42 protein-coding genes (1 of these 42 cut by a window edge) are annotated in these 50,282 nt (G+C 63.8%); 30 read left to right on the forward strand and 12 right to left on the reverse strand.

The window, feature by feature from the left end; genetic code table 11:
• The 14 genes from AC1Q5B_RS20115 to AC1Q5B_RS20180 form a co-directional block, all read left to right on the forward strand.
• Positions 1 to 92 carry the final stretch of a lysophospholipid acyltransferase family protein gene (locus AC1Q5B_RS20115; protein WP_492633212.1) on the forward strand. Its footprint begins 853 nt before the window's first position, so the window shows 92 of its 945 coding nt (coding positions 854–945); its start codon lies off the left edge, out of view; it ends in the stop codon at positions 90 to 92.
• Entirely contained in the window at positions 85 to 1,626 is a 1,542-nt protein-coding gene (locus tag AC1Q5B_RS20120) for an HAL/PAL/TAL family ammonia-lyase (protein ID WP_492633213.1), read from the forward strand. The genes AC1Q5B_RS20115 and AC1Q5B_RS20120 overlap by 8 nt, the downstream gene beginning before the upstream one ends.
• Entirely contained in the window at positions 1,616 to 2,047 is a 432-nt protein-coding gene (locus AC1Q5B_RS20125; RefSeq protein WP_492633214.1) for an acyl-CoA thioesterase, read from the forward strand. The genes AC1Q5B_RS20120 and AC1Q5B_RS20125 overlap by 11 nt, the downstream gene beginning before the upstream one ends.
• Positions 2,044 to 2,673: an outer membrane lipoprotein carrier protein LolA gene (locus AC1Q5B_RS20130; protein WP_492633215.1), complete on the forward strand. Its 630-nt coding sequence runs from the start codon at positions 2,044 to 2,046 to the stop codon at positions 2,671 to 2,673. Before AC1Q5B_RS20125 ends, AC1Q5B_RS20130 begins: the two co-directional genes overlap by 4 nt.
• Complete coding sequence (locus AC1Q5B_RS20135) at positions 2,666 to 5,032, forward strand: MMPL family transporter (RefSeq protein WP_492633216.1); 2,367 nt, start codon at positions 2,666 to 2,668, stop codon at positions 5,030 to 5,032. Before AC1Q5B_RS20130 ends, AC1Q5B_RS20135 begins: the two co-directional genes overlap by 8 nt.
• Entirely contained in the window at positions 5,029 to 6,261 is a 1,233-nt protein-coding gene (locus AC1Q5B_RS20140) for an NAD(P)/FAD-dependent oxidoreductase (RefSeq protein ID WP_492633217.1), read from the forward strand. Before AC1Q5B_RS20135 ends, AC1Q5B_RS20140 begins: the two co-directional genes overlap by 4 nt.
• An 11-nt stretch (positions 6,262 to 6,272) precedes the next feature.
• Positions 6,273 to 6,794, forward strand: coding sequence for a DUF3261 domain-containing protein (locus AC1Q5B_RS20145; protein ID WP_492633218.1), 522 nt, complete (start codon positions 6,273 to 6,275; stop codon positions 6,792 to 6,794).
• On the forward strand, positions 6,791 to 7,981 hold the full coding sequence (locus AC1Q5B_RS20150; protein WP_492633219.1) for a beta-ketoacyl-ACP synthase: 1,191 nt from the start codon (positions 6,791 to 6,793) through the stop codon (positions 7,979 to 7,981). The genes AC1Q5B_RS20145 and AC1Q5B_RS20150 overlap by 4 nt, the downstream gene beginning before the upstream one ends.
• The gene (locus AC1Q5B_RS20155) at positions 7,981 to 8,436 is read left to right on the forward strand and encodes a hotdog family protein (RefSeq protein WP_492633220.1); all 456 of its coding nucleotides are present in this window, start codon (positions 7,981 to 7,983) and stop codon (positions 8,434 to 8,436) included. Before AC1Q5B_RS20150 ends, AC1Q5B_RS20155 begins: the two co-directional genes overlap by 1 nt.
• Entirely contained in the window at positions 8,433 to 9,167 is a 735-nt protein-coding gene (fabG, locus tag AC1Q5B_RS20160) for a 3-oxoacyl-ACP reductase FabG (RefSeq protein WP_492633221.1), read from the forward strand. The genes AC1Q5B_RS20155 and fabG overlap by 4 nt, the downstream gene beginning before the upstream one ends.
• On the forward strand, positions 9,164 to 10,399 hold the full coding sequence (locus AC1Q5B_RS20165) for a beta-ketoacyl-ACP synthase (RefSeq protein WP_492633222.1): 1,236 nt from the start codon (positions 9,164 to 9,166) through the stop codon (positions 10,397 to 10,399). Before fabG ends, AC1Q5B_RS20165 begins: the two co-directional genes overlap by 4 nt.
• A 53-nt stretch (positions 10,400 to 10,452) precedes the next feature.
• Complete coding sequence (locus AC1Q5B_RS20170; RefSeq protein WP_492633223.1) at positions 10,453 to 10,905, forward strand: hypothetical protein; 453 nt, start codon at positions 10,453 to 10,455, stop codon at positions 10,903 to 10,905.
• Between the two features lie 50 nt (positions 10,906 to 10,955).
• Complete coding sequence (locus AC1Q5B_RS20175; protein ID WP_492633224.1) at positions 10,956 to 11,441, forward strand: hypothetical protein; 486 nt, start codon at positions 10,956 to 10,958, stop codon at positions 11,439 to 11,441.
• Positions 11,442 to 11,530: 89 nt separating this feature from the next.
• The gene (locus AC1Q5B_RS20180) at positions 11,531 to 11,971 is read left to right on the forward strand and encodes an excinuclease ATPase subunit (RefSeq protein WP_492633225.1); all 441 of its coding nucleotides are present in this window, start codon (positions 11,531 to 11,533) and stop codon (positions 11,969 to 11,971) included.
• A 51-nt stretch (positions 11,972 to 12,022) separates the two neighbouring features.
• Here the strand turns inward: AC1Q5B_RS20180 and AC1Q5B_RS20185 are convergent, their stop codons facing one another.
• From AC1Q5B_RS20185 to AC1Q5B_RS20210, 6 genes are all read right to left on the reverse strand, one after another.
• Positions 12,023 to 14,404, reverse strand: coding sequence for a heavy metal translocating P-type ATPase (locus AC1Q5B_RS20185; protein ID WP_492633226.1), 2,382 nt, complete (start codon positions 14,402 to 14,404; stop codon positions 12,023 to 12,025).
• The gene (locus tag AC1Q5B_RS20190) at positions 14,401 to 14,796 is read right to left on the reverse strand and encodes a MerR family transcriptional regulator (protein ID WP_492633227.1); all 396 of its coding nucleotides are present in this window, start codon (positions 14,794 to 14,796) and stop codon (positions 14,401 to 14,403) included. The genes AC1Q5B_RS20185 and AC1Q5B_RS20190 overlap by 4 nt, the downstream gene beginning before the upstream one ends.
• Positions 14,797 to 14,886: 90 nt before the next feature.
• Entirely contained in the window at positions 14,887 to 15,426 is a 540-nt protein-coding gene (locus tag AC1Q5B_RS20195) for a DUF411 domain-containing protein (protein ID WP_492633228.1), read from the reverse strand.
• A gap of 14 nt (positions 15,427 to 15,440) precedes the next feature.
• A complete protein-coding gene (locus tag AC1Q5B_RS20200) occupies positions 15,441 to 16,424 on the reverse strand; it encodes a copper resistance protein B (protein WP_492633229.1) in 984 nt (327 codons plus the stop codon).
• Positions 16,352 to 18,154: a copper resistance system multicopper oxidase gene (locus AC1Q5B_RS20205; RefSeq protein WP_492633230.1), complete on the reverse strand. Its 1,803-nt coding sequence runs from the start codon at positions 18,152 to 18,154 to the stop codon at positions 16,352 to 16,354. Before AC1Q5B_RS20205 ends, AC1Q5B_RS20200 begins: the two co-directional genes overlap by 73 nt.
• Positions 18,155 to 18,273: 119 nt before the next feature.
• Complete coding sequence (locus AC1Q5B_RS20210; protein WP_492633231.1) at positions 18,274 to 18,684, reverse strand: CopL family metal-binding regulatory protein; 411 nt, start codon at positions 18,682 to 18,684, stop codon at positions 18,274 to 18,276.
• Positions 18,685 to 18,828: 144 nt separating this feature from the next.
• Between AC1Q5B_RS20210 and AC1Q5B_RS20215 the strand changes: the two genes are divergently transcribed.
• Both AC1Q5B_RS20215 and AC1Q5B_RS20220 read left to right on the forward strand, forming a co-directional pair.
• Positions 18,829 to 19,857, forward strand: coding sequence for a glucokinase (locus AC1Q5B_RS20215; protein ID WP_492633232.1), 1,029 nt, complete (start codon positions 18,829 to 18,831; stop codon positions 19,855 to 19,857).
• A gap of 322 nt (positions 19,858 to 20,179) precedes the next feature.
• Positions 20,180 to 21,082: a LysR family transcriptional regulator gene (locus AC1Q5B_RS20220; protein WP_492633233.1), complete on the forward strand. Its 903-nt coding sequence runs from the start codon at positions 20,180 to 20,182 to the stop codon at positions 21,080 to 21,082.
• Positions 21,083 to 21,443: 361 nt separating this feature from the next.
• Here AC1Q5B_RS20220 and AC1Q5B_RS20225 read toward each other — a convergent pair whose 3' ends face one another.
• Complete coding sequence (locus AC1Q5B_RS20225; RefSeq protein WP_492633234.1) at positions 21,444 to 23,414, reverse strand: M61 family metallopeptidase; 1,971 nt, start codon at positions 23,412 to 23,414, stop codon at positions 21,444 to 21,446.
• Positions 23,415 to 23,517: 103 nt separating this feature from the next.
• On the opposite strand from AC1Q5B_RS20225, the gene AC1Q5B_RS20230 reads away from it, so the two are divergent.
• Positions 23,518 to 24,162 (forward strand): helix-turn-helix transcriptional regulator, encoded by a 645-nt coding sequence (locus AC1Q5B_RS20230; protein ID WP_492633235.1) that lies wholly within the window; start codon positions 23,518 to 23,520, stop codon positions 24,160 to 24,162.
• A 183-nt stretch (positions 24,163 to 24,345) separates the two neighbouring features.
• Here the strand turns inward: AC1Q5B_RS20230 and AC1Q5B_RS20235 are convergent, their stop codons facing one another.
• From AC1Q5B_RS20235 to AC1Q5B_RS20245, 3 genes are all read right to left on the reverse strand, one after another.
• Positions 24,346 to 25,815: an alpha/beta hydrolase gene (locus AC1Q5B_RS20235; protein ID WP_492633236.1), complete on the reverse strand. Its 1,470-nt coding sequence runs from the start codon at positions 25,813 to 25,815 to the stop codon at positions 24,346 to 24,348.
• Positions 25,816 to 26,068: 253 nt separating this feature from the next.
• On the reverse strand, positions 26,069 to 26,188 hold the full coding sequence (locus tag AC1Q5B_RS20240) for a DUF5808 domain-containing protein (protein WP_492633259.1): 120 nt from the start codon (positions 26,186 to 26,188) through the stop codon (positions 26,069 to 26,071).
• Between the two features lie 1,191 nt (positions 26,189 to 27,379).
• A complete protein-coding gene (locus tag AC1Q5B_RS20245; protein WP_492633237.1) occupies positions 27,380 to 27,622 on the reverse strand; it encodes a hypothetical protein in 243 nt (80 codons plus the stop codon).
• A 611-nt stretch (positions 27,623 to 28,233) separates the two neighbouring features.
• Here AC1Q5B_RS20245 and AC1Q5B_RS20250 point away from each other — a divergent pair.
• Complete coding sequence (locus tag AC1Q5B_RS20250) at positions 28,234 to 28,686, forward strand: fasciclin domain-containing protein (protein ID WP_492633238.1); 453 nt, start codon at positions 28,234 to 28,236, stop codon at positions 28,684 to 28,686.
• 437 nt (positions 28,687 to 29,123) lie between these two features.
• On the opposite strand, the gene AC1Q5B_RS20255 is transcribed toward AC1Q5B_RS20250, so the two are convergent.
• Positions 29,124 to 29,261, reverse strand: coding sequence for a hypothetical protein (locus tag AC1Q5B_RS20255; RefSeq protein WP_492633239.1), 138 nt, complete (start codon positions 29,259 to 29,261; stop codon positions 29,124 to 29,126).
• Positions 29,262 to 29,502: 241 nt separating this feature from the next.
• Here AC1Q5B_RS20255 and AC1Q5B_RS20260 point away from each other — a divergent pair, with 241 nt between their 5' ends.
• The 9 genes from AC1Q5B_RS20260 (at position 29,503) to AC1Q5B_RS20300 (ending at position 46,019) form a co-directional block, all read left to right on the forward strand.
• Positions 29,503 to 29,721 carry a hypothetical protein gene (locus AC1Q5B_RS20260; RefSeq protein WP_492633240.1) on the forward strand — a complete coding sequence of 73 codons (219 nt, stop codon included), beginning with the start codon at positions 29,503 to 29,505 and terminating at the stop codon, positions 29,719 to 29,721.
• Between the two features lie 560 nt (positions 29,722 to 30,281).
• Complete coding sequence (locus tag AC1Q5B_RS20265; RefSeq protein WP_492633241.1) at positions 30,282 to 30,854, forward strand: RNA polymerase sigma factor; 573 nt, start codon at positions 30,282 to 30,284, stop codon at positions 30,852 to 30,854.
• Positions 30,851 to 31,927 carry a FecR family protein gene (locus tag AC1Q5B_RS20270; protein WP_492633242.1) on the forward strand — a complete coding sequence of 359 codons (1,077 nt, stop codon included), beginning with the start codon at positions 30,851 to 30,853 and terminating at the stop codon, positions 31,925 to 31,927. The genes AC1Q5B_RS20265 and AC1Q5B_RS20270 overlap by 4 nt, the downstream gene beginning before the upstream one ends.
• 114 nt (positions 31,928 to 32,041) lie before the next feature.
• Positions 32,042 to 32,419, forward strand: coding sequence for an STN domain-containing protein (locus tag AC1Q5B_RS20275; protein ID WP_492633243.1), 378 nt, complete (start codon positions 32,042 to 32,044; stop codon positions 32,417 to 32,419).
• Positions 32,420 to 32,496: 77 nt separating this feature from the next.
• On the forward strand, positions 32,497 to 35,079 hold the full coding sequence (locus AC1Q5B_RS20280; protein ID WP_492633244.1) for a TonB-dependent receptor domain-containing protein: 2,583 nt from the start codon (positions 32,497 to 32,499) through the stop codon (positions 35,077 to 35,079).
• Between the two features lie 102 nt (positions 35,080 to 35,181).
• Entirely contained in the window at positions 35,182 to 37,719 is a 2,538-nt protein-coding gene (locus AC1Q5B_RS20285) for a S9 family peptidase (RefSeq protein WP_492633245.1), read from the forward strand.
• A gap of 138 nt (positions 37,720 to 37,857) precedes the next feature.
• Positions 37,858 to 39,954 carry an Atxe2 family lasso peptide isopeptidase gene (locus tag AC1Q5B_RS20290; protein ID WP_492633246.1) on the forward strand — a complete coding sequence of 699 codons (2,097 nt, stop codon included), beginning with the start codon at positions 37,858 to 37,860 and terminating at the stop codon, positions 39,952 to 39,954.
• Positions 39,955 to 40,642: 688 nt separating this feature from the next.
• Positions 40,643 to 45,511 carry an RHS repeat domain-containing protein gene (locus AC1Q5B_RS20295; protein ID WP_492633247.1) on the forward strand — a complete coding sequence of 1,623 codons (4,869 nt, stop codon included), beginning with the start codon at positions 40,643 to 40,645 and terminating at the stop codon, positions 45,509 to 45,511.
• 22 nt (positions 45,512 to 45,533) lie between these two features.
• Positions 45,534 to 46,019 carry a hypothetical protein gene (locus AC1Q5B_RS20300; protein ID WP_492633248.1) on the forward strand — a complete coding sequence of 162 codons (486 nt, stop codon included), beginning with the start codon at positions 45,534 to 45,536 and terminating at the stop codon, positions 46,017 to 46,019.
• A 276-nt stretch (positions 46,020 to 46,295) separates the two neighbouring features.
• Here AC1Q5B_RS20300 and AC1Q5B_RS20305 read toward each other — a convergent pair whose 3' ends face one another.
• Positions 46,296 to 47,144 carry a LysR family transcriptional regulator gene (locus AC1Q5B_RS20305; RefSeq protein ID WP_492633249.1) on the reverse strand — a complete coding sequence of 283 codons (849 nt, stop codon included), beginning with the start codon at positions 47,142 to 47,144 and terminating at the stop codon, positions 46,296 to 46,298.
• A gap of 222 nt (positions 47,145 to 47,366) precedes the next feature.
• Here AC1Q5B_RS20305 and AC1Q5B_RS20310 point away from each other — a divergent pair, with 222 nt between their 5' ends.
• The 3 genes from AC1Q5B_RS20310 (at position 47,367) to AC1Q5B_RS20320 (ending at position 50,226) form a co-directional block, all read left to right on the forward strand.
• Positions 47,367 to 48,113, forward strand: a complete 747-nt coding sequence (locus tag AC1Q5B_RS20310; protein ID WP_492633250.1) for a glucose 1-dehydrogenase — start codon at positions 47,367 to 47,369, stop codon at positions 48,111 to 48,113.
• A gap of 26 nt (positions 48,114 to 48,139) precedes the next feature.
• Complete coding sequence (locus AC1Q5B_RS20315; RefSeq protein ID WP_492633251.1) at positions 48,140 to 49,657, forward strand: MFS transporter; 1,518 nt, start codon at positions 48,140 to 48,142, stop codon at positions 49,655 to 49,657.
• Between the two features lie 80 nt (positions 49,658 to 49,737).
• Positions 49,738 to 50,226 (forward strand): hypothetical protein, encoded by a 489-nt coding sequence (locus AC1Q5B_RS20320; RefSeq protein WP_492633252.1) that lies wholly within the window; start codon positions 49,738 to 49,740, stop codon positions 50,224 to 50,226.
• The last annotated feature ends 56 nt before the right edge of the window (positions 50,227 to 50,282 follow it).

The following is a 50,282-nucleotide window of genomic DNA, read 5'->3' on the forward strand; positions in this document are numbered from 1 at the left end:
GGATGGAGCGGCAGGTCCGCCTGTCTCCGTACGACTGGTTCAACTTCTACCCCTTCTGGGATCAGGTACCGCATGACGCCCGCAATGAATGAACCCGTGGCGCCCGTGTTCGGCGACACCCCCCTGCGCATCGAGGACGTGGTCGCGCTCGCGCAACGGCGCGTCCCCGCGGTGTTGTCGGACGATCCGGATTTCCGTGCGCGGATCGCGCGCGGTGCCGACTTCCTGAGCCGGCTGCTGGACGAAGAGGGCGTCATCTACGGTGTCACCACCGGCTACGGCGATTCCTGCACGGTGAACATTCCGCCGGCGCTGGTCGCGGAGCTGCCGCATCACCTGTACACCTACCACGGTTGCGGGCTGGGCCGTTTCCTCGACGAAACCGAGACGCGCGCGGTACTTGCGGCACGCCTGGCGTCGCTGGTGCGCGGCATGTCCGGGGTCAGCCTGCCCCTGTTGGAAGGCCTGGAGACGCTGTTGCGTCACGACGTGTTGCCGCTGATTCCCGCAGAAGGCTCGGTCGGCGCCAGTGGCGACCTGACACCGCTGTCCTACGTGGCCGCGGTGCTGTGTGGCGAGCGCGAGGTCATGCACGACGGTCGCCAGCGCCCCGCACGCGAGGCGCTCGCCGAGATCGGCATGACGCCGCTGACCCTGCGCCCGAAGGAGGGCCTGGCGATCATGAACGGCACCGCCGTGATGACCGCGCTGGCCTGCCTGGCCTTCCATCGCGCGGAGTACCTGTCGCGCCTGGCGACGCGCCTGACCGCGTTCAATGTCCTGGCCGCCGATGGCAACGCGCACCACTTCGACGCCGTGCTGTTCGCCGCCAAGCCGCATCCCGGCCAGTCGCGGGTCGCGCAGCGCCTGCGCGAGGACCTGCACAGCGACCGCCCGCCACGCAACGAGCAGCGCCTGCAGGACCGCTATTCGCTGCGCTGCGCACCGCATGTCATCGGCGTGCTGGAAGATGCACTGCCGTTTCTGCGCCAGCTGATCGAGACCGAGCTCAACAGCGCCAACGACAATCCGCTGATCGATCCCGAGCGCGAGCAGATCCTCCACGGCGGCCATTTCTACGGCGGGCATATCGCGTTCGCGATGGATTCGCTGAAGAACACGGTCGCCAACGTCGCCGACCTGCTGGACCGGCAGCTCGCCCTGATCGTCGACGCCCGCTACAACCATGGTCTGCCAGCCAACCTGTCCGGCGCCACCGGACCCCGCGCCGCGATCAACCACGGCCTGAAGGCGCTGCAGATCAGCGTGTCGGCATGGACGGCGGAGGCCTTGAAGCTGACGATGCCGGCCTCGGTGTTCTCCCGGTCCACCGAATGCCACAACCAGGACAAGGTCAGCATGGGCACGATCGCCGCGCGCGACTGCCTGCGCGTGATCGAACTGACCGAGCAGGTGGTCGCCGGCATGCTGATCGCCGCACGCCAGGCGCTGGCCCTGCGCGAGCGCGTCGGGCTGCAGTCCACGCTGCGCGACGGGCCGGCGGCGATGTACGCCGACCTGCAGCAGCGCATCGCGCTGGTCGAAGAAGACCGCGCGCTCGATGGCGAGTTGCGCCAGCTGCTGGTCGATATCCGTGGCGAACGCTGGGATGTCTATGTCGATTGACCAACGCGACGACCTGGCGATCGAGATCCGGCTCAGCCCGGCGTTCCACGACTGCGACGCCATGCAGGTCGTCTGGCACGGTCACTACTTCAAGTACCTGGAAATCGCCCGCTGCGCGCTGCTGCAGCGGTTCGACTACGACTATCCGCAGATGCAGGCGTCCGGCTACCTGTGGCCGATCGTCGACACGCGCGTGAAGTACATCCGCCCGCTGCTGTACGCGCAGCCGCTGGTGGTCGCGGCGCGCATCAGCGAGTGGGAGAGCCGCCTGAAGATGGACTACGAGATCCGCGATGCGGGCACCGGCGACGTGCTGACCCGCGCGCACACGATCCAGGTGGCGGTCGACGCCGCTTCAGGCGAGATGCGCTATCAGTGCCCGCCTGTCCTGTGGGAACGGCTGGGAGTCGGGGCGCCATGAAGAAGATCCACGCATTGCTGTCCGCGCTGTTGCTGGCCGTCGTGATGGGAAGTGTCGTGCCGCCGGTGGCAGCGGCCGATCCGTTGGCCCAGGTGCGCGCCCAGGTGGCGCAGGTACCGGTGTTGCGCGGCGAGTTCACCCAGGAGAAGCAGGTCGCCGGGTTCAAGAATCCTTTGCGCTCGAACGGCCGTTTCCTGCTCGCCCGCGACAAGGGCGTGCTGTGGTCCACGACCGCGCCGTTCCCGTCCGAGATCGTCGTCACCCAGGACCGCATCCTCAGCCGCCAACGCGACGGCAGCCGCCGGGTGGAAGTGGACGGCAAACAACAGCCCGGGCTGCGTAGCGTCAACGCGATGATGTTCGCGTTGATGAGCGGCGACATGAAGGCGCTGACGTCCACCTTCGACGTGAAGGGCGAGCCCGCGGCCAGCGGCTGGAAGATGACGCTGATGCCGCGCTCGCGGCAGCTGGCGCAGGCGTTCACCTCGGTGCGGCTGTCGGGCGATCGCTATGTGCGGGACGTCGAGTTGCGTGAAGCCAACGGCGACCTCACCCGCCTGCGCTTCAGCGGCATGAGCGAAGCGCCTGCGTCCCTGTCGCGCGACGAGGCGGCCCGTTTTGAGTGATCCCGCACTTCCCGCGGCACCCGGCCATCCGCTGCGTGGCTGGCGGTGGCTGGCGCTCGCGTGGTTGCTGGTGCTGGCGGGTGTGGCCTGGCACCAGGCGCGATTCTGGCAGTCGCCGCGCATCGACAGCGATGTACTGGCCTTGCTGCCGCAGGAAGCGGGCGACGCGACGGTAGCCGACGCCACCCGGCGCATCGCCGAGAACAGTTCGCGCGACGTCGTCGTCATGCTCGGCGCCGGCGATGCCGAGCAGGCACTGAAGGCGCGACACGCTTTCGAGACCGCGCTGTCGAGGCCGGCAGCGCGGGCGATGCTGGCGGCCACGGGATCGCCGGAGGACTGGTTCGCCCAGGCGCGCGACACGCTCGCGCCGTACCGCGACCGGCTGCTGACACCGACGCAGCGCGACACGCTCGCACAGACGTCGCCGGACGCATTGGCTGAGTCCGCACTGGCCGCGTTGTACGGACCGATGGGCGCTCCCCGACTCACCGAGTGGCGCAACGATCCGCTGGGACTCTGGCCGCAGTGGTGGCAGGCACAGGCCGCCGCTGCGGGCATGGCACTGGATGGCGACGGCCTGCTGCAGGCCGACGGTCTCCACTGGGCGGTGCTGCAATTCAGCCTGCGCAGTTCGGCCTTCCGGCTGGACGGCGAACGTCATCTGCAGGACCTGCTGGATGGCGCGGCTGCGGCCGCGACGGCGGTGGCGCCAGGCCTGCGCGTGCTGAACGCCGGCGTGCCCCTGCATGCGGAGTCCGCCGCCGTGCAGGCCAACCGCGAAGTCAACACGATCGGGTGGGGCTCGCTGGCGGCGGTACTGCTGCTGGTCTGGCTGGCGTTCCGCTCGCTGCGTCCCTTGATGCTGGTGGCGCTGTCGCTGCTGGTCGGCTGCGCGGTCGCCATGACGGTGACGGTGCTGGTGTTCGGCAAGGTCCATCTGCTGACACTGATCTTCGGCGCCAGCCTGGTCGGCGTGGCGGAGGACTACGGCATCCACTGGTTCGCATCGCGCCAGGGTGTCGCCAGCGAGCGTCGCTGGTCGCTGCTCCGTTCCCTGCTGCCCGGCCTGTGGCTGGCGCTGCTCACCAGCGCCATGGCCTATCTGGCACTCGGCCTGGCGCCGTTTCCCGGCCTGCGGCAGATGGCGTTGTTCTCCGTGGTCGGCCTGACGGCGGCCTTCCTGACGGTGATCTTCTTCTTCCCGTGGCTCGACGGCGGCCAGGTCCGCATGACCGGGTTCTCGCGCTGGCTGGGCGGCACGCTGGCGCGCTGGCCGCGGCTGTCGAGCCGCCGCGGCGGCATCATGCTGGCCGTGGCGATGCTCATCGTGGCGGTGCCGGGGCTGATGCGCGTGCAGGGCAACGACGACCTGCGCGGCCTGCAATCCTCGCCGCCGGAACTGATCGCGCAGCAGCGCGACGTCGGTCGCCTGCTGGGCATGCCCAGCCCGGCCCAGTTCTTCCTGGTACAGGGACGCGATGCCGAACAGGTGCTGCAGCGCGAAGAACAGCTCGTCGTGCGGCTGCGCCAGGCCGAGGCGCAGGGGCGGGTCGGTGGGCATCGCGCCCTGAGCGACTGGCTGCCGTCGCAGCGCCGGCAGGACGCAGATGCGGCATTGACCTCACGCGTCGAACAGGAGGTGCTCGCACGCCTGTCGGCTGCCACCGGCGAGGATCTGACGCGCGGTGAACTCGCGCCGTCCGCGATGGGCATCGACGCCTTCCTCGCGTCGCCGGCGTCGCTGCCCGTGCGCTACCTGTGGCTGGGGCGGGTGGGGCAGGGTATGGCGTCGGTGGTGATGGTCAACGACCTGTCGCGTCCGGATGCGCTGGCCACCTTCGCCGCGCAGGCGGAAGGCCTGGACGGCGTGCGCTGGGTCGACCGCACCGCCGACATTTCACGGCTGCTCACGCATTACCGCCACATGATGTCCTGGCTGCTGCTGGCCGGCGTGGCGGTGGTGTTCGTCGTGCTCGCGATCCGTTACCGCTCGCAGGCGTGGCGCGTGATCACACCGACCCTGCTGGCCGGCGTGCTGACGGTGGCGTTGCTGGGCTGGCTCGGACAGCCGTTGCAACTGTTCAACGTGCTGGCGCTCATGCTGCTGCTGGGCATGGGCATCGACTACGGCATCTTCCTGGTCGAACACCGCGGCGATGCCAGCGCATGGCTGGCGGTGTGCGTCGGCGCCGCCAGCACGTGGCTGTCGTTCGGTCTGCTGGGCCTGTCGGCGACGCCTGCACTGCGTGCGTTCGGCCTGACCCTGCTGTTCGGCATCGGGCTGGTGTGGCTGCTGTCGCCGCTGTTCCGCCCCGCGCCCGATCCTTCCCCCTCGCATGGAAACACCGCTGCATGAAGACGGAACGCACTGAAATCCTGGTCATCGGCGCAGGTCCCGCCGGTGCGGTGGCCGCGGCGATGCTGCGGCGGCAGGGCCGCAAGGTGCTGATCGTCGAGCGCGAACAGTTCCCGCGGTTCTCGATCGGCGAGAGCCTGCTGCCGCAGAGCATGGAGTACATCCAGGCCGCCGGCCTGCTGCAGGACGTGGTGGAAGCCGGTTTCCAGTACAAGAACGGCGCCGCGTTCGTGCGCGGCGAGCGCACCACCGAGTTCGATTTCCGCGACAAGTTCTCGCCAGGCTGGGGCACGACCTATCAGGTGCAGCGCGCCGACTTCGACCATGTGCTGGCGAAAGGTGCCGAGCGCATGGGCGCCGAAGTGCGCTACCGGCACGAAGTGCTGTCCGCAGAGCCCGGCGAGACACCGCGTGTGACCGTGCGTTCGCCGGAAGGCGAGGAGTACGCGATCGAGGCCGACTTCATGCTGGACGCGAGCGGCTTCGGCCGCCTGTTGCCGCGCCTGCTGAAGCTGGAGTCGCCGTCGAACTTCCCGGTCCGCGGCGCCATCTTCACCCACGTGCGCGACCACATCCCGGTCGACGCGGGCTTCGACCGCAACAAGATCCTGATCACCACGCATCCCGAGCACGTGGACGTCTGGTACTGGACGATCCCGTTCTCCAACGGCTGCTGCTCGCTGGGCGTGGTCGCGGAAATGGAGTTCCTCAACCGTTACCAGGGCACCGACCTGGAACGCCTGCAGGCCATCGTCGGCGAGGATCCCAACCTGACGCGCCTGCTGAAGAACGCGGAATGGGCGGTGCTGCCGGTCCGGCAGATCACCGGCTACTCGGCCAACGTGTCCTCGCTGTGGGGGCCGGGCTATGCGCTGCTCGGCAACGCGGGCGAGTTCCTCGATCCGGTGTTCTCGTCGGGCGTGACCATCGCCTTCAAGTCCGCGCAGTTGGCCGGCGAATGCCTGCGCCGCCACTACGCCGGCGAGACGGTGGACTGGGAAGCCGACTTCGCCGTCCCGCTGCGCGGCGGCGTGCAGACGTTCCGTCGCTTCGTGGAGTCGTGGTATGCCGGCGGCTTCCAGAAGATCATCTTCCATCCGGACCCGCAGCCGGACATCCGCCGCATGATCTGTTCGATCCTCGCCGGATACGCGTGGGACAAGAAGAATCCCTACGTCGCCGATACGCAGCGCCGCCTGCAGGTGCTGGAGCAGTTGTGCGCCGGCTGATCGCGCTACTGATGCTTGCCTTGCTGACGGCCTGCGCCACGCCGCCGACGAAGCCGCACGTCGTGCTTCCGGCACTGCGTTTGGCGCCCGCCACCTTGGGCTACGAACTCGCCGAGCAGCAGCGCCTGGTGTTCCGCTTCGGCTCGCACGTACGCGAGCTCGACGCACTGCTCGAAGTCGATGCCGGCCACGTGCGGCTGGCCGTGCAGGCGATGGGCCGGACCGGAGTGCGCCTGCAGTGGGATGGCAAGGACCTGGTCGAGCAGCGCGCTCCGTGGCTGCCTTCCGCGGTGCGCGGCGAACGCGTGCTCGACGATGTGCAGTTCAGCCTGTGGCCCGCGGACGCGATCCGGGCGGCATTGCCGGCGGGCTGGGATCTGGTCGAACGCGGCCCGTTCCGCGAACTGCGCAGGAACGGACAGGTCTGGCTGCAGCGCGAACAGGTGGATGCCGGCACGCTGCGCATCCGCAACGGCGCCGACGACTACGAGCTGACCATCGAATCGGCAGCCGGCGGAGCCCCCGGGCCGTGAGCAGCGAAGCGATCTTCCTGAACCACCTCGGCATCGTCTGTGCGCTGGGCACGGGCACCGCGGCCGTGCGCGAGGCCTTGTTCCGTGACGATGCGCCGGGCGGGGTGGCGCCCGACGCTGCGCTCCTGCCCGGTCAGACGCTGGCGCTCGGCGCGGTGAACGGCGCACTGCCTGCGCTCGACGACCATGCCGTGCAACTTCGCGGGCGCAACAATGCGCTGCTGCGCGCGGCGTACCTGCAGATCCGGGAGGCCGTGCAGCAGGCCATCGAACGCCATGGTCCGTCGCGCGTCGCCATGGTGGTCGGTACCAGTACGTCCGGCATCGGCGAGGCCGAACAGGCGATGACGCACTGGCACCGGCACCGTACGTGGCCGGCCGGCTTCCACTACGTGCAACAGGAGATCGGCGCGCCTTCGCGCTTCCTGGCCGCGGAGTCGGGCGCGCGGGGGCCGGCCTGGACGATTTCAACGGCCTGTTCCTCCAGCGCGAAGGCGATGGCCTCCGCCGCACGCCTGCTGCGCGCCGGACTGGCCGATGCGGTGATCACCGGCGGTTCCGATTCGTTGTGCGCCTTCACCGTGCGCGGCTTCATGGCGCTGGAGTCGGTCTCGGTCGAACGCTGCAATCCGTTCTCCGCGCACCGGCATGGCATCAACATCGGCGAGGGCGCGGCGCTGTTCCTGATGACGCGCGCGCCGGGACCGGTGCGACTGGCGGGATGGGGCGAGACGGCGGACGCCCACCACATCTCCGCCCCCGAACCGCAGGGCATCGGCGCCGTCGACGCCATCGCCCAGGCGTTGGCACGGGCGAACCTGTCGCCGTCGCAGATCGACTACGTGAACCTGCACGGCACGGCCACGCCGCAGAACGATGCGATGGAAAGCCGTGCGGTGGCGGCAGCGTTGGGGGGCGACGTGCCGGTCAGTTCGACAAAGCCGCTGACCGGACACACGCTCGGGGCGGCCGGGGCCATCGAGGCGGGCCTGTGCTGGCTGGCGATGACGGACAATCCCGGGCACCGCCTGCCGCCGCACTGGTGGGACGGCGCGACGGATGCCGATCTGCCGCCGCTGGCGTTCGTCGCGCCCGGCGCACGCGCGAGCGGGCCGCTGCGCCACGTCCTGAGCCAGTCGTTCGCATTCGGCGGCAGCAATGCCGTGCTGGTGTTCGGAGGGGAATGATGCGCGAGCTGTACGACATCGAACGCGTGGTGCCGCATCGCGGGACGATGCGCCTGGTCGACCGGCTGGTCGACTGGGACGAGGACACCGTGGCGGTCGAGCTGCGCGTGCCCGAGGAGGGACCGTTCAGCCATGCCGAGGGTGTGCCGGCGTGGGTCGGCGTGGAATACATGGCGCAGACCATCGCTGCCTGGGCGGGCTGCAACGCACGGGCTGCGGGGCGCGAGCCGTCGATCGGCTTCCTGCTGGGCACCCGCCGTTACGAGAGCCGGACCACCTGGTTCCGCGCCGGCACGGTGCTGCGGGTGGAGGCGATCCGCGAGTTGCTGGGCGACAATGGGCTGGGCATGTTCCGCTGCCGCATCCTGGGGGACGGCGAGGAACTGGCGACGGCCAACGTGTCGGTGTTCGAACCACCGGACGCGATGGCGTATCTGGAGAGTACGCAGGAATGAGTGCAGATCATACGGTCCTGGTCACCGGGGGGAGCCGGGGCATCGGGCGGGCAATCGCGTTGCGACTGGCGCAGGACGGTTTCGATATCGTCGTGCATTGCCGCAGCCGAGTCGAAGAAGCCGAGGTGGTCGCCGGCCAGATCCGCGGGCTGGGCCGCGAGGCACGCGTCCTCGCGTTCGACGTGGCCGACCGTGCCGCCGCCGCGCAGGCGCTGGAGGCCGACATCGGGGCGCACGGTACCTACCACGGCGTGGTGTGCAACGCCGGTATCGCCCGCGACACCGCTTTTCCCGCGATGAGCGGCGAGGACTGGGACGCCGTGCTGCGCACCAACCTCGACGGCTTCTACAACATCCTCAATCCGCTGGTGATGCCGATGGTGCGGCGGCGCAAGCCCGGCCGTATCGTCACCCTGTCGTCGGTATCCGGTCTGGTCGGCAACCGCGGCCAGGTCAACTACAGTGCGGCCAAGGCCGGCATCATCGGCGCGACCAAGGCGCTGGCGCTGGAACTGGCCAGCAGGGAGATCACCGTGAACTGCGTGGCGCCGGGCCTGATCGACACCGAGATGGTCAATGGCGAGGTGGTCGATGAAGCCCTGAAGATGATCCCGATGAAGCGCGTCGGCCGGCCCGAGGAAGTCGCCGCCGTGGTGGCGTTCCTGATGTCGCCGCAGGCGTCGTACGTCACGCGGCAGGTGATCTCGGTCAATGGAGGACTGGTCGGATGAGTCGCAACGAACGACGCGTGGTGGTGACCGGCGCGGGCACCATCAGTCCGCTCGGCCACGACTGGCCCAGCGTGCACCTGCGCCTGCGCGAATGCCGCAACGCCGTGCGCCACATGGACGACTGGGCGAAGTACGAAGGTCTCAATACGCGCCTGGCCGCGCCCGCCGAGGCGTTCGCGTTGCCGGCGCACTACAACCGCAAGACCACGCGCAGCATGGGGCGGGTGGCGCTGATGTCCGTGCGTGCGACCGAGCTCGCACTGGAACAGGCGGGCCTGCTCGGCGACCCAGTGCTGAAGGGCGGCAGGGTCGGCGTGTCCTACGGCTCGTCCGCCGGCAGCCATGAGGCAGTCGGCGATTTCGGCCGGATGCTCAACGCGTACACCACCGAAGGCATCAACGCGACCACCTATCTGAAGATGATGAGCCACACCGCGCCGGTGAACATCGGCGTGTTCTTTGGCCTGACCGGACGCGTCTACACCACGTCCAGCGCCTGCACGTCGGGCAGCCAGGGCGTCGGCTGCGCCTACGAGGCCGTGCGCAGCGGCAAACAGGTCGCGATGATCGCCGGTGGCGCCGAGCAGTTGGATGCCACGGCCGCCGCGGTGTTCGACACGCTGTTCGCCACCAGCGTGCGCAACCATCAGCCCGAGCTGACGCCACGCCCGTTCGATGCCAATCGCGACGGACTTGTGCTGGGCGAGGGCGCGTGCACGCTGATCCTGGAAGACCTCGAGCATGCACGGGCGCGCGGCGCGGAGATCCTGGCCGAGGTCGTCGGCTACGGCACCAACAGCGACGGCCAGCACGTCACCCAGCCCAGTGCGGACACGATGGCGCAGGCGATGCGCCTGGCGCTGGAAGACGCCGGGCTGGAACCGGAGGCGATCGGCTACGTCAACGCGCACGGCACCGCGACCGACCATGGCGATATCGCCGAGACCGCCGCCACGGCGGCCGTGTTCGGCAGCCGCATGCCGATCAGTTCGCTGAAGAGCTACGTCGGCCACACGCTGGGCGCCTGCGGCGCGTACGAATCGTGGATCACGCTGCAGATGATGCGCGAGGGCTGGTTCGCTCCCACGCTGAACCTGGAAGAGCGCGATCCGCGCTGTGCCGACCTGGACTACATCACCGGCGAAGGCCGTGAGCTGCAGACCGATTACGTGATGAACAACAACTTCGCATTCGGCGGCATCAACACGTCGCTGATCTTCAAGCGCTGGTGAGCCAGCGGGCAGGGGTGCCCGAACCAGCGACTTCCACGACAACAGGGGACAAGATGAGCAAGCGTTCCGTTTCATTGCTGTTCGCGGCCGTGCTGGCCGTTGCCTGTGCGCCCGCGATCGCCGGCAAGCAGGATCCGATGGTGATTCCGGCCTACGAGAAGGTGGAATCCACCAACGGCATCGCACCCACCGCGGCGCGCATCAAGGCGGCCATCCTCCATGCGGGCAAGGCGCGCGGCTGGACGGTCAGCGACAGCGAGCCCGGCAAGGTGACGCTGCGTTATGCGCCGCGCACGCACGAGGTGATCGTGGCGGTGCGTTACGACGCCCATGGCTTCAAGATCGAGTATGTCTCCAGCAAGGAGATGAACTACGAGATCAAGCGCGGCAAGCCGGAGATCCACGGGAACTACAACCGCTGGATCCGCAACCTGGCCGTCGACATACAGAACTCTCCGGTGTTCCACCAACCGGATGCCCCCGTCACCGAGGCCGCCACGCCATGATGGGCGCGCGATTGCGCGGGATGGTTTCCCTGTGCCTGGTCGCTTTCGCCATGCCGGCGATCGCGGGTGATGTCATCCTCACTCATCCGCGCATCGCGCTTCGTGAGGGTTACGTCGGCTCACCGGAGTTCATGAAGGAGTGCGACTGGGCCGCAGAGCTTCCGGCCCATCTGGTCGAGTACTCGAAGGGGCTGGTGGCACTGACGGACCAGGACCTCGGGACATTGCCGGGGCGCACGTTGCGGCTTCGCATCATGCACATGCGATCGGCCGATGGCGGAGGATTCTCCGGACCCAAGTGGGCAACGGTCCGTGCGGAACTGTTCCAGGACGGCAGGCTCCTCGGCCAGTACCAGCCTTATCGGCAGACGATGACGCTGTTCCGTGGCGGCTGCTCTTCCCTGAGCAAGATCAGCGATGCGCTGGCGGGCGATATCGCGACATGGCTGCGCCGCGGCGATTTCAGCGTGCAGTTCACAGACGAACAGAACAGGATCGAAATCGGTCCCGAAGAGGACGTGCCACCCATCCAGTGATCCCGTGCCGCCCTCCACGCCGCCCGAACATCCGGATTGGCAAGCTTTCCCCTCCAGCGGCCCGGCCGCCCATCCCCAGGAGCTAGACCTTGAAGCGACTTCTGACCACCGGACTGACCTGCCTGATGCTGGCTGCCGCGCCGGCATTCGCGGCCGATACCCGCCTGGAGCTGCCTTTGCAGGAGTTGCTGGATTCGCCGCAGGCGAAGGCCGCCGGCCTCGATGGCAGCGTGCGCTTCTACCTTGCCGGCCAGAAGACGCCCGCCGTGGTGTCGCGGTTCGGCGAGGACGTGACCAACAAGAAGACCAACGGCGTGGGCAAGTCCGATGCGGAATCCTGCCGCTGGGTGGCGTTGTCGGCGCTGAAGGCCTTGCAGGAAGGCGCCAAGGACCGGGGTGCGAACGCGGTGATCAACATCACCAGCTACTTCAAGAAGAACGAGTTCAAGAGTTCCACCAACTACGAATGCCACGCCGGCGGGATCATGAGTGGCGTGGCGCTGAAAGGCACTTACGTCAAGATCAAGTAACGATCGCCCGGCGCCGTTCCGCAGGGCCGCCCCGGGGCGGCCCTGTCTGTTTCAGTCACCGGCGATCCGCGCATGCCGCAGGCGCAGCGCGTTGCCGACCACCGACGCCGAGCTGAGACTCATCGCCAGCGCCGCCAGCATCGGCGACAGCAGCGGCCCGCCGAACAGCCCCAGTACGCCGGCGGCCACCGGCACGCCCAGCGCGTTGTAGGCGAATGCGAACGCCAGGTTCTGCCGCATGTTGCGCACCGTCGCTTCGGACAGGGCCTTGGCGCGCGCGATGCCACGCAGGTCGCCCTTGACCAGCGTCACCTGCGCACTGGACATGGCCACATCGGTACCCGTACCCATGGCGATGCCGACGTCGGCGGCGGCGAGGGCGGGGGCATCGTTGATGCCGTCACCGGCCATCGCGACATGCCGTCCTTCCTGTTTCAGGCGTGCTACCAAGGCCGCCTTGTCCGCCGGGCGGACGTCGCCGTGGACTTCATCGATGCCCAGCCGTGCCGCGATGGCGCGCGCGGTGCGTTCGCCATCGCCGGTGGCCATGATGATGCGCAGGCCGCGCCGGCGCAGGGCATCGAGTGCGTCGGGTGTGCTGGCCTTGACCGGATCCGCCACGGCCACGTAACCGGCGAGGGCGCCGTCCACCGCCAGGAACATCACGCTGCCCCCTTCTTCGCGGAGCCGTTCCGCACTCGCCTGCAGTGCGTCCAATGACACGTGCTCTTCGCGCATCAAGGTGGTGTTGCCGAAGGCAAGACGGCGGCCGTCGACGCGCCCGCGCACGCCGATCCCGCTGCTGGATTCGAAGTCCTGCACCGGCGACAACACCAGCCCGCGATCGCGCGCTTCCTGCACCACGGCCTGCGCCAGCGGATGCTCGCTGCCGGCATCGAGGCTGGCCGCCAGCCGCAGCACGGCGGCGGCGTCGAACGGCGCCTGCGCGTACACGCTGTGGAAGTCCGGACGCCCTTCGGTCAGCGTGCCGGTCTTGTCGACGATCAGCGTGTCGACCTTGCGCAGCGTCTCGATCGCCTCGGCGTCGCGGAACAGCACGCCCGCCTGCGCGGCGCGACCACTGGCGACCATGACCGACATCGGCGTGGCCAGCCCCAGCGCGCAGGGGCAGGCGATGATCAGCACGGACACGGCGTTCAGGACCGCGTGCGTCCACGAAGGCTCGGGGCCGAACAGGCCCCAGCCGAGCAGCGTGGCCAGCGCCGCGGCGAGTACCGCCAGCACGAACCAGAACGACACCGTGTCGGCCAGCCGCTGCATCGGCGCACGCGTGCGCTGTGCCTGCGCGACCAGCTGCACGATCTGCGCCAGCACACTGTCGCTGCCGACTTTCTCCGCCCGGATCACCAGGCTGCCGGCGCCGTTCAACGTCGCGCCGATCACGCGATCCCCCGGCGCGCGTTCCACTGGCATCGGTTCGCCGGTCAGCATGGATTCGTCCAGATGGCTGCGGCCCTCCAGCACCACGCCATCCACGGGCACCTTCTCGCCCGGCCTGACCCGCAGGCGGTCGCCGGCATGGACGTGCGACAGATCGACGTCCTCTTCGCCGCCATCGTCGTGCAGGCGACGCGCGGTCTTCGGCGCCAGCCCGAGCAACGCCCGGATGGCGGCCGATGTCTGCGAGCGCGCCTTGAGTTCCAGCAATTGCCCGAGCAGGGTGAGCGAGACGATCACCGCCGCGGCCTCGAAGTACACGCCGACATGACCCTGCACGCGGAACGACGGCGGGAACAGGTGCGGCGCGAGCACGGCGACCACGCTGTAGCCGTACGCCGCCGCCACGCCGGTGCCGATCAGCGTCCACATGTTGGGGCTGCGGTGGCGGATCGATTGCGCCCAGCGCTGGAAGAACGGCCACGCGGCCCACAGCACCACGGGCGTGCTGAACGCGAACTCCAGCCAGGTCCGCACGGTGGGCGGGATGACGGTGAGGTACATGCCGCCCATGGCCAGCACCAGCGTGGCCACGCTGAAAGGCAGCGTCCACCGGAAGCGTCGACGGAAGTCGGTCAGCTCCGGGTTCTCTACCTCGTCCAGCCTGGGCAGCATCGGTTCCAGCGCCATGCCGCAGAGCGGGCAGGTGCCGGGACCGTCCTGCACGATTTCCGGATGCATCGGGCAGGTGTACTGCGCGCCGGCAGGAACGACGGCCGGCGGCGCGGAGGCGGGCTGCAGGTAACGCGGCGGATCGGCGACGAACGTCGTGCGGCAGCCGGCGGAACAGAAATGGTAGGTCTGGCCGTCGTGCTCCGCGTGGTGGGCGGTGCTTGCAGGATCGACCTTCATGCCGCAGACCGGATCGGTCGCGCTGGCGCCGCCCTGGTCCGGCGAAGCGGTGTGGCCGCGGCAGCAGGTCGCTTTTGCGGGTTCGGACGTGCGGCCGCCATGCGTATGGCCTGCGGGGCTCATGCCGTGCTCCCGAGTGCGCCGAGGATCGGGCAGTGATCGCGCGCGCCATGGCCGGGGCAGGCGTCGACCAGGTGACGCAGGCCGTCGCGGACGCGCTCCAGTTCCTCGATGCGTCGCTCGACATCGGCCAGCTTGGCCGCGGCGGCGGCGCGCACGGCGGCCATGTCGCCATCGCGTGCCTGGCTCAACGACAACAGTTCCTGGATCTCTTCCAGCGTGAAGCCCAACGCTTTCGCGCGACGGATGAAGGTCAGTCGCAGCAGGTCGCCGTCTTCATAGTGCCGGTAGCCGCTGGCGCTCCGCGCAGGCGGAGGCAGCAGGCCCTGTTTCTCGTAGTAGCGCACCGTGTCGATGGGGACGCCGGTACGGCGGGAGAATTGTCCGATGTTCATGGGGGACTCCTCGAAGTGCTGCCAGTCTGCACCCTGGAGCAGGGTCAAGAGTCAAGGGTTCGGGCGGCGTCCGTGCCGCCCGCTCACGTCTTACGGGGTGTGCTCCGCATAGGGCGTGGTCCGGCCTTGGCGGTCCAGCGCCAGCACGGTGTAGGGCGGCGCATCGACGCCTTCCGCCTCCATGCCCGGAGAACCCAGCGGCATGCCCGGCAGTACGAGACCGGCGATGGGAGGCTTCTCGCGCAGCAAGCGGCGGATGTCCGACGCCGGCACATGGCCTTCCACCACATAGCCGCCGATCGCTGCGGTATGGCACGACGCGTGCTGGGGCAAGATGCCCCACCGCTGCTTGACCGGACTCATGTCCTCTTCGACGCGGTCGTCCACGTCGAACCCCTGCTGCCGAAGGTGCTCGATCCACAGATGGCAACAACCGCAGTACGCATCGCGATGGACGGTGATGCGCGTTGCTGCGGGGACAACCTGCTTGGTCGTCGCGGGCGTGCCTGTGGACGATGCCATGGCGAGCCCGGCATCCACCGGTGCCGTAGCGGTCTGCGAGCAGGCGGCGAGCACGGCGGCGAACAATGGCGCCGAAGCGCGGTGGAGCAGTGCGATGCGGAACTCCATGCTGTTCTCCTCCATCAGAACCAGAGCCTCACGCCGGCCACAACCCGGGTGTCGCGTGGCGACTCACCGGCTTCACGCCTGAGATCCGCTGTATGGCCCAGTGCGCGTTCGTGCACGACGCCGATATAGGGTGCGAAGCGGCGGGTTACCTCGTAACGCAGGCGCAGTCCCGTCTCCACGCCGGTGAAGCCACGGGCGATGCCGTAAGCCGGATCATCCTTCGCGGCGATATCGACCTCCACCAGGGGCTGCAGGATCAGACGGTTGGTGATGCGCAGCGTGTACTCGGCCTCGAGGTTCGCCGCGACCTGGCCACCTTCGCCGAGGTAGGCGGTGGCCGACACCTCGAACCGGTATGGCGCCATGCCCTGTAGGCCGAAGGCCGCCCAGGTACGGGCATCGCCCGGCTTGGCGTCGTGTTTCACACCGGCCACCACGTCCCACCAAGGCGATACGCTGCGTCCGTACAGCAGTTCCAGGTCTGCGCTTTCCGTATGTCCGCCCACGCGCTCGCCTTCACTGCGCAGCCACAGGCGGTCGGTGTCGGTGCCGAACCAGGCGATGGCTTCCCAGGCCTGGCCCGTCCCCTCATCGGCGTCCCAGGCTTCCAGCCGGTTGAACGTCACCTTGTGGTTGACCGCGGGTGCGTGCTGCATGGCGTGGTGGTCGATCACAGGAAATGCAGCGGCCAGGTCCTCCGCGGTGATGGGCGGAATCGCTTCGCGCGGTGCGGTGGAAGATACGTCGTGACCGTCGTGGCCCATTGCCGCGTGGTCGTGCGACGCGGGTTCGTCCTGTTCCGGCGCCGCGACAGGTTCGGCCATCGCATGTCCGGTGTGGTCACGGTGCTGCGCGACGGCGGGTGCGGCGAAGGCAAGCGCGAACGCGGCAGCGATCCGCAGGGGAGCAGGGGAGGGGATCGTCTTCATGCTTCGATCCTCACTTCCCGCATCATCCCGGCTTCCATGTGGTAAAGCAGGTGGCAGTGGAACGCCCATCGCCCCAGCGCGTCGGCGCGCACGCGATAGCTGCGGCGCGTGCCGGGCGGCATGTCGATGGTGTGCTTGCGCAGTTGGAATGCGCCGTCTGCGCTCTCCAGATCGCTCCACACGCCATGCAGGTGGATCGGGTGCTGCATCATCGTGTCGTTGACCAGCACGATGCGCATGCGCTCGCCGTACTTGAGCTTCAGCGGCTCGGCGCTGGCGAACGGGATGCCGTCGAACGACCAGGCGAACTTCTCCATGTGGCCGGTCAGGTGCAGCTCGACGGTACGGCCGGGCTCACGGCCGTCGGGATCGTCGAACAGGCTGCGCATGGCACCGTAGGTCAGCACGTGGCGTCCGTTGTCGCGCAGGCCGATCCCCGGATCGTCCAGCTTCGGTTCGCTGGCGGACGACTGCATGTCCACCAGCGGGTTGCCGGTTTCGCTGGCAGGATGCTTGGGCGCCGTCGAGGCCGATGCGTGCGCGCCGTGATCCATCGCGCCCATGTTCGCGCCGCAACCGCCTTCGCCCATCATGGCGCCGCAACCGCCCTCCATGCCCTTGTGCGTGCCGTGCCCGCTCATGTCGTGGCCCATGTCGGCCATCGTCAGCAGCGGACGCGCGTCGCGTGCCGGGATGGGCGCTTCCAGTCCATCACGCACGGCCAACGTGCCGCGCGCGTAACCGGTGCGGCCCATGTCCTGCGCGAAGATCGTGAAGGCGTCCTGGCCTGCCGGTTCGACGATCACGTCGAAGGTCTCCGCCACCGCGATGCGGAACTCGTCCACGCTGACCGGATGGATGTACTGGCCGTCGGCGGCGACCACGGTCATCTTCAGGCCGGGGATGCGCACGTCGAAGTAGGTCATGCCACTGCCGTTGATGAAGCGCAGCAGTACTTTCTCGCCGGGCTTGAACAGGCCGGTCCAGTTGCCGGCAGGCGCGGAGCCGTTCATCAGATAGGTGTACGTGTGCGCGTTGATGTCGGAGATGTCGGTCGGCGTCATCCGCATCCGTCCCCACATGCCGCGGTCCTTGACCGTCTTCGCCAACCCGTCGCGGCGCGCATCGCGCACGAAGTCCACCAGCGTGCGCTGGTAGTAGTTGTCGTGTTCCGGCATCTTCTTCATGCGCCGGTACAGGGCAGCAGGATCGAGATCGGTCCAGTCCGACAGCAGCACGACGTGTTCGCGGTCGTGATGGTATGGCGCGTGCTCGCGTGGATCGATGATCAGCGCGCCGTACAGGCCGGCCTGTTCCTGGAACAGCGAGTGGCTGTGATACCAGTAGGTGCCCGACTGTTTCAGCTGGAAGTGGTACCGGAACGTCTCGCCCGGCGCGATGCCGTTGAAGCTCAGGCCTGGCACGCCGTCCATGTTCGACGGCAGCAGGATCCCGTGCCAGTGGATCGAGGTCATGTCGCGCAGCCGGTTGGTGACGCGGACCGTGACCGTGTCGCCCTCCCGCCAGCGCAGCGTAGGCGCGGGAAGGCTGTTGTTGACGGTGATCGCCGGTCGCATGCGACCGGTGATGTCGACCGGCATCGCGCCGATGTTCAAGGCGAAGTCGGTGCCGGCGACCAGCGCCGCGCCGCCCCGGCGCGTGGGCGTACCCGCGGAAGCGGGCAGGCGGGCCAGGCCGAGGCCCAGTGCGACGCCGCCGGTCGCCAGGCCAGTGACGAACTGGCGGCGTGTCGGCCGGAACGCCCTCAGGCGTCCGGGTGTGGATTCATCGTGATTCATTCAAAGCATCCTGTGCATCGTCGGCGCTCCGCGCGTGGCGCGGCGGCGTCCGTCGTGATCGTGGAAGCGGCGCGCGACATACGCGCCCGCAGTCATGCGCAAGCCGCGGAAACGCGGCTTCAGGCCACCAGGATGGGAGGTCGCAGACGGTGCGGCAGCCGCACCGATGCATGGGCGTCCGCACGATACGCCGGCGTGTCCGCCACCGGATAACGCGCGTCCAACGGCGGCAGCCAGGTCAGGGCAGGCGCATGCTGGGCACAGAAGCCGTCGCAGTTGCCGGAGGTGCAGCAATCGTGCAGGCCGTCAGGGAGGTTGCGATCGTCCGCTGACGATCCGTCACCGCTCTCCATCGGCATGGCCATGTCCATGCCTTCATGGCACGGCGATGCATCGGGAACGACGCCGGCATCCGCGGCCACGGCAATCCCGTTAGACGCCATGCGTCCGGCGGCGTGCACGGACACGGTGCCGTTGAGCAGCAGCGCAAGGCAGAGCAGGGCGCGGAGCAGGGTGGCGACGCGGGACATGGACGCATGATACGCCAGACTGCGGACATACCTCGGCGTAGGGACTCAGGCACTACAGGATCGCGGGGCACCGGCCTGCCAAGGCGGACCGGGACACGATATCCTTGCCGGGCTTTTTGAAGACTTCGGCAGCATGGCGATCGCATGGCGGGCACGGTAATGATGAGCAAGGTGCCGGCGGGCGGCCCCACCGATTCCTCCCAGGATCCGCTTCCGACCCGGATCATCGTCGCGGATGTGGGCGGTACGTATGCGCGCCTCGGCTGGATCGACGCCAGCGGCAGCAACGAGATCCACGACTACCAGCGGTATGCCTGCGCCGAGCATGCGGACCTCGCATCGATCCTGCGCCACTACAGGGCCGGCACGGCGTGCCAGGGGGCCGTCGTGGCGATCGCCGGTGTGCTGGAAGGCGACCGGCTGATCAATTCCAACCTGCCGTGGGCCGTGTCCGTGGAACAGACACGCGCCGGCGCCGGGCTGGCGTGGGTGCAGTTGATCAACGATTTCGAGGCCGTCGCCAACGCCGTCCCCACGCTGGCGCCCGATACGCTATCGCCGCTGACGGCACCGAGCGTTTCCGGAACGTCGTCGCCGGCGTTGGTGATCGGCCCGGGCACCGGTCTGGGCGCTGCGGTCTGGATCGAAGGCCAGCCGCCACGCGTGCTGCCGACGGAAGTCGGCCAGGCGTCGTTGGCCGCCGGAAATGCTCTGGAGTTGGACATCGTCCGCCGTCTTCTCAAAGACCGGCCGTACCTGCACAACGAGCACGTGCTGTCAGGGCCCGGACTCATGAATCTGTACCGTTGTCTTTGCGAGCTCCGCGAGGCGACGCCGGTGCACGCGGACGCCGGCGCGCTGGTGGGTGCGGCCGACTCGGATGCGCTGGCGCGGGAAACGCTGGAAACGTTCTGCGGCTGGCTGGGCAGCGTCGTCGGCGATCTGGCGATCATCTTCGGTGCCCGCGTCGTTTACCTCGCCGGTGGCGTGACCGCGCACATCCCGCAGTTCCTGCACGACGGCCGTTTCCTGCAGCGATATCTCAACAAGGGCGTCATGACCGAGCAACTGGAACGGGTGCCGGTGTGGCGTGTGGAGCATGGACAGCTCGGGTTGCTGGGCGCAGTGGCTTGGTACAGGCAGAACCGGAAGGATGTCGGTTTTCCTGATTGATGGAAGCTGGAATACCCCTTAAGAATCCGCCACATAGCGCGGAGGCTCCACGTTGGCGAGCCGTGGGTGTCGCATTTGGACACGATCTAGGGAAATTCAGCGGCCCCGGCGGCCTATGCCGTTGGGGAATGTGGAAGAATTCCGGTACGACCCTTGTAGCGGTTAAATCAAGGCCGCGTATTGTGGAAAGGCCGGACGACGCGCCTGTGATCAACCATGTCTTCATCGGGGACTGCCTGTGGGGTAGGCACACAGGGTAAGAGCCCGGACGGCGTATGATAAGTCGCACCAATACGAACGAGCTGGTGAGTGATATTCACCAATGAAGAGTATCAGCCTCCCCGATCTGAGAGCATTCGCGCTCGTGGCGCGATACCGCAGCTTCCAGAAGGCCGCCGATGCGCTGGGCGTATCGCGGTCATCGCTCAGCCATGCCTTGAAGGGGCTCGAGCGCCAACTAGGCGTTCGCCTCCTGCATCGGACCACTCGCAGCGTTGCGGTGACGGAAGACGGCGAACGGCTGCTGCAGCGCCTGGTTCCGCTGTTGCGGGAACTGGACGATCTACTGGATGCAGTCAGTCACGGGCAGGACGAACTGGTCGGCACGCTGCGCATCAACGCCAGTAAGGGCGGTGCGCGCTGGTTGCTCCGGCATGCCGTGCCGATGTTCCAGCAGCGTCATCCGCTTGTCGAGCTGGATCTCGTCGTCGAAGGCCAGCTGGTGGACATCGTCGGCGAAGGCTTCGATGCCGGCGTGCGCCTGGCCGAGTCAGTACCGAAGGATATGGTGTCGGTACCTTTCGGCCATGACGTCCGTTTCGTTGCGGTGGCCGCGCCGGACTACGTCGAGGCATTTGGAGCGCCGGTGACACCGGCGGATCTGAGGTCCCATCGCTGCATACGCCAGCGGCTCTCCAGCGGCAAGCGTTACCGATGGGAATTCGAGAAGGGCACACAGCAACTCGCACTGGATGTTCCCGGCATGCTGAGCCTGGACGACAACGACCTGATGGTCGAGGCGGCCACCGACGGCCTTGGAATAGCCTACGTCCCGGAGTCCTTCGCCCGGCCCGCACTGGACAGCGGCGCGCTGGTCCAGCTGCTGGAAGACTGGACCCCGGCGTCACCGGGCCTGTGCCTCTACTACGCCAGCTATCGTCATGTGCCCGCGCCGTTGAAGGCGTTCATTGCGATCGTTCGTGAGGCGACGCAGAATCGAGGCTAGCCAGAATCGCCCCTATTGACCTTTCACTGGCGTTGCACAGCGCGGTGAGCATTCGCGCAGCGCTCGGAAAATCGCTCACAGTCGGTGGTGACGGCTTCAATAACCCGCCGGCCGCGTCCGCTTCTACCGGGCTCAGCGGAATGCAGCCAGGCGTGACGCGCTGCCGGCAGCGGCGGCTTTCGACCCGAAGCGGACTTCGCTGAAATAGAAGATGGGCATTGTTATCAGGTGTGCGCGTTGCGCCGCCGACTTCTGCGGTAAAGCCAGCCCGGCATCAATCGACCGGCGAGGAGCGCGCGAAGTTTTGAGCGCCTCGGGCCAACGGCCCCGTAGTTGCTCCGCAGTAGTTTGAGAGCTGCTTCTAAGGCGATCGTGAATTCAGGAGTTGCGCCAGCCGGTCAGGGCGGCCGCCGATTCTGCGCAAATGCGGATAGCGCGCTCCTCCGTCATAATCGATCTCCAGGTCGGACCTATAGGCGCCTTGGCTGATCCGTACTGCCACCGGTTCATCAACGCTTCTGGAAATCGCGCCCAGTAGCGCTTCGCGAGAGAACGCTTCGCCATTGATCGCCTCCACTACCGCCCCTGGACCAATGCCAGCGCGGAATGCCGGGCCTTCCCAAGTGACCGACTGCACTCGTCCGTGCGCGTCGACCACCATGCCAATGGAATGGCGTACATCGTACCCTCCCATCTCCGCCTCGTTTTGCAGGAAAGTGGCCGTGGGTTTGTCGTCATAGACCAGTTCCCAGCCGGCGCGAGCCAAGCCGCCGAGTACCAGCGGCACGTGTGTGTCGAGCCGTTCGTCGAGGTGTTTTGACCAGTCGATGGGCAACAGCCTGTGCAGGGCGGCACACAGATCATCGAAGGTGTAAGTGTGCGGACCTGGCCCAAGCTCGGCAGAGTAGAACGCGGCAGCCAAGTCGTCCAAGCCGTACCGGCCGCCGGAACCGTCCCGAAGCATCATGTCGACCTCTAGCCAGAGCAGGACTCCCTCTGTGTAGTAGTCCTTGCGGCGCTGCCACTCTGGCCACACTGCGGCGCGGCCCGACATGTAGAGCGAGTCATTGGTGGTGTCGCGGAGCGTCTTCCACGCCCGGCCGTTCGCAGCCTCGACGTTGGCCGCATCCAGTGCGAGCTTATCCAACGTCTCCTGATGGCTGCGGAGACCACTTCTGGCCGCCAGTACTCGCCCCCAGAACTCGGTCTGACCTTCGTAGCTCCACAGCATGCCGTTGCGTATTGGGGTGTTCGGTGTTGGTGTCCATTGTCCGACCGGCACACGAAAGCGGCCGTTCCATGCGTGCACGTGCTCGTGGACGATCAGGTCGAGGTTGTTGAGCTGGCGGGAACGGTCCCGGAAGTAATCCGCAGGGAGATAGATCTCAGCCGAATCGGCGTGCTCAACGCCCCCGGGAGGGAACGCGTCGCTCAGGATCACCATGGCCTCGAACCTTGCGTATGGCGCTCGGCCGAATACCGCGTGGGTTTCCCGCATCATGCGGCGCATGTCAGCCGCGTCCTGCTCCGACAGATCTGGAGTTTCTCCGCTGTCCGAAAGAAGGCTCAGCCGGAAGGCGGGCTGTCCGGGCAGTCCCAAGTCGTGAGCGCGGACGTGTCTGGCCGCTATCGCCGGCGCGTCCAACAACGTGTCCAAGTTTGTGACCGCGTACCTCACCGATCCGTCGGAGGTATCTTCAGCATGCAACGAAGAAACAGCATGCAGGCCACTCGGGATACGGACAGCTGCCTGGACGGGGATATTGCTCGCGTACCAGCCAGCGGGGTAGAGCAGTAGCCTTTGCCACTGCACTGCGACCAGGTCCGGTCCCAGGATTGCGTCGCCCGGCCTTACTGCGTACTGGAACTCGACGGTGATGTCGTCGACACCTTCAGGCACATCGAGATGGAAGGCGTGCATTTCGTGCTCATCCCTCCGCCACTCCAGACGCTGCGAGCCGGCGAACGCCATCAGCCCCGTCAAACTTGCCGCTGACAGCGTGCGCGCGTGACTGGATGCTTCCCATGCTGGGTACAGCAGGGTTGTCCTGCCTGGCGTCTGCACAGGAATGGTTTCCCGGACACGGAACACCCTGCGGGCCACGTCCCGGGCATCAACCTCGAGTCGTATCGTGCCTTCGAATCTGCGGTCCTGCAGTGTTGCGATCTCAGGCTGATGCGGACCCCACTGCGGACGACCGCCTGCAGCGGGTGCGACGCCTAGCGTGCACACTGCGCCAAGGATCAGAACCAGCCAACGGGATATGACGCCAGAACTTCTATCGCTTTCCACTTCGCGCCTCGCTGTCGTCGCCCCGGACCTCTGGGGCACGTACAATAGGTGCGTATAGACAAATTGTAAATAGTAGATTATTTGAAAAGATGGCTGGGATCGGGCTACCCTGCTGGCTTCCCGCGCACCGCCACATACTGAAATGCCGAATCATCCCCGTCGTGTCGCGGCCCTTGTGCCGTATTTCCCCGTCGCCGACGCGGTAGCAGCCTTGTTCCGGCCCCACGTAGAAGTGGTCGTCCATGATCTCGTGACGATGAAGATCGCCCACATCGCCAATCCGATCTCCAAGCGCAAAGTCGGCGACAGCTCCAATGGGGATCGCTTTCCGGATGAGGCACTGGAGCATCAAGTGATCGGCCCCTATCGCAAGACCCACACGGATGGCCGCAACATGCGTTGCATAACTACGGTGATACGCGATGAGAAGGGGCATCCGCATGGAATGCTCTGCGTCAATTTCGATGTAACCATGCTGGAGCGCGTCCGCGACAGCCTTGGGATTCTGGCCTTCCTGCCTCCGTCGCCTGAGCCTGAAAGCTTCTTTCACGACAACTGGCGACAAGTGCTTGAGCGGATCGTCAGCCACCATGAAACCGAGCAAGGGATGTCAGCCCGGGACTTGGGCGCTTCTGGACGCCGTGAAGTGATCGCCCGATTGCATGCGGCTGGGATTCTGGATATACGCAACGCTGCGCCGGCGGTCGCCAGCAGGATAGGCGTCTCCCGTGCCTTGCTTTACAGATATCTGAAAGAGATTCGGGGACTCGACCCGGCTGCCGGATAACTTTTGGGCGCCGCCGCTTGGCGATCGCTTTGACTCGGGCGTTGGTCTATGTCCGCTTCTGGCCGGAAGCGCACTACCCACGTCATCTCATTACTAGCAGGCCTCACAATTATCGGATCGAAAAGTGCAAGTCACTTACATCCAAGTATGCGGACAGCATCACTAGTCTCGGCGGTGTGGCGATCAGGGCAGTGGCGCTTTGAACTTCGGCTGCGCAAGGACAACGTGTCGAGGCAGGTCCGTCATGTCTCCCGTTTTTAGATAGTCGAGGAGATGATCCAGCACGCCAGGATTCTGGTCGGCCAGATCATAGATGGCTCCATGACCGCCGCGGCGGACGATGACCAGGCGGCTGTTCGGGAAGTAGCGCTGCATCTCCAGCGAATTCTCGATAGGTGTAGATGTGTCCCAGTCGCCGTGCAGGAAGACCACGGGAATCGGGCTCGTGATTGGAAGTCGAAACTCGTCCCCTACGTCGGGTGTAGGCCATAGGGAAGCGGCGGCCATTGACGGAGCGAAGCCCCAAGTCCCGAGGTATCGGACCGCGGGATCATTCGCGAGAAGCCGACCACGGGTCTTCGAAACGTTCAGGCTGGTGTCGATCAACGGACCGATAAGCGCGGCCGGCGCGTCTCTCAAGGGGCGCCGACTGGCCGCTACCTCCTCGGCCCACGCTTCGTACCTTCCCTGATGGATAGCGATGATGCGCGCCGGCCACTCCGATGGGCGAGCGACGAGGTTGAGCTTGAAGTCCTCTGGACCGAGCACGACCTGCTCGCCAGATTTCAGTCGGACGGTGAGCGTGGCTTCCTCAAGACGAGAGAGAGTCTCGTCGACGGCTTGGCGGATGCCGCCTCGCGGAAGCGATGCACTAAGACGTGGATCGACCTCCGCCTCCGCGGCGATACGCATCAACGCTGCCCACACGTGGGACGGCATGTCATAGCTGTTGTCTAGCGGCTCGACGCCAGACAGGAGTGCGCGCTCAACCGTCTCCGGATGGAGCCGCATGACCGCAAAGCTCCATTGCGATCCATAGCTGAGCCCGAACAGATTGATCTTAGCGTAGCCAAGCGCCACACGCAGGTCATTCAGGTCCTCGGCGCACTGAACGACGGTGTAGCCGGCCAGATCGTGATCCGGATAGCGGGCCAAGGCTCGGCGGACGACGGATGGGGCGGCTTCGAGTTCATCGTCCAGCCGCGCCGGCCGGTCCAGCGACTGTCCATCGGGATTGTGGTTAAAGCCAAGCCGTTCAGAAGGACCCGAGGCGCCCCGCTGGTCCATGACGACTACGTCTCCCGCACGACGGAAGCGAAGTACGTCCCGGCGCTGCTTGAATGCGCCGAACCAGTCGAGGCCAGACTTGGTAAAGGCTTCGATGTAGCTGTCGCCCGGACCGCCTGGCAGCATGAAGACCGGCGGCGCGGCCTCTTTGGTTGTCCCCTTTATCCGCATGTAGCGAACGGCGATCAGCCGGCTGTCCGGGCGGGCGCGGTTCTCCGGCACATAGATGTGGCCGAGCTCATAGCGGACAATCGACAGGCCGACGAGCAGATAGTGTGTGCTTGCCCTTAGTTCACCGTGTTTGGGCGTTTGGTCAGCTGTTGCCGACCTTCCAGAACAACCGGTGATGATCAGTAATGCGGCCATCAAGAAGGCAATCGCCGAAGGCCGAGTCAATCTCATGGCGCTCCCCAGCACAGATGGACAACTGCAGTCTAGCTAGAAAGCTGCGACAGGTGGGTGGGGCGATGGCGAGGTGTAGTCCTGCATATCCCGTTGGATGTTAGGCGAGGCGTAGACGCACCCGTCATGTACGGCGTCTTCAGAGACGGAACATCCCATGGTCGAAACCGGCCGCCGCGGCGATCACCCACAAGATGGTGAGCAGCGTAGCGATGCCTCAGGGATGCGCGACATTGATCGTCCAGCCCAGCAGTGGGACTCTCTTCGGCACCCAGAGCCGGGTGTCATGGGGAGAGTGATGGAAGCCGACGCCGCTTCGCGGCGCGGCTTGATTCAGGCGTCAAGGCTTTTTGGTCGGGGGGAACAGCTTATCGATTCCTGGATTTTTCCCGACCTCATACCATCCGATCTTCGTACTCACGATCGTACCGCGCACCGGATTCGATGGCTTGGGCCGGGCTGTTCTCGCCGGCACGCATTCACTGGTTGCGGATGGACAGTACCAGCATCCGTTCGCGGTGCAGAGATCGACTTCACCCTTATCGTTAACAGACCACGCACATTTTGGCCCGGCGTCTATGCACACGCCCACTGCGTTCCTGCCATCTACCGCCTCTGCGGTACCGCAGAAAAACCCACCCATCAAGAGTACTGTGGCAATCAATAGGGATTTCATAACACCCTCCTTTTTGTCGGAACCCCTGTAACAAAGTCGACGGAGAGCCTCGGCGAGGGGGGACACCGTCTGTCGGAAGACGGTCATATGCGCGATTACGAACCGACGTGCGCGACGCAGGACTAGCCCAGCACTCCGATCATGATGGTCTCTCGATCAAGTCCACACCCACTCTAATGGCGCCGCCGTGCGGAACTTCCAGTCGTCCCGAGAAAGAAGTGATCCGACCTAGAGATACTGACGAAGTCCTGGCAAAAGAGGGCGCCCTTATTCGCGGCCAGTTCGGATGACGTGATGTCGACTGTTTCCAGATTTTCCGACGGCGTGACGGCCATCAGGCGAGGAGGAAGACTGGCGCTACGCAAAGTTGGACCATGGACGTCCGCTTTCGACCCATAGCGGACATTCGGTGAGATAGGAGTTTGCACAGCCTGAAAAAGGTTGTCACGAATCAGCTCAACAAGTTGCGTCCAACATCACCGCGACTGGATAGAGCCTAAGTGGCGCCATGTACCGCCGTGAATGACCCTAAGCTAGCATTGAGGTCAATGTGAAGAAGTACCCGTTGGCATCCAGCATGTCGCGTAGCTTCTGCTCGGCCGGAATTCGGCTAATGGCCTGTCCCGCCCAAAGGCCGTAGCACGGACGGATGCCGTAGCCAGCATTGTCCTGGGCACGACGGCTTACGCTGACATCAGGTGAATCACAAGCCGTGGCCCATATCGCTGTCAATGCCGTTGGGCCAATGGACTGGCCAACGCCCAAACGAAGAACGAAGACCTGCCGTCTTTCGTTCCGAGCTTTTGTCCGATAGTAGCGCAGTGGCATCAGCTCTGATCGCTTCGATGGCGACTAATGGAAGTTGCCCGACCAACGAGAATGGTGCGTAGATGCATACCATTGCTGAGCACGGGAAAGAGCCTCCGGCTTAGTAAGATCGGCATTGGCGAAGAAGAGCCAGCAAACGTCACCTTCGAAGTTTTTCTGCTCATGAACAAGGCGAAATGAATTCAATCGCGAGTCCATCTCCGGATCAAGACGACTGTCGATGCACTCAACGCTTTGCGGCGAAATAGCTAACGAGATGCTATTCATGGCTGCGATACCGTGCACCCGAGGTCACAAGCGCCAACCCGCGTCGCGTGCTCGGTCCTGCGCGACGAAGTGCCGTGGTTCTTCCTGACCAGAAGGACGTCTCCTCTTCGGCATGCTTATCCCTTTGCTGCACGAAGCACTGAACAAGATTGGACTTGGCTATCGCCACGTAAGGTTCGACCGCATCTCTAAGGACGGGCCATCCCTCATTCTCGGCACACTGCAGCGCACGCTCCCTTAGGGCATGAGTGATGTTCTGAAACGGGGAATCGGTCGAAACGACACGGTGTCGTTTGATAGTCATGGCAGCTCCGGCAAATTGTGCGAGCCGGCACACTGCGGGCGCGAAAGCTAACCAAGCATCGGAATTCCGCGTTGTACGAAGCTATCACGTTACGGGCGGAATAGAACGTGATCTTGCGGATAGCGTCACACCAGACTAACAACCAAAGGCGCAGGGTGCGGGTGTTGCGGTGCAATACCGTATCGGCTGCTCAGCCGCGCTCCACCCCTCCTACTCTCCGCATTGAGCTCGCGCCTGGCATTTCGCCCGGCCACGGCTTTGGCCGTCCGTTTGACCCTGATACGGGTCTACTTCGTAGGAAATTCCCATGGAAATGCAACAGAAAGAAGGCCTCTCCCAGCAGAATCTGTTGGGTACGCTGAAGACCAACAAGTCCTTCTCGACCTTCATCAATGCCATCGACAAGGCAGGCCTTACGGCCTCACTGGCGGGGGATGAGCAGTTCACGCTTTTTGCCCCAACTGACGAGGCATTTTCCGGTCTACCGACAGGTGCGCTCGATCGGTTGCTCGAGCCTGCCAATAAGGATGAACTGACTTCAGTGATCAACTATCACTTGGTCAGTGGCCGCAAGACGACGACCGATGTCGGGAAATGGCAATCGGCGCGCACGGTGCACGGCCAGACTGCGCCGATCAAGGTCACTGAAGGCAAGCTCAGCATCGGTGCCGCTCGTGTGACGCTCCCGGACATCCTTGCCAAGAATGGCGTGATCCACGGCATCGACAAGGTCAACCTCCCGGAATCCAAACCTAACTAAGGTGCGGATGCAAAGGACTACCAGCGGCGGGGAGGAATTCCCGCCGCATTTCTTCCTTCGGTAGTTGAACTCCCATGGGCCCATCTATCAAACACCACGTATCGGTCTCAATCGGCGTTGGGGCGGACCGCGCTAAGATCGCTACCGCTCTTATGAACAAGATCGCCTATCAGCTGAGGCCAGCCAGTAAGACGACGATGTCGCCCTGCGCGCGATGCTGCAGGCCCAGTCCGGGCGGTCAGCCTTGCGCAAAGTGTCTGACAGACGAGTTGGGCAGCCTCATTGAGAATCATGGTGCAGCGGCACGTTGGCTTGAGTCGACCAAACAAGCCACTCAAGACGAAGGCACGGTGCTCCGGTATGCAGGACTCGCAACCGTAGGTTGAACGCTTCCAGTACCTCATAAGCGAAGAGCCCCTGTCTGGGGCTCTCTATGCTCAGGGCTTCTTCTGCTCTTGACCGCGTTTCTGGTCCTGCTGCGGCTTTGCCTGTCTGCCAGTCTCGTCTTTTAATTTCTGTTGGCCTTTCTCGCTGGGCTTACCTTGCGAATCGCGCTGGCCAGTGTTGCTGCTCATCGGAACGTCTCCTACTCGGCGAAATGCTGAGCACCACGAAGCTGCGCCGCCCGATGTGATCGGTGTGTGCTCAACGGATATGGGGCAAAAATTATGCCGACGTGCCGCCTGGGCGTGAAATGCCTTACGGCGAGATGCAGGCAGGCTTTTCCAGCGAGTACCGGGGCCGGTAGAGATTGACTACTAATTGGTGATAGTGATGAGAACAGCATCAGAGCTCAGCGCTTGTCTACGAGAGAGCATGGCGAGGCTGCGCGACGAACAAGTCGGTTGTGACGCTCGGGGTTTCGTCAGAGCACTACGTGCGCAGTTGCTGGCCGACGCGCCCGAAGAGATGCGATTTTCCATCTGGGCGCGCCTGGCTGCAATGGACAAGGTACTGGACGAGAGAGAAGCGGCCTTTCGAAGCTTTGCGAGGAGGACGGTTGCGCAAGAAAATGCTGACGCTGATGCGGGCTGATCATCCGTTGGCGCCCGAACGGCCTTGGTGCGATTTTGGAGTGCTTCGTGATTCCTATTCTGCGCGACATGCAGTCCGCTTATGGCCGGAACCGGACATCGACGAGGCAGCGAATTAGGGATCGTTATCAAGGGCCAAGGATATCTCTGTCCCACCTGAATCGTAAATTCCCTCTCCAGAAGCCAATTACCCCGCACGGCGCGATTCTCTAATCGGTCAGCCTTGGTTGGGCGCTTTAGCGAAGTATCGCGATCTATGCGTGGTCCGGAACGGATCATGCCAAACTAGCCCGCTGCAGCCATTGCAGGTTCCTAGTGGGAACTATTCTCCGGGCCCTGCGAGCTGATAGCCGGCACAATATTCATGCTTTCCCCTATGGGCAGGGGGGCGAGCGCACTACCATCGAGCCCCCATAATCTGACAAAGACGGGCGAGGGCAAGATTTCCGCCACTCTCTCCGAAATCATCTACATAGAGCGCTATTGCAGGTGATTTTTCTTTGCAATCAACGGCGATGGGCGGTATAGAAACTGCTCTTTCGTCCGTGAATTGTCTTGCCCATGCCACCCGACCGTCATGCGTGGTTCCTGAACCAGGTCTTCTGCCATCGCCCGATGCTGCAGAAATACCTGCGCACGTACTTGTCGTCGGACGAGGACATCGAGGACGTGATCCAGGACACTTATCTCCGGATCTACGGCATCCAGGACTACACCTCTGTCGAATCCCCAAAGGCTCTGCTGATCACCATCGCCCACAATCTCGCCGTGGAGCTTGGACGTCGTCGCAGCAGCCGCGCGACGGACGCGGTAGCGGATGTGGATGCCTTGGGCGTCTCTTCAGACATGCCGCAGCTGGAGGAGCAGCTCGATGCCAGGCGACGGTTCGAAGCGTTTTGTCTGGCAGTCGATAGTCTGCCCCCCATCTGCAGGCGCGTGTTCGTACTGCGCAAGGTCTACAAGCTCTCGCAGGCCGAGATCAGCGCTGTGCTGGGGATTTCTCAGAGCACCATCGAGAAGCACGTCGTCAAAGGCATGGTGCGCTGCCGGGACCACCTGCGCAGCAGCGGTCTGTCAGCGGAGGGGACGGCCAAGCTTGGGGATGCGCGCCTTGGCCAGGGAGAAGGCACATGAGTGACGTACTGAAGTTCAGGACTCTGGTGGAAGTCGAAGAAGAGGCCGCGACATGGGTCTGGCGCCTGGACGGCGAGCAGGTCGATCCAAGGCTGCACGTGGAGTTCGAGCAATGGCTGCGACGTGATCCGAGGCACCGGATTGCGTTTCAGGAGCTCGGCGGCGTCTGGAGCTCGCTCGACACCTTGGCCGAAGCCAAGCGCGACGAGAAGGTCGCAACCTTCGTCGCCGAGGAGCGTCGTTTGCTCGCGCAGCCCAAGCCGACGCAGCGCCACGTGCCGCGTTGGGTTGGCGTGGGCATGGCGGCCAGCGTCCTCATCGCTGCGAGTGCGGCGTTCTGGCACCAGCAGGGCCAAGAGTCGCAGACGCTTTCTACCGCGGTCGGTCAGCATCGCAATACCACTCTGTCTGACGGTTCAACTGTGGATCTCAATACCAACTCCATTGTCGAGACCCACTTCACTCGCGGCGAGCGCGCGGTCTACTTGCGCAAGGGCGAGGCGATGTTCACCGTCGCAAAGAACGCGGATCGCCCATTCGTGGTGATCGCGGGTGACGCGCAGGTCCGCGCCATTGGCACCGCGTTCAACGTGCGGATGCATGACGACGGTAAGGTCGAGGTGATTGTCACGGAAGGCAGGGTCGAGGTCTCGCAGCCCGGTGTCCGGCAGCGAACTGGGGCTGAGGCTTCCGATGCCTCCGGGCGCATAACGGCAGCACCGCGCAGCGAACTGACGCGCGGTGAGCGCTTCCAGTTGGGCGAGCCATCACCCGTAGACAAGCTGTCTGGCGCGACCGTCGCAAGTGCACTGGCTTGGCGCGAAGGCGCGGTGGTGTTCGATGGCGTGCCGCTCTCCAAGGCGATTGAGGAACTGAATCGCTACGCCGACACGCGTCTCGTGATCGCGGATCCTCGGATCCAGGACATGCGAGTAGGCGGGCGGTTCCGTACCGGGGACGTGGATGGTTTTGTTGCTGCTCTCACACGCGCGTTTCCAATCACGACGAGGCGCGGAGCGGACAACCTGATTTACGTGCACGCGCGCGAGACTGCTCCGACGGTCATGCAGTGAACTGCTGTCGTCGATAAAGATAAAACTGCCTTCTGGCAACGCGTAGCGGAAATCTCTCGCTGGCCCGTCTATGGATGATCGGCGCTATCGCGTCGCAATCGGCGTCATCGATCTATGGGGAAGATCTTCAGGGCAGCCGGGGCAGGGCTTCTGGCGGCATGGCTGTTACTGAGCGCCTGCGCCCAGGCGGATGAGGCATGGACGCAGTTTGATATCAATGCCCAGCCAATGGGTGCCGCGCTGAATGAGTTCGCACGGCAGGCCGACGTGACGTTGATATTTTCCTACGACGCGGTACACGGCGCCCGTAGCCAAGCAATATTTGGGCAATTCACAGTCGACGAAGGGCTTGCACGCCTGTTGCTCGGCACGCAGTTGTCATTTACGAAATCGAACGATGGCACCTACATGGTGTGTCGCGCGGCTGAGTGTGCCGCGCACGCGATCGATCCTCGATCGCATCCTCAGTCGACTCGCTCGACCAAGCAGTAGCGGAAATTTTCTATCCGCCCGTCTCCATAGTCAGCAGTGTCCAAACGCCAATACCTTCTCGGGGAGAGAATGCAAGCATGAGCCGCCATCCTGCGATCAACAATCTCAAGTGCACCGTGCTGTGCAGCGCCTTGGTCTTTGCCCTGGCGTCGAGTGGCTTTGCAGGCAGCGCATACGCGCAGGTGAAGCACGAACGCAAGACCTTCGAGGTTCCTGTGCAGTCGGCGGTGTCGGCGCTCAATACCTTCGCGGAGCAGGCCGACATCACGCTCGTGTTCTCGCCCGAGGCAGTCACGGGCGTGACGGTTCAACCGCTGGCGGGCAGCTACACGACGCAGGAAGCCATGTCTGCGATGCTCCAGGGCACGGGACTCGCCTGGCAAGCGATCGATGACGACACGATTTCCATCAACTCGCGTGCTTCAGCACCCCCGGCTGCCACTCGCAGCGAGGCGCAGGATCTGCAGAAGGTCACCGTCACCGGTACGCGCATCCGTGGCGGCGCGACGCCGTCGCCGATCATCACGATCGGTTCGGAGCGGATCCGCGAGGAGGGATTCACCGATCTCGGCGACGTGGTCCGCAGCATGTCGCAGAACTTCAGCGGTGGCCAGAATCCCGGGATCAGTGCTGGCGCGGAAGGCGGTGGCTTCTTCAACGTCAATACCACCGGGGGTACATCGGTAAACCTGCGTGGCATCGGGCAGGACGCAACCCTGACCCTGCTCAACGGCAGGCGCATGTCTTATGGCGGCTACGCACAGTCCGTCGACATCAGTGCGATCCCGGTCGAGGCCGTGGACCGGATCGAAGTCGTGACCGACGGCGCGTCCGCCATCTACGGTTCGGATGCGGTGGGTGGCGTGGTCAACGTGCGACTCAAGCGGGATTTCGATGGCGTCGCGGTCGGTGCGCGCTACGGGCAGGCGACGGACGGCGGTCTGACGACGCGGGAGTACACCGCGACCGCCGGCACGACCTGGGAAAGTGGCGGCCTGATCGCGACCGTGAAGAAGGCCAGCAATGACCCGATCCGTTCGGACCAGCGCGACTACACGCGAACGATGTTCGTGCCGTCTACCTTGTACCAGCAGGCAGATGTGCGCAGCGGCCTGCTCAGCATGCACCAATCGCTGGGCGACACTGTCGAACTGCATCTTGATGCGCTCAGGACCGAGCGCGAAATGGAGACGAAAGTCGGCTACGCCGCGTTCCACTTCCGACTGCCTACCGAAACGACGACCTCACTGGTCTCGCCCGGGATCGTGCTCGCGCTGCCCGGCGACTGGTCCCTCAATGCCAGCGCGGCGCTCGGCAAGGATGAAACCCTCAGGATCACGAACCAGGTGGTGAATGCCACGGGAGCGACAACCCTCATCAGCTACGACTACGCCAACGAGAGCAGGATGTACGAGCTGGGCGCGGAAGGTCCGCTTTGGTCGATGGCCGCAGGCGATGCCAGACTGGCGCTTGGCGCGGGCTACCGCCACAACGACTTCCTGTATCAGTTCAACAATCGCCCGAGTGCGGACGGCGATGAGGGCAGTCGCTTCGCATATGTCGAGCTCGACCTGCCGCTGGTAAGCCCGGCGCAGGGCATCTCCGGAGTTCATCGACTCGGCCTGACCGGCGCCGTGAGGACCGAGGACTACGACAGCTATGGCCGCGTCACGACACCGAAGGTCGGCATGATCTATTCCCCGAATGCCGACTGGACGATGAAGGCATCCTGGGGCAAGTCGTTCAAGGCGCCCACCCTCTACCAGGGCTACATGGGGCAGTTCACCTATCTCTATCCCGCGACCACCTTCGGGGGCGGCAGCTTCGGACCAGGCGCGACTGCGCTGTACGTCAATGGTGGCAGCCGCGAACTCGGTCCCGAGCGGGCAAGGACATGGAGTGCATCGATCGCGTTCCATCCCGAAGCGATTCCTGGCCTAGAAGCGGAACTGACGGCATTCAAGATCGATTACACCGATCGCATCATCCAGCCGATGACGACGGTCAGCGAGTTGTTGCGTACGTCCACCTATGCAGACTTCATCCGCTATTTCCCAACGGCAGCGGAGCAGGCGGACCTGATCGCGCAGACCCAGTTCGCCAACTACACCGGCGCTCCCTCCGATCCCGCCGCGATGGTCGCGATCATCGACAACCGCTTCGTCAATGCGACGCAGCAGCGGGTCGAGGGCATCGATTTGTCGGGCGCCTACCGGTTCGACCTTGCAGCGGGCCGCCTGACGCTGCGTGGCTCGCTCAGCTGGCTGGACATCGAGCAGGCGCTGAGCGCTAACTCTGACTTCCTGGCGGGTTCCGGCCTGTTGTTCTACCCGGCCGAGACCAATGGCCGGGCAGGTGCGGTCTGGAACCTGGGTGGCTTTACAGCGTCGCTGTTCGGAAACTATAGAAGTGGCGTCACCAGTCCCATCGACGGCGACAAAGGTGCATCGTTTACCACCTTCGACACCACGCTGCGTTACGAGACCGGCGCGGGCGACGGAGTCTTTGCCGATCTGGCGTTCGAGTTCTCCGCGCAGAACCTGTTCGATCGTCCGCCACCGCTATACCTGGTGACGACACCCACCAACGCGCCTTTCGACTCGACGAACTATTCGGCCATTGGCCGGTTCATCAGCGTGTCGGTGTCGAAGCGCTGGTAAGCGCGACCGGCGAGACCTTGTGTCCTTTGGCTCCGCGATCCGGTGGACGGCGAGTGTCGCTGTCCGTGCCACGTCGCCCGGCTGCTGCGTGAGGAAATTTTGATGTCGAAAGAACCGCTCCTGCATGGTTTCCGCACCCGGCGTAGCGTCCTGCTCGGCCTTGCGTCATGCGCGACGGTCGGCTTGTCGTGGAAAGTGATGGGTCAGGAGGTGCAGGACGACGGCTCGCGGCCGTCGACGGATATTGCGGCAGGGGCGGGCGACGGCCGCCGACCTTACACGTGGGAAGACGCGCTGGCGCGGGCGGAGATCAATGCTGCACAGGTGTCGAGCCGAGGCGATGTCGCGCTCGTGACGATCCGGCCGTTGTCGGCGGGTGGCCCCCACTTCGGCAACGCGCGCCTGGAAATCGCCAAGCGCGGCGAACTCTGGCTGAGCGATCGCAACCTATCTTCTTTCCGTAAACTCGACCTCGATGCCCGTTGGGTGTGGGCGCCTGCTTTCTCTCCCGACGGAACGCAATTGGCGGCACTGACCACGGGCGACGATGGGCGCGTTGTGCTGGCGATCTGGGACGTGGCCGGTGGCGAGGCCGCGCTGCACGAGGGCGTCAACGTAGACATCTACGGCAGGCTCAGGACGCAGGACCGGGAGCAACAGACACCGTTGGGTGCGCCCCAGACACCCTTGCAGTTCGTGTGGGCAGGCAACCGCCGCATCCTCTTCCTGGCCGCGGGCGAACAGCAGACCCAGTTCGAACTTGCGGGGCTGTCGTGGTCGGAAACCCATGGATCCCTGCGAGGTAAGGCATTCCGCGGTGAGGTTTCGGTTCGCACCTGGGAGCCCCAGTCGCCGACCTGTTTTGCAGGCCGGCAACTAATCGCACTCGAGACCGCCACGGGGGAGATGTCGCAGCTCTATAGCGGTGACCTGCGTGGCGTTTCGGTGTCGGGCGACGGTCGATGGGCCGCCATCCTGCAGGCGGATACGCGCGTTTCGATCGGTGCCGAAGCCGCGCAGAATGCTCCGCTGCGATTCACCGGCATCTACGACGATCCCATGGTGTCGTGTTCGCTTGCCTGTGTGCGGTTGGACGACGGGACCGGGTTCGACGTGCCCGGGTTCGCGGCCGTGGGTAACGCTGCGCCCAGTCGTCTCCCGCTCTGGTCGGAAGACGGGCGACGCGTCGCGGTGCCCTCCCGGCTCAGCTATTCGCCCGCGGCTGCTACCGGTGATGACGCGTGCTGGGAACTCGACGTGGAGACGCGGGAGACGCGCAGCTGGCTTGCCGCTTCAGCCGCCGATGCCGAGTTCATCGCAGCCTTGGTCGTTGCGAACGACTCCCGGGGCGTCGATCAGGTCATCCGACAGCGACGGCCAATCGAAGCGCCACTCACAGGAAGCGTAGGGCAGATCAGCGCACGTGCCTGGGCGCTTGGATCCGGCGTGGTGGTCAAGTGGAACGGGAACAGCCTGCATCTGGTCTTGGGTGAACAAGAGCGCCTGTTGAGTGATCAGTGCATCGCCGTTGCGTCACCGACCGCATTGTCGGAAGGCGGCCACCTGATCGTCGCATTGCGCAAGAACAACGGCCTGGACGCCTTCCAGTTGGCGCCGGGAAGCCAGCATCGAACGCAGCGCAGCGATATGCCGGAGCGGGCGAGCCTGCTGTGCGTCGCAGCCGATGGTCACGTGATCTGCAAGCAGGACGCGGACGACGGCAGCCGTGTGCTCGTGTCGGTGGCCGGCCAGCCGGCAATGGCTGCTCCATTCGTGTTGAACCGACACCTGGCTGCAGTGCGTCGCCCGCGGGCGCGTGAGATCGAAAGGACCGCCGCGGATGGAACCCGGCTTTCCGGCATCCTGCTGACACCGACCAACGAACCTGTCGGCGGTCGGTCGCCGGTGATCATGTGGGCCTATCCGAACTCCACGCCAAGGTTGGATGGCTGGATGACGCGCATCAATGACGGCACGGCGGTCGTCTATCCATTCCAGCACCTGCTTGCGCAGGGGTTTGCCGTATTCGAGGCGCCGCTGCCGATGAGGCAACGCCCGGACAATGCCGATCCCCTCGAGTACGTGTCCGCATCGCTTGTCCCTTGGCTGGACATCCTTGATCGCCAACCTGAAGTGATGCCCGGGCAATACGGCTTCTGGGGCCATTCGGATGCCGGCTATGCGGCACTGGCGCTCGAGGCGACAACGGACCGCTTCAAGGCGATCGCGGCTGCCTCCACGTTCCCGGATCTTGCGGGATCGTCGTACTCGGCGCACTTGGCGATCCAGTCGCTTGACTGCGCCGGCGATCTGATCCAGGCGAAGCGCTTCTATTACGAGGCTGGCGATCAGCACTATCGCGTAGGCGGCAGCCTGTGGCGAAACGCGGATGGCTTCGTGCGCAACAGCGCAGTGTTTCGCATGGAACACGCAGTGACGCCCATGCTGCTGCTCGTGGGCGAGTACGACGCCGGACCGCGATCGATGGAACAGGTCTACTCGGTGCTCCGCGGCAAGGACGTTCCTGTCGAACTCGCCTACTACTGGGGCGAGGGGCACGTGATCAACAGCCCGGGAAACCTGCGGGACTTGTGGGCACGCAGCGAGCGATTCTTTCGGCGGCACTTGCAGCCAGGTTGACTCCTGCTGGATGTCATGCCGAACCAGAACGGTTTCCCAGCCGACGCGCATCAATGGACTGCGCATCGTGCCAGGGACGTTCCGTCCAGTGTGCCACGTGTTCACCGTGCACGAAGATCGAGCCATCAGGAGAGTGTCATGTCGATACAAGCTGCGAAGGGAGTGGTGGGGGCGCTGGCGTGCGCAGGGCTGTTGGGCTTTCTGCTGCAACTCCCGGACGCACGTGCAGCGACCATTCGCCAGCTCGTCGAAGTGGTCGACATCAACAATGTTTCGATCTCGCCGGATGGGACGCTGGTCGTGTTCAGGACCGAGCAGGCCTCCATCGAGCGAAACACCTATCGCACGGTGTGGTACGTGCAGCCCATTGATGGCGCGTCACCGCCGCGGCGTCTCGGAGAGGGCGGTGACGTGCTTCCCGACGGCGGCGGCTCGACAAGACCGGAGAAGGTCCAGTGGTCGCCAGACTCCAAGTGGACCTTCTTCAGAGCGGTCAATGACGGAAGGATCGATCTCTGGCGAGCTGCCGTGGACGGGTCGCGCACTGAGCAGATCACCTTCGAGACCGCAAACGTAAAGACGTTTTTGATCTCGGACGATGGAGCCACCGTACTTTATAGTCTCGGGGCCACGCACCGGGCTGTCGTGGAAGCGGAGCTCGCCGAGTACCACGACGGGATCCGCATCGAGCCGTCTGTCTTGCTCGGCGATAACTTGTTCCGGGCTGGCTACCACGACGGTCGCCCGGCGACGCAGCGTTTCAAACCCGAACTAGGGCACTCAGTGCCGCTGCTGTCTGACACTCCGGATCGATGGAAGGCTTTGGACCTGCGGACTGGAAAAGCCCGCGAGGTCGCTTCGGACCCGCGGCGCTCGGGGCTGGCGACGATCCCGGATCTTCCCAAGGTGCCCGGCCAGGTCGTGCAGGTTGCGGAAACTTCCGGTGGCGGAAAGATCGCCATGCTGCGCATGCAGCCGGAAAAAGAAGGTAGCCCGCAACGGGCCGTGGCCACGATTGTGGTGCTGCCAGATCCCAAGTCTCGGCGTCTGATCGAATGTACGGCTGGAGCCTGCGAAGGCGTACCCATCACCAGCATCGCCTGGCGGCCTGACAGCGATGAACTTGTATTCACCGTCGCCGAACGCGATGGAGAACTTCAGCAGTCGATTTTCCGCTGGAACACTGTCAGCGGCGACGTGACGCCGGTTGTGCGTTCACATGGTCAACTCGCAGGCGGTGGACGTTGGGCGCCAGAACCTTGCGCAGTGTCTGCTGCCGCCTTGGTTTGCGTCGCCTCGGAGGCGGGAGCACCGCCAAGGCTGGAGCGCATCGATCTCGACTCCGGAACAAGGACGGTACGGTTTGCGCCGAACGAGTTGCTGGCGCAGGACATGGATACGACTGTCGATCTCCGCTTCTTCGGCTGGAGTGACACAGAAGGATCTCGCTATACCGGCCAGTTCTACCCGGCTGGCACCGTCGATGGCAGGCCGCCGCCACTGTTTGTCGTCTACTACCGATGCAGCGGCTTTCTGCGCGGTAGCGTGGGCGACGAGTGGCCCCTCGCTACGTTCGCCAGACATGGTATCGCCGTGCTGTGCATCAACGCCGCGCCGTACGAAAACGATGCAGTCGTGCGATATCAACGGGGCTTGAATGCCGTGGAAAGCGCGGTGGAACAGCTTGCGGCACAAGGTGATGTCGATCCTGCCCGGGTGGGAATGGGCGGCCTGAGCATGGGCGCAGAAGTCACCATGTGGGTGGCCACGCGCTCGGATCTGCTGCGCGCGACATCCCAGAGCTCGCCCGTGCTCACGCCCAACGGCAGCCTGATGATGAGTCTGCGCGGAGAAAGCGAGATTGCGCGCCGGCAGCGATTCTGGCAAATCGGCACATCCGAAGAGACGTCAGAACGTTGGCGCACGCTCTCGCCGACCTACCATCTTGAGAGGATCCAGGCGCCCTCGCTGATGCAAATGTCGGAGCAGGAATATCGATACGCCCTGGACTATCTGGTGCCCCTGCTGCACAAGCAGCTAGCCGATGTTTATGTGTTTCCCGATGAGCCGCATCAGAAGTATCAGCCGCGACACAATCTGGCGGTATATCAACGCAACTTCGATTGGTTCCGCTTCTGGCTGCAGGGATACGAAGATCCAGATCCCAGCAAACAGGAGCAGTATGCGCACTGGCGCGTGATGAAGCTGGCGGTCGACAACGGAAATCTTGACTAGAGCAGCGCCGGAAGCAGACATCGACTGGGTCGTGAGATTGGGGGGATTTGTCGAGGGTAGGTGATGGCAGCTCCCGACCCAAAGCGGACATGCAAAAGAGTGAAAGCATGAGCTGAGGGGAAAAGAGTTCAACGCAGCGGTGATGGTCGTAGCACTGAGGGGTAAGGCGACGCCGCACACCGTTAGAGAATCCGTGAGTAGAGTTTATGCTTCGGCTTGTTAGTATGGCAGTCATCGTCAGCCAGCCGGCAGGCCATACCGGCGTAATTAAATTGCCCCCATAACAGTCTATTAGCGCAAGCGCGCTGTGCTGCTGCTGACAAACTAAGGCTCGTGCAGTCATCTGTACGCATCCCGATGTCGGTCCAATGTATGGCCGTGAGCATGACTATTGCGGCCTGACACGATAGACGCTTCTATGTTGCGCGCAGGAAGGTTGTGACGCGCGTGACAGAAAAGTCCAACGCCACATCGTCCGTCGAACTGTCAGCAATGGCTCGAGCCCAAGTTCGCCTATTCATATAACGTAGGCTGGCGGATCATTGCGTACTGCTCCAGCGTAAATGAATTTACTACTTGCTTATTGGGGTGGATGGAGTACAAATCCGAACGCGGTATGCATGGAAGTCACTCTCAAGCGAACACGGAGGATCGCAGTATGCGCAAGTATTGCACCATACCCTTTGGGATGTTCCTGACCATTGTCTTGCTGCTGCCTACAGTGGCTCGCGCTCAAGAGTTATATGTCTCTCCGCAGCAGGATGTTCTGAATCGGCTGTCGTCAAGCGTCGAGAACATGACGGGCAAGGATGTCATCGGTGACACGATCAACCATCAGACGGGTGATCTAAGCTTTCGACACGTAGATATCGTGCTCAAGGGCCATGGACCGGAGATCGCTATCTCGCGATCCTTCCAAGTCAGTGCTAGGTCTGCGTGGAACTGGCGGCACAATCGCGAGTTTGCAGACTGGGATCTGGAGATTCCGAGCATCTCCACCACAACCACGATGGGCTCCAACGATTGGAAGGTCGTGGGCGCAAACCCGACTGCGCGCTGCACCAGTTTTGGCCCCGCTGCCAACATTGGATCCTTCACGGCTAACTACTGGTGGCAAGGCGTACACCTCAACGTCCCCGGCGCATCTCGTCAGGAACTGATGACGCGAGCCAGCGAGAACACCTATCTTCCGCAGGTCGCGATCAACGGGGTCGTTCCTTCGTTCAACATAGTGACCCGAGACAACTGGGCGATTACATGCCTCTCAACGCTTAAAGACGGCGTGCCGGGTGAAGGATTTCTTGCGATATCGCCTGAAGGGACGAAGTACTGGTTTGACAAGATGGTCTACAGGTTCGAGTCCTACGAATCGGAGACGGCGTGGACGAACCTAATGAGAACGGCGAAGTGGAAGGCGTCGCTGTATGTGACCCGCATCGAGGACAGATTCGGGAACTACGTAACCTACAACTACCAGAACAATCGCCTCTCGACGATCACATCCAGTGACGGCCGTGCGCTGCAAGTCTACTGGTCGGCAAACCGTGGCAACTCGCTGGGTGAGGCGTACCACATCGAGAGGATCGTGACCCAGCCGGGCACGACGCTTGCGCGTACATGGACTTACAGCTACCTGTACCGGGGGATCCAGAATGGCACCAACGTCATGCCACGCTGGGATCTGCAGACGCTCACATTGCCCGATGCAAGTAGCTGGACCTTCAGTATCGGTCCATTCAGCAATAGCTGCTATGACAGCCGCGACGCTCCGGGCTGCAGCTGGGCCACGCCGACGGGAATCTCTGGGTCAATTAAGAGCCCATCGGGTGTCACCGGGACGTTCAAGATCAAGAACGGAACGCCCATTCGCCAAGGCCAATATGCAATTGCGCCGCCGGCGGTGCCGTGGGCAAGCAGCAATGTTCAGCTGCTAGAGATGGATCCTCGGAATGTTGACTCTCCCCGTGTTGTAGAGAAGAAGCTGACAGGCCCGGCGATCGATTACACGTGGTCGTACTCATACGACGGAAAGATCCTGGAGCCCGGGGCGTTGATATCCCCTAGGATGCAGATCGTTAATCCAGACGGCACACTTGACGACGTCTATGTTGACGGGGCGTGGGGAAGCCCCACGGAGGGCCAGGTGATGCGAATCGAGAAATTCGCCGGCCCGACGTCCTACACGCCAAGCACTGGGTACGTCGGCAACGGTCCTGCCCGACAGGTGGAGTCATTCCTTTATCGTGCCGCGCAGAGCCGCGTGGGAACCGTACCCAGAACCAACTCTAACGCGCTGGGCCAGGAGTTCAGGTGGCCTCTGCGCAAGCAGACGAAGTTGCTCGATGGCGTGACATTCACTACAGAGATCACCGGATTCGACTCCTTTGACAGGCCGACCCAGATACAGCGCTCAAACTCCTCAGGGTATGCCCGCACAGATGGGTTGGGCTATCACGATGATCCGAACGTCTGGGCGCTCGGTCAGCAGTCATCGCAGACAATCAATGGCGTCCAAGTGAGGCGGGTGGACTTCGGCTGGAAGGCCTTACCCTGGAAGCTGTACAGCTTTGGTCGTCTGACAGAGACACGGGCGTACAACTCAACAGCCACCGTAGCCAGCAGGCAGCTGGGCACGCTCGCGTCCATCGTCGATGGTCAGGGAAACACGACTAACTACGGTGATTGGTACCGGGGCATCCCCAGGCTGACCAGCTTCCCAGCGACCCCTGATGCTCCTGCCGGCGCCACCAAGCAGATACTCGTTGACGACAACGGCCTCATCACGGCGATTACCGACGAGAGTGGATCGGTGACCGGCTACGGATACGATGCAGCAGGCCGTTTGGCGGCGATCATTTATCCGACGGGAGACAGCGCGGTCTGGTACAACACCACGATCGCGTTCCAGCCGGTCAGTGTGGCGGAGTACGGCGTTGCTGCCGGCCATTGGAAGCAAACGACTACCACGGGGAACTCTAAACGAGAGGTCATCTACGACGGGCTTTGGCGGCCCGTCCTGACGCGCGAGTTTGACGCGACGAGCGCCGCTGTCACCACGGCGACACAGCGATTCCGCAGCCGTGCCTACAACTACCGAGGTCAGGTCACGTTCGCATCCTACCCTGGGACCACGAGCGCACTAACGGCCGGCACGCTGACGACCTACGACGCGTTGGGCAGAAACACGGTCACGTCTTATTCGATAGAGAGCACGCCGTCAAACTCTACTGGGCAGGCGCAAGTCATCACAGAGTACCTGCCGAACCTTAGTAGGCGCGTTACCGCGCCCAATCTGGCACAGACCACGACGTCGTACTTGATGTACGACGAGCCGACATATGAGTGGCCAACAGCCATCGCCGCTCCGGAAGGAGCTTTCACGGACATATCGCGCGACGTGTATGGCAAGCCAACGGCGCTCACGAGGCGTAACGCGGGCGGGAGTACCACAAGCACGCGTCGGTACGTTTATAGACCCGACTATCAGTCACTCTGCAAAACAATCGATCCTGAGTCTGGTGCCCAGATACAGGACTACGATGCTTCGGGAAACCTGCTATGGACATTTCGTTCGGCAGGTTCGACGTCGGCAACAGACTGCTCATTCAGCGACGCAGTCGTGTCTGGCCGAATTACGAGAACGTATGACGCCCGCAATCGGCTCAGCACGATCACGCATCCTGACGGGGTGGGTGATCAGATCTGGAGCTACACGCCTGACGGGAAGACATCTCAGATACTCACCTACAGTTACCTGGGAAGCACGACGCCGACGGTGAACTCCTACGCATACAACAAGCGCCGGCTTCTTGTTGGAGAGAGCCTTGGAACGCAGTCTGTAGGCTATGCCTACGACCGACACGGAGCGCTCTCAACACAGGTCTATCCCAGCGGCCTGAGTATCAGCTACCTTCCGAACGCGCTGGGACAGGCCAAGGAAGTTCGGGACTCGACTGGATTCGGATACATAACAAATGTCTCCTACCATCCCGACGGGTCACCAAAGCAGTTTACTTATGGGAACGGCATCCAACGAAACGCCACCACAAACCTTCGTGGGCTACCTCTCCGTATCACGGACTCTTTGGGTGGCGTTAAACCCCTAGATATCGAGTACGCCTATGATCCAAGCGGAAACATAGGGTCCATCGTCGATCATTCGACCTCGGCTCGCCAAGCCAGGCAGATGACGTACGATGGATTGGAACGATTGAAGAACACGACGTCTCCGATGTTCGGTACGGCCAACTACAGCTATGACGTGCTCGATAATGTTACCGAGATGAACGTCAGTGGGGGTGGCAGCGCACGCACTTACAGCTACGTGTACGACACGCCTACGAACAGGCTGATGAGCATCAAGCAGGGACCTGCGGGGCCGACGGTCGTAGGCTATGGCTACGATGTGGCGGGCAACATCATCAACAAGAACGGAGTGGTAAACGAGTTTGACGCGGCCGGAAAGCTCCGGTTGGTGACTGGCAAGGAAGTTGGCTACATCTATGACGGGCATGGTCGCCGGATCATGGCGGCCAGTGGCTACATGAATCCACGCTTCCGAAACTTCCTCTACGGTGAGAGCGGGCAGCTGCTCTATAGCTCATCAACCGGCGGGGGTTACACGGAGCATCTCTATCTAAGTGGGGTGAATGTGGCATCGAGGAGTATGTCGGTTGGAATCCCCGGGGCACTCCCGATTACCAGCTACCGCCATGCAGACGCCGCTGGTACGTCATTGGCTTCGAGCGACGCGACGGGATCGATCGCTAGTACGAGCGAGTACGAACCCTTCGGGCAGCTCGTCAATCGGGCGCCGATCAATGAGATCGGCTTCACGGGGCACATGAACGACGCTTCTACTGGGTTCACGTATATGCAGCAGCGTTACTACGATCCGATGGTGGGACGATTCCTGTCGCCAGATCCTGTCGCGGTGAATAGCGATACAGGCTTGAACTTCAATCGGTACGCCTACGCCAATAACAACCCGTTCAAGTATGTAGATCCAGATGGTCGGGACGCTTTCTTCTTCACGGACGTTCGTGTCCTGGTCATTCCTGTCTATTTCACGGGGCCTGACGCTAACGACAAGAACATACAACTGATCCAAGAGCGCGCCTCGCAGATCCAGACGGAGTTCGGAGCGCCGCTCAAAGTTGTCGTGCTGCCGCGTGACGCACCCGGACCGGGGACAAATACGTTGGAACTTGGTCCCTACTTTGGAAGTATGGGCTGGACAGGTGAGGCTTCAAATGCGTTCGGGGGGAACAAGGCACAGATCAATACGGCCCTCGCGAACTGGGTTGGTGCGGCACTGCACGATCTTCTGCACCTGGCGGGGGCGCCTGAGGGCTACACTGACCGCGGCGGAACGCGGGAGAATCGTAATCCCGTCTCCCCCCGCCCTGGATACAATAATCGCCATATCATGTTTACTCGAGATGGCGTGTACTTGAGGATGGAAGATGTCGAGATGATCCTGGAGAATGAGTCCACGCGAAAGCGCGAGCTCAAGGATCACAAGAAAGATAAGGAAATCGAGACGCGCTCTGAGTGAAATTCTCGCGATGAGGTCATCCATGAAGGCAAGGCTCGTGATACTTGGTGCGCTTCTCTTCCCAGGAGCGCTGTTGGCTGACGTTCCGACGGACGTATATTGCTCTGAGAGTTTCTGTGTGCAGATCGCACATCATCCCAAGGTACATCCAAAGGACAGTTACGTCTTCCGTGGTAAGGAGGGCGTGGAACACCACGTGGTGAGGTTCGAGGACGGCGCTGTTCTATCCATATTAACAACGCCGACCCCGAAAGGATCTTGCGCGGTCAGCGCCGCCGTAGTGGAGCCACTGAAGGACGGAGAATTCTTTGGTAAGGGTTGTGTGAGGTCGACGACGCGTCTTTCGGACTTCCAGCTAGCGGTACGCCTAACGAGCCGCCAGGAGGACGCGCGATACTTCTTCTCCCGGACTCATCCGACTGTGTGGGGCGCCGCGCGAGATGGCGAGGGTGAGTACCGGGATGTAGCGACTGAAGTGCTCTTGATCCGGGCCAAGCCTCAATCCTGATAGCTCGGTATTGAACACGATAGGCTGGCCCTGATCGTTGTTGACCTGCGCGTGCATTAAGTGATTTAACAAGAAGATCGTTATCCTGATGCTCCCATTGACTCGAATGCACGGATACTTGCGCGCTACTACTGCGCTCTGGAGACTTAGGCATCCGCTTAGGGGGCGGTCCTGAAGTAGCCTGATTCAGCTGCTTGCTTGCCTAAGGCGGGCGAGCGTCTCCTGTCGCTACAACAAGGAGGTTCGCCGATGTCCGCTTCTGGCCGATTGCAGACATCAAGGGAGCGTCGTTTCGGCGATATCGAGCAGAGCTCTTAACCGATCCATGTGGCGCAGATCTTGGTGGTAACCCACCCAGACGTCCCTGCTCGGAGGGTCGCCGAACAGATCGATGCGATGAAGCCCGTCCACGCCGTCACCAAGGGGCCTTGGCAATACCGCAACGCCTAGTCCTCGACGGCACATCTGGGCTTGGACGCTTCGGCTGGTGCTGGCGAAAGCACGTCGAGAGTGCGGGAATCGGTCGAGCAGCCAGGTGACATCCGGAAAGTGGGCCTGGGCCGAGTTCATGAGAATCAGGCTCACAGACCCGGGGTCGTTGGTCACCGCGTGCACCGTCGACGCCGATCCGTAGAGCCCGTAAGGCATGGTCATCAGTCGGCGCTGGACGATGTCCGGCTCACTGAACGGGACGATGCGGAAGGCCACATCGGCTTCGCGACGGGAAAGGTCGAGCAGGCGGTAGCTCGCGATGACCTCGGGTACGACGGCGGGGTGAAGGCGCCCCAGTTCGACAAAGACGGGCGCCAGGACATAGGCGGCGAACCAGTCCGCCGAGGATATCCGCAGGAGGCCTTCGAGCCGCTCATGGTTGCCCGCCAGGCGCCTTTCCATGGACAGCGCCGATGCTTCCATGGATTCGGCGAGCGACAGCACCGCGTCTCCGGCATCGGTGAGCACCAAGCCGTCCTTCGTCCTGCGGAAAAGCGGTTGCTCGGCCTCATCTTCGAGTGCCTTGATCCGTCGTCCAATGGTGGGATGGCTCACGCCCAAGCTGCGCGCCGCCTCGCCGAGCGATTTGCCGCGGACGACCGCGAGGAATATCCGGATATCACTCCATTCCATCCCGCGATTACCCGTTCAAAAATGTACGCGGAATATGCAGGAATGGCAGTCCACAAACAATCCTGTCGACTTCACCATGCCCACCCCAGCACTGATGGTCTGACATCTGCGGTCCGACCCGCAGGCGACCCCGGCGTACTTCGGGAGATCTCGGTGGGCGGGTACACGCCATCCCTGGCAGGTTGGCCCATACCGGGTCAACCGCATCTGGAGTTGAATGACATGAGCAAGTTGAACGGGAAAGTCGCTCTGGTTACGGGCGCATCTAAAGGTATTGGTGCCGGCATCGCCCGTCGGCTAGCGAGCGATGGCGCCAAGGTGATCGTGAACTACGCATCGAGCGCGCACGAGGCAGATAGGGTAGTTGGCGAGATTGAAGGCGCCGGCGGGACCGCTGTAGCGGTGCGCGCCGATGTCCGCAGCAAGACGGAGGTGGATGCGCTCATCCAGACGGCCGTCGACCATTTCGGTCGGCTAGATGTCATGGTCAACAGCGCCGGCATCTATCAGTTCGCAAAGATCGAGGACACCACCGAGGATCTGTATCGCCAGCAGTTCGACTTCAATGTACTCGGGTCGCTGCTCGTCACGGCAGCCGCCGTACCCTTCTTGGGCGAAGGCGGCAGCATCATCAACGTCAGTTCCTTCGTCACCCGGATTCTGCCCACGCAAAGCGCGATCTACAGTGGAACGAAAGGGGCTATCGACGCCATCACCGGCGTTCTCTCGCGGGAACTGGGTCCACGGGGAATCCGCGTCAACGCGGTGAACCCCGGCCTGATCGAGACCGACGGTACTCACGCCAACGGCGTGATGGGCTCGGAGTTCCAGGCCTGGAACGAGCAGCAGACGCCGCTCGGCCGGATCGGGCAGGTGACGGACATCGCGTCGATCGTCTCCTTTCTTGCGTCGGACGACGCGGGCTGGGTCACGGGCGAACACATCATCGGCTCGGGCGGCATGCGCTGATCCGCGGCGTTCCGAGGATGAACCTCTTGAGCATCTATCCGAACCCGAACACAACGGACCCGCGCCGCTGGCCCGCCTTGGCCGTGCTCCTGTCCGGCACGCTGCTGCCTCCGCTTGATTTTTTCATCGTCAACGTCACGTTGCCGAGCATCCGCGCCGATCTGCAGGCATCGGCCGACGTCGCGCAGCTGGTCGTGTCGGTCTATGCGATGGCCTACGCCGTCACCCTCATCCTGGGCGGTCGCTTGGGCGATCTCTATGGACGCCGGCGTACCTTCGTGGCCGGCATGTTCGGGTTTGGGCTGGCGTCGGCTCTATGTGGATTCGCAACGTCGCCAAGTGTGCTCATCTTCGGCAGATTGCTGCAGGGCATCTCGGCCGCGGTCATGGCACCGCAGTCCTTGGCGTCCATCCACGCGCTGTTTCCAGCGAGCGAGAAGGGTCGTGCGCTCGGTCTTTACGGAGCGACATTTGGATTGGCCTCCGTCGGCGGACAGCTTCTGGGTGGACTGCTTGTATCCGCTGATCTCTGGAATATGGGCTGGCACAGCGTCTTCCTGATCAATCTTCCGGTCATCGCCCTGGCCATTCCTGCCGCGTTGATCCTGGTGCGCGAAACCCGCGGTGAGGAAGCGGGCGGCATGGATTTCGGCGGTGCGATCTTGCTGGCAATGGGCGTGCTGGCGCTGGTGGTTCCGCTGATCGAAGGTCGCGAACAGGGGTGGCCGGGGTGGAGCCTGGGCTTGCTGGCGATGAGCCCAGCACTCCTGGCCCTGTTCTGGCGCTACGAGAACCATCGGGAACGCTTGGGTGCGTCGACGCTGGTTCCGCCGTCGGTCATCTCGGCAACTCGTGGCTTGGCTCTTGGTCTGCTGGCGGCCATCCTGCTGTATGCCTTGGCGGCGTTCTTCCTGACGTTTGCGGTCTACCAGCAAGCCGGGCTGGGTCGCGGTGCACTCGCAGCGGGCCTGGCGATTCTTCCACTCGGTATTGGACAGCTGCTGGGGCCGACGTGCGGTCTCCGGCTGTCGCGATGGCTGGGTTCGAGCGCAGCGACCTTCGGCATGAGTCTGGAAGCCCTCGGCCTGGTCTTGGCGGCTGGGGCGGCGGCGATCGACCGGCCTTCGTGGCTTTGGGTCCCCCTGCTGGTGGTGGGGATCGGACAGGGCATCGCGCTGCCGGCGCTGGTGCGACTAAACGTCGATCTTGTGGAGTCGCGCTGGGCGGGCCTCGCGGCCGGCATGGTCAGCGCAGCGATGCAGCTGGGCGCTGCGCTCTCCGTCGCCTTGGTGGGCGGTGTCTTCTTTTCGCTCGCGCCGGATGGAGCAGGCCTCGAAGATGTGGCATCCGGCTTCGCGGCCGCCTGCCTCATGATCGCCAGCGCGATGGCCATCGCCGCCGTTCTCAGCCGGAGGCTGGCGCTAACCACCACGAGGGGAGCGCCGGGCTCAGCAAATGAGTCGGCCATGGGCCAGCTATCCCCGACAACGACGCCGCCCGCAAACCGGACGCTCCCGGTGCAAACCACCCATCGGTCGGCATGAACCCGTCCATCCGATGCCACTCCATTGCGTTATCTACCTACTAATAGGTAGACTCACCCAACTTCAGCAAGGAACTCCTCATGGGCATATCTCCAATCGGCTGGCTCCACACGCTGGGAAGCCTCCCAGCGATCCCGCTTGCGATCTACATGCTGGTCAGGCGCGGGCGGATCGCTCCTGAGACCGGTCTCGGCCGCGCCTACTTCTGGTTCATGCTGCTGGGCGTGCTCACGGTCTATCCCATCGCGCACCAGCCGGTGAGCTCCATCGTCGCGACGATTACCCTGGTGTTTCTGCTGGTCGGATACGGCATCGCGCTGTGGCGGCCGGCGAAGCGACTGTGGACATACGTCCAGACCATGTCACTGAGCATCACCGTGTTCTTGTTGATGGTCCCCACGGTGAGTGAAAGCCTGCGCAGGCTTCCTGTCGGTGATCCGGTGGTGACAGACTTAAAGGATCCGCTGCTGCTGGGCGTCCAGGGCACGCTCTTCCTGGCGCTCATCGTGGGAATTCCACTGCAAATGCGAGCGCTTTATATGCAGCGTCCGACGTCCCCCCGCTTTTGAGTAGCACGCCGGTTTGGAGTCCAATTCCCCAACCCCAGGAGATTGGACGTGAAGAA

Source organism: Pseudoxanthomonas sp. GW835-FHT14C01 (genome assembly GCF_058793715.1).

What these genes read in the sequence shown, in the direction of transcription:
- AC1Q5B_RS20320 (WP_492633252.1), top strand. Translation starts at nt 49,738, where the DNA reads ATGGGCATATCTCCAATCGGCTGGCTCCACACGCTGGGAAGCCTCCCA.
- AC1Q5B_RS20145 (WP_492633218.1), top strand. Translation starts at nt 6,273, where the DNA reads ATGCTTGCCTTGCTGACGGCCTGCGCCACGCCGCCGACGAAGCCGCAC.
- AC1Q5B_RS20215 (WP_492633232.1), top strand. Translation starts at nt 18,829, where the DNA reads ATGGCGGGCACGGTAATGATGAGCAAGGTGCCGGCGGGCGGCCCCACC.
- AC1Q5B_RS20185 (WP_492633226.1), bottom strand. Translation starts at nt 14,404, where the DNA reads ATGAGCCCCGCAGGCCATACGCATGGCGGCCGCACGTCCGAACCCGCA.
- AC1Q5B_RS20265 (WP_492633241.1), top strand. Translation starts at nt 30,282, where the DNA reads ATGCCACCCGACCGTCATGCGTGGTTCCTGAACCAGGTCTTCTGCCAT.
- AC1Q5B_RS20125 (WP_492633214.1), top strand. Translation starts at nt 1,616, where the DNA reads ATGTCGATTGACCAACGCGACGACCTGGCGATCGAGATCCGGCTCAGC.
- AC1Q5B_RS20295 (WP_492633247.1), top strand. Translation starts at nt 40,643, where the DNA reads ATGTTCCTGACCATTGTCTTGCTGCTGCCTACAGTGGCTCGCGCTCAA.
- fabG (WP_492633221.1), top strand. Translation starts at nt 8,433, where the DNA reads ATGAGTGCAGATCATACGGTCCTGGTCACCGGGGGGAGCCGGGGCATC.
- AC1Q5B_RS20220 (WP_492633233.1), top strand. Translation starts at nt 20,180, where the DNA reads ATGAAGAGTATCAGCCTCCCCGATCTGAGAGCATTCGCGCTCGTGGCG.
- AC1Q5B_RS20140 (WP_492633217.1), top strand. Translation starts at nt 5,029, where the DNA reads ATGAAGACGGAACGCACTGAAATCCTGGTCATCGGCGCAGGTCCCGCC.
- AC1Q5B_RS20130 (WP_492633215.1), top strand. Translation starts at nt 2,044, where the DNA reads ATGAAGAAGATCCACGCATTGCTGTCCGCGCTGTTGCTGGCCGTCGTG.
- AC1Q5B_RS20245 (WP_492633237.1), bottom strand. Translation starts at nt 27,622, where the DNA reads ATGAATAGCATCTCGTTAGCTATTTCGCCGCAAAGCGTTGAGTGCATC.
- AC1Q5B_RS20235 (WP_492633236.1), bottom strand. Translation starts at nt 25,815, where the DNA reads ATGGCCGCATTACTGATCATCACCGGTTGTTCTGGAAGGTCGGCAACA.
- AC1Q5B_RS20260 (WP_492633240.1), top strand. Translation starts at nt 29,503, where the DNA reads ATGGCGAGGCTGCGCGACGAACAAGTCGGTTGTGACGCTCGGGGTTTC.
- AC1Q5B_RS20290 (WP_492633246.1), top strand. Translation starts at nt 37,858, where the DNA reads ATGTCGATACAAGCTGCGAAGGGAGTGGTGGGGGCGCTGGCGTGCGCA.
- AC1Q5B_RS20310 (WP_492633250.1), top strand. Translation starts at nt 47,367, where the DNA reads ATGAGCAAGTTGAACGGGAAAGTCGCTCTGGTTACGGGCGCATCTAAA.
- AC1Q5B_RS20230 (WP_492633235.1), top strand. Translation starts at nt 23,518, where the DNA reads ATGCCGAATCATCCCCGTCGTGTCGCGGCCCTTGTGCCGTATTTCCCC.
- AC1Q5B_RS20285 (WP_492633245.1), top strand. Translation starts at nt 35,182, where the DNA reads ATGTCGAAAGAACCGCTCCTGCATGGTTTCCGCACCCGGCGTAGCGTC.
- AC1Q5B_RS20205 (WP_492633230.1), bottom strand. Translation starts at nt 18,154, where the DNA reads ATGAATCACGATGAATCCACACCCGGACGCCTGAGGGCGTTCCGGCCG.
- AC1Q5B_RS20255 (WP_492633239.1), bottom strand. Translation starts at nt 29,261, where the DNA reads ATGAGCAGCAACACTGGCCAGCGCGATTCGCAAGGTAAGCCCAGCGAG.
- AC1Q5B_RS20210 (WP_492633231.1), bottom strand. Translation starts at nt 18,684, where the DNA reads ATGTCCCGCGTCGCCACCCTGCTCCGCGCCCTGCTCTGCCTTGCGCTG.
- AC1Q5B_RS20165 (WP_492633222.1), top strand. Translation starts at nt 9,164, where the DNA reads ATGAGTCGCAACGAACGACGCGTGGTGGTGACCGGCGCGGGCACCATC.
- AC1Q5B_RS20170 (WP_492633223.1), top strand. Translation starts at nt 10,453, where the DNA reads ATGAGCAAGCGTTCCGTTTCATTGCTGTTCGCGGCCGTGCTGGCCGTT.
- AC1Q5B_RS20155 (WP_492633220.1), top strand. Translation starts at nt 7,981, where the DNA reads ATGCGCGAGCTGTACGACATCGAACGCGTGGTGCCGCATCGCGGGACG.
- AC1Q5B_RS20175 (WP_492633224.1), top strand. Translation starts at nt 10,956, where the DNA reads ATGCCGGCGATCGCGGGTGATGTCATCCTCACTCATCCGCGCATCGCG.
- AC1Q5B_RS20280 (WP_492633244.1), top strand. Translation starts at nt 32,497, where the DNA reads ATGAGCCGCCATCCTGCGATCAACAATCTCAAGTGCACCGTGCTGTGC.
- AC1Q5B_RS20270 (WP_492633242.1), top strand. Translation starts at nt 30,851, where the DNA reads ATGAGTGACGTACTGAAGTTCAGGACTCTGGTGGAAGTCGAAGAAGAG.
- AC1Q5B_RS20305 (WP_492633249.1), bottom strand. Translation starts at nt 47,144, where the DNA reads ATGGAATGGAGTGATATCCGGATATTCCTCGCGGTCGTCCGCGGCAAA.
- AC1Q5B_RS20120 (WP_492633213.1), top strand. Translation starts at nt 85, where the DNA reads ATGAATGAACCCGTGGCGCCCGTGTTCGGCGACACCCCCCTGCGCATC.
- AC1Q5B_RS20250 (WP_492633238.1), top strand. Translation starts at nt 28,234, where the DNA reads ATGGAAATGCAACAGAAAGAAGGCCTCTCCCAGCAGAATCTGTTGGGT.
- AC1Q5B_RS20300 (WP_492633248.1), top strand. Translation starts at nt 45,534, where the DNA reads ATGAAGGCAAGGCTCGTGATACTTGGTGCGCTTCTCTTCCCAGGAGCG.
- AC1Q5B_RS20200 (WP_492633229.1), bottom strand. Translation starts at nt 16,424, where the DNA reads ATGGGCGTTCCACTGCCACCTGCTTTACCACATGGAAGCCGGGATGAT.
- AC1Q5B_RS20190 (WP_492633227.1), bottom strand. Translation starts at nt 14,796, where the DNA reads ATGAACATCGGACAATTCTCCCGCCGTACCGGCGTCCCCATCGACACG.
- AC1Q5B_RS20275 (WP_492633243.1), top strand. Translation starts at nt 32,042, where the DNA reads ATGGGGAAGATCTTCAGGGCAGCCGGGGCAGGGCTTCTGGCGGCATGG.
- AC1Q5B_RS20195 (WP_492633228.1), bottom strand. Translation starts at nt 15,426, where the DNA reads ATGGAGTTCCGCATCGCACTGCTCCACCGCGCTTCGGCGCCATTGTTC.